Source organism: Pseudomonas sp. GW821-FHT02A08, from assembly GCF_059422045.1.
Window position 1 is genome coordinate 1 of record NZ_JBWKWD010000042.1, and the last position, 57671, is coordinate 57671.

47 protein-coding genes and 2 pseudogenes (1 of these 49 running past the window's edge) are annotated in these 57671 nt (G+C 58.8%); 16 read left to right on the forward strand and 33 right to left on the reverse strand.

Annotation, left to right across the window (positions count from 1 at the left end):
* Positions 1-691: 691 nt before the first annotated feature.
* The 23 genes from AC07W4_RS23545 to AC07W4_RS23655 all read right to left on the reverse strand — a co-directional run bounded on the left by AC07W4_RS23545 (position 692) and on the right by AC07W4_RS23655 (position 28716).
* On the reverse strand, positions 692-1255 hold the full coding sequence (locus tag AC07W4_RS23545; protein ID WP_204933920.1) for an NUDIX domain-containing protein: 564 nt from the start codon (positions 1253-1255) through the stop codon (positions 692-694).
* Between the two features lies 1 nt (position 1256).
* Positions 1257-2009, reverse strand: coding sequence for a GntR family transcriptional regulator (locus AC07W4_RS23550; RefSeq protein WP_015095667.1), 753 nt, complete (start codon positions 2007-2009; stop codon positions 1257-1259).
* A gap of 88 nt (positions 2010-2097) precedes the next feature.
* Positions 2098-2487 carry a carboxymuconolactone decarboxylase family protein gene (locus AC07W4_RS23555; RefSeq protein WP_495034180.1) on the reverse strand — a complete coding sequence of 130 codons (390 nt, stop codon included), beginning with the start codon at positions 2485-2487 and terminating at the stop codon, positions 2098-2100.
* Between the two features lie 19 nt (positions 2488-2506).
* Positions 2507-3958, reverse strand: coding sequence for an NAD-dependent succinate-semialdehyde dehydrogenase (locus tag AC07W4_RS23560; RefSeq protein ID WP_495034181.1), 1452 nt, complete (start codon positions 3956-3958; stop codon positions 2507-2509).
* Between the two features lie 149 nt (positions 3959-4107).
* Complete coding sequence (locus tag AC07W4_RS23565; protein WP_495034182.1) at positions 4108-4593, reverse strand: flavin reductase family protein; 486 nt, start codon at positions 4591-4593, stop codon at positions 4108-4110.
* A 12-nt stretch (positions 4594-4605) separates the two neighbouring features.
* A complete protein-coding gene (locus AC07W4_RS23570) occupies positions 4606-6087 on the reverse strand; it encodes an aldehyde dehydrogenase (protein ID WP_495034183.1) in 1482 nt (493 codons plus the stop codon).
* Positions 6084-6917 (reverse strand): alpha/beta fold hydrolase, encoded by an 834-nt coding sequence (locus AC07W4_RS23575; protein WP_495034184.1) that lies wholly within the window; start codon positions 6915-6917, stop codon positions 6084-6086. The genes AC07W4_RS23570 and AC07W4_RS23575 overlap by 4 nt, the downstream gene beginning before the upstream one ends.
* A 44-nt stretch (positions 6918-6961) precedes the next feature.
* Complete coding sequence (locus AC07W4_RS23580) at positions 6962-7552, reverse strand: amino acid synthesis family protein (protein WP_007978708.1); 591 nt, start codon at positions 7550-7552, stop codon at positions 6962-6964.
* A gap of 251 nt (positions 7553-7803) precedes the next feature.
* Positions 7804-8901 (reverse strand): type VI secretion system protein TssA, encoded by a 1098-nt coding sequence (gene tssA / locus AC07W4_RS23585; protein ID WP_495034185.1) that lies wholly within the window; start codon positions 8899-8901, stop codon positions 7804-7806.
* A gap of 94 nt (positions 8902-8995) precedes the next feature.
* Entirely contained in the window at positions 8996-9514 is a 519-nt protein-coding gene (locus AC07W4_RS23590) for an Hcp family type VI secretion system effector (protein ID WP_495034186.1), read from the reverse strand.
* Positions 9515-9677: 163 nt separating this feature from the next.
* Positions 9678-12152 (reverse strand): type VI secretion system membrane subunit TssM, encoded by a 2475-nt coding sequence (gene tssM / locus AC07W4_RS23595; RefSeq protein ID WP_495034187.1) that lies wholly within the window; start codon positions 12150-12152, stop codon positions 9678-9680.
* Positions 12149-13075, reverse strand: a complete 927-nt coding sequence (gene tagF, locus AC07W4_RS23600; RefSeq protein WP_495034188.1) for a type VI secretion system-associated protein TagF — start codon at positions 13073-13075, stop codon at positions 12149-12151. Before tagF ends, tssM begins: the two co-directional genes overlap by 4 nt.
* A gap of 31 nt (positions 13076-13106) precedes the next feature.
* Positions 13107-17000, reverse strand: coding sequence for a type VI secretion protein IcmF/TssM N-terminal domain-containing protein (locus AC07W4_RS23605; protein ID WP_495034189.1), 3894 nt, complete (start codon positions 16998-17000; stop codon positions 13107-13109).
* Positions 17001-17030: 30 nt separating this feature from the next.
* A complete protein-coding gene (gene icmH, locus AC07W4_RS23610; protein WP_495034190.1) occupies positions 17031-17759 on the reverse strand; it encodes a type IVB secretion system protein IcmH/DotU in 729 nt (242 codons plus the stop codon).
* On the reverse strand, positions 17756-19099 hold the full coding sequence (gene tssK / locus AC07W4_RS23615; protein WP_495034191.1) for a type VI secretion system baseplate subunit TssK: 1344 nt from the start codon (positions 19097-19099) through the stop codon (positions 17756-17758). Before tssK ends, icmH begins: the two co-directional genes overlap by 4 nt.
* On the reverse strand, positions 19096-19851 hold the full coding sequence (gene tssJ, locus AC07W4_RS23620) for a type VI secretion system lipoprotein TssJ (RefSeq protein WP_495034192.1): 756 nt from the start codon (positions 19849-19851) through the stop codon (positions 19096-19098). Before tssJ ends, tssK begins: the two co-directional genes overlap by 4 nt.
* Before the next feature lie 23 nt (positions 19852-19874).
* Entirely contained in the window at positions 19875-22478 is a 2604-nt protein-coding gene (tssH, locus tag AC07W4_RS23625; protein ID WP_495034193.1) for a type VI secretion system ATPase TssH, read from the reverse strand.
* Complete coding sequence (gene tssG, locus AC07W4_RS23630) at positions 22475-23545, reverse strand: type VI secretion system baseplate subunit TssG (RefSeq protein ID WP_495034194.1); 1071 nt, start codon at positions 23543-23545, stop codon at positions 22475-22477. The genes tssH and tssG overlap by 4 nt, the downstream gene beginning before the upstream one ends.
* Positions 23509-25341: a type VI secretion system baseplate subunit TssF gene (gene tssF / locus AC07W4_RS23635; RefSeq protein ID WP_495034195.1), complete on the reverse strand. Its 1833-nt coding sequence runs from the start codon at positions 25339-25341 to the stop codon at positions 23509-23511. The genes tssG and tssF overlap by 37 nt, the downstream gene beginning before the upstream one ends.
* On the reverse strand, positions 25341-25823 hold the full coding sequence (gene tssE / locus AC07W4_RS23640) for a type VI secretion system baseplate subunit TssE (protein WP_495034196.1): 483 nt from the start codon (positions 25821-25823) through the stop codon (positions 25341-25343). Before tssE ends, tssF begins: the two co-directional genes overlap by 1 nt.
* Positions 25824-25848: 25 nt before the next feature.
* Positions 25849-27351 carry a type VI secretion system contractile sheath large subunit gene (gene tssC / locus AC07W4_RS23645; RefSeq protein ID WP_007978737.1) on the reverse strand — a complete coding sequence of 501 codons (1503 nt, stop codon included), beginning with the start codon at positions 27349-27351 and terminating at the stop codon, positions 25849-25851.
* Between the two features lie 10 nt (positions 27352-27361).
* Positions 27362-27895 carry a type VI secretion system contractile sheath small subunit gene (gene tssB, locus AC07W4_RS23650; protein WP_007978739.1) on the reverse strand — a complete coding sequence of 178 codons (534 nt, stop codon included), beginning with the start codon at positions 27893-27895 and terminating at the stop codon, positions 27362-27364.
* A gap of 68 nt (positions 27896-27963) precedes the next feature.
* On the reverse strand, positions 27964-28716 hold the full coding sequence (locus AC07W4_RS23655) for a hypothetical protein (protein WP_007978741.1): 753 nt from the start codon (positions 28714-28716) through the stop codon (positions 27964-27966).
* Positions 28717-29410: 694 nt separating this feature from the next.
* On the opposite strand from AC07W4_RS23655, the pseudogene AC07W4_RS23660 reads away from it, so the two are divergent.
* Positions 29411-31575: pseudogene (locus tag AC07W4_RS23660) on the forward strand (M48 family metallopeptidase).
* A gap of 167 nt (positions 31576-31742) precedes the next feature.
* On the opposite strand, the gene AC07W4_RS23665 reads toward AC07W4_RS23660, so the two are convergent.
* The 6 genes from AC07W4_RS23665 to AC07W4_RS23690 form a co-directional block, all read right to left on the reverse strand.
* Entirely contained in the window at positions 31743-32198 is a 456-nt protein-coding gene (locus AC07W4_RS23665; protein ID WP_495034197.1) for a hypothetical protein, read from the reverse strand.
* Between the two features lie 157 nt (positions 32199-32355).
* Positions 32356-32913, reverse strand: a complete 558-nt coding sequence (locus AC07W4_RS23670) for a hypothetical protein (protein ID WP_495034198.1) — start codon at positions 32911-32913, stop codon at positions 32356-32358.
* 236 nt (positions 32914-33149) lie between these two features.
* Entirely contained in the window at positions 33150-33932 is a 783-nt protein-coding gene (locus tag AC07W4_RS23675; RefSeq protein WP_495034199.1) for a hypothetical protein, read from the reverse strand.
* A gap of 337 nt (positions 33933-34269) precedes the next feature.
* Entirely contained in the window at positions 34270-34431 is a 162-nt protein-coding gene (locus AC07W4_RS23680) for a hypothetical protein (protein ID WP_495034200.1), read from the reverse strand.
* Positions 34428-34985, reverse strand: a complete 558-nt coding sequence (locus AC07W4_RS23685; RefSeq protein WP_495034201.1) for a hypothetical protein — start codon at positions 34983-34985, stop codon at positions 34428-34430. The genes AC07W4_RS23680 and AC07W4_RS23685 overlap by 4 nt, the downstream gene beginning before the upstream one ends.
* Positions 34986-34992: 7 nt before the next feature.
* Entirely contained in the window at positions 34993-36003 is a 1011-nt protein-coding gene (locus AC07W4_RS23690; protein WP_495034202.1) for a hypothetical protein, read from the reverse strand.
* 187 nt (positions 36004-36190) lie between these two features.
* Here AC07W4_RS23690 and AC07W4_RS23695 point away from each other — a divergent pair, with 187 nt between their 5' ends.
* The 5 genes from AC07W4_RS23695 to AC07W4_RS23715 are packed head-to-tail and all read left to right on the forward strand — an operon-like array spanning position 36191 to position 43724.
* The gene (locus AC07W4_RS23695) at positions 36191-38044 is read left to right on the forward strand and encodes a type VI secretion system Vgr family protein (RefSeq protein WP_495034203.1); all 1854 of its coding nucleotides are present in this window, start codon (positions 36191-36193) and stop codon (positions 38042-38044) included.
* A 12-nt stretch (positions 38045-38056) separates the two neighbouring features.
* Entirely contained in the window at positions 38057-38638 is a 582-nt protein-coding gene (locus AC07W4_RS23700; protein ID WP_495034204.1) for a hypothetical protein, read from the forward strand.
* 36 nt (positions 38639-38674) lie between these two features.
* Positions 38675-39142, forward strand: coding sequence for a DcrB-related protein (locus tag AC07W4_RS23705; protein WP_495034205.1), 468 nt, complete (start codon positions 38675-38677; stop codon positions 39140-39142).
* Positions 39143-39147: 5 nt separating this feature from the next.
* Positions 39148-43377 carry an RHS repeat-associated core domain-containing protein gene (locus tag AC07W4_RS23710; RefSeq protein ID WP_495034206.1) on the forward strand — a complete coding sequence of 1410 codons (4230 nt, stop codon included), beginning with the start codon at positions 39148-39150 and terminating at the stop codon, positions 43375-43377.
* Positions 43377-43724, forward strand: a complete 348-nt coding sequence (locus AC07W4_RS23715) for a DUF7716 domain-containing protein (RefSeq protein WP_495034207.1) — start codon at positions 43377-43379, stop codon at positions 43722-43724. Before AC07W4_RS23710 ends, AC07W4_RS23715 begins: the two co-directional genes overlap by 1 nt.
* A 189-nt stretch (positions 43725-43913) precedes the next feature.
* On the opposite strand, the gene AC07W4_RS23720 is transcribed toward AC07W4_RS23715, so the two are convergent.
* Positions 43914-44195: a hypothetical protein gene (locus AC07W4_RS23720; RefSeq protein ID WP_495034208.1), complete on the reverse strand. Its 282-nt coding sequence runs from the start codon at positions 44193-44195 to the stop codon at positions 43914-43916.
* Between AC07W4_RS23720 and AC07W4_RS23725 the strand changes: the two genes are divergently transcribed.
* The 7 genes and pseudogenes from AC07W4_RS23725 (at position 44181) to AC07W4_RS23755 (ending at position 50358) form a co-directional block, all read left to right on the forward strand.
* Positions 44181-45812 carry an RHS repeat domain-containing protein gene (locus AC07W4_RS23725; protein WP_495034209.1) on the forward strand — a complete coding sequence of 544 codons (1632 nt, stop codon included), beginning with the start codon at positions 44181-44183 and terminating at the stop codon, positions 45810-45812. The genes AC07W4_RS23720 and AC07W4_RS23725 overlap by 15 nt on opposite strands.
* Positions 45806-46285 (forward strand): hypothetical protein, encoded by a 480-nt coding sequence (locus AC07W4_RS23730; protein ID WP_495034210.1) that lies wholly within the window; start codon positions 45806-45808, stop codon positions 46283-46285. The genes AC07W4_RS23725 and AC07W4_RS23730 overlap by 7 nt, the downstream gene beginning before the upstream one ends.
* Before the next feature lie 205 nt (positions 46286-46490).
* Positions 46491-47519: pseudogene (locus AC07W4_RS23735) on the forward strand (RHS repeat domain-containing protein); the annotation flags it as partial.
* Positions 47520-47600: 81 nt separating this feature from the next.
* The gene (locus AC07W4_RS23740; protein WP_495034219.1) at positions 47601-47900 is read left to right on the forward strand and encodes an HNH endonuclease; all 300 of its coding nucleotides are present in this window, start codon (positions 47601-47603) and stop codon (positions 47898-47900) included.
* A 14-nt stretch (positions 47901-47914) separates the two neighbouring features.
* Positions 47915-48220: a hypothetical protein gene (locus AC07W4_RS23745; RefSeq protein ID WP_495034211.1), complete on the forward strand. Its 306-nt coding sequence runs from the start codon at positions 47915-47917 to the stop codon at positions 48218-48220.
* A gap of 178 nt (positions 48221-48398) precedes the next feature.
* Entirely contained in the window at positions 48399-49379 is a 981-nt protein-coding gene (locus AC07W4_RS23750; protein WP_495034212.1) for a YiiG family protein, read from the forward strand.
* A 91-nt stretch (positions 49380-49470) separates the two neighbouring features.
* Positions 49471-50358 carry a hypothetical protein gene (locus AC07W4_RS23755; protein WP_495034213.1) on the forward strand — a complete coding sequence of 296 codons (888 nt, stop codon included), beginning with the start codon at positions 49471-49473 and terminating at the stop codon, positions 50356-50358.
* An 87-nt stretch (positions 50359-50445) separates the two neighbouring features.
* On the opposite strand, the gene AC07W4_RS23760 is transcribed toward AC07W4_RS23755, so the two are convergent.
* The 3 genes from AC07W4_RS23760 to AC07W4_RS23770 all read right to left on the reverse strand — a co-directional run bounded on the left by AC07W4_RS23760 (position 50446) and on the right by AC07W4_RS23770 (position 53186).
* Positions 50446-50925 (reverse strand): phage infection protein, encoded by a 480-nt coding sequence (locus AC07W4_RS23760; RefSeq protein ID WP_495034214.1) that lies wholly within the window; start codon positions 50923-50925, stop codon positions 50446-50448.
* Positions 50926-51174: 249 nt separating this feature from the next.
* The gene (locus AC07W4_RS23765; protein ID WP_495034215.1) at positions 51175-51807 is read right to left on the reverse strand and encodes a response regulator; all 633 of its coding nucleotides are present in this window, start codon (positions 51805-51807) and stop codon (positions 51175-51177) included.
* Positions 51808-51815: 8 nt separating this feature from the next.
* Positions 51816-53186: a cache domain-containing protein gene (locus tag AC07W4_RS23770; RefSeq protein ID WP_495034216.1), complete on the reverse strand. Its 1371-nt coding sequence runs from the start codon at positions 53184-53186 to the stop codon at positions 51816-51818.
* Positions 53187-53551: 365 nt separating this feature from the next.
* Here AC07W4_RS23770 and AC07W4_RS23775 point away from each other — a divergent pair, with 365 nt between their 5' ends.
* From AC07W4_RS23775 to katG, 3 genes are all read left to right on the forward strand, one after another.
* Entirely contained in the window at positions 53552-55609 is a 2058-nt protein-coding gene (locus tag AC07W4_RS23775; RefSeq protein ID WP_495034217.1) for a carbon starvation CstA family protein, read from the forward strand.
* Between the two features lie 2 nt (positions 55610-55611).
* Positions 55612-55809, forward strand: a complete 198-nt coding sequence (locus tag AC07W4_RS23780; protein WP_008051268.1) for a YbdD/YjiX family protein — start codon at positions 55612-55614, stop codon at positions 55807-55809.
* A 524-nt stretch (positions 55810-56333) separates the two neighbouring features.
* On the forward strand, positions 56334-57671 hold the 5' portion of the coding sequence (gene katG / locus AC07W4_RS23785; protein WP_495034218.1) for a catalase/peroxidase HPI. 867 nt of this gene lie beyond the right edge of the window; 1338 of the gene's 2205 nt are visible here — the first part of the coding sequence; the start codon lies at positions 56334-56336; its stop codon lies off the right edge, out of view.

A 57671-nucleotide genomic window follows, 5' to 3' on the forward strand; every position in this document is an offset into this window, starting at 1 on the left:
GCTCAGCCTGCCGAGGGGGCGGGTGGATCAAGATCAAGAGCGGCAGGCGAGCTAACGCTCGGCCTGATGAGTGGTGAAGAGCGAAGGTGTACGCCGATCTGCTTTTGCTGTTCTGTGGGCGCGGCGGTGCGGCGATCCGACTTGCTCGCGATGGCGACCTGACAGCCGATGTTGATGTTGAATCTTCCGGCCTCTTCGCGGGCAAGCCCGCTCCCACAGGTTATGTGTCGTACCCGGATCATGTGGCAAGCACAGAACCTTGTGGGAGCGGGCTTGCCCGCGAAGGCGGCCTGACAGCCAACCAAAGGCGTTACAGGCGAACAAAAACTGCGACCAGGCCGGCCGGTAGGCCGCCTCGGACGCTGTTGCGGTACACGCCCCCTCATGAGGCCGAGTGGAGGTTCTGCGCAGTGGGCAACCCGGCATGGATGCCGGGTTAGCCGCCGCCGGCCATGGATGGCCGATGGCGGCGGGCCCACGGAGCAGGACCGGAGCGAGGGCATGCCGAGCCCAGGCGAGGCACCGAATGTCAGGGGCAAGAGCGTTTGGTTACTTTGCGCTTTTCAAAGTGACCCGCCGTAAGGGCGGAACCGCCAGAGGCCGTTACCGCAAAAACGGATATGTACACCCTCAAAAAACCACGCCGCCTACAACGCCGCCATCGCGAGCAAGCTCGCTCCCACAGGGGGGATCAGCGAATAAAATGAATCTTCCCGCTATCGTCATTGCCCATGTAAATGCCATACACCCCAGCCTGACGCTCCTCGATATAACGCTCAAGAATCTGCCGGATCGCCGGGTAGTAGATACTGTCCCAGGGAATGTCCTCGGGCGCGAAGAACTTGTAGTCGAGGGTTTCCGGGCCATACTGCCCGGTAATCTCCAGCGCGATGGCGCGGAAGATGATGTATACCTCGCTGATCTGCGGCACGCTGAAGATCGAGTAGGGCGAGACGATTTCCGCCCGTACGCCGCTTTCTTCCCAGACCTCGCGCAAGGCCGCCTGCTCGGTGGTCTCGCCGCTTTCCATGAAGCCCGCCGGCAAGGTCCAGGTGCCAGGGCGCGGTGGAATCGCGCGCTGGCACAGCAGATACTTGCCGTCCTGCTCGATGATGCAGCCGGCAATGATCTTCGGGTTGACGTAATGGATGTAGCCGCAACCGCGGCACATCAGGCGCTCGTGCGTATCGCCCGGCGGCAGCTGTGACCTGAGGTCATTGCTGCCGCACTTGGGGCAAAAGCTCGGGCTGAACATGTCAGCGACCTATGCGCGGTTCTTTCAGCGCGATGGGCAGGGTGATCGCCGGGATGTCGCCGGTTTCTTCCTGCTTGCGCTTGAGGTAGTCCAAGGCCACGGCAGCGGCAGCGCGCACGTGGTCGACGCAAGCCTGGTGGGCGGCCAGCGGGTCACCGCCCTTGATCGCCTCGACCATGCGTTCCATTTCCTGGTTGCTGGCGCCGCGACGGTTTTCCTGGGACACCGAGGTCGCGCGCAGGTAGCTGATGCGTGCCTGCAACTGGCGCAGCTGAGTGGCCGCGACATGGTTGCCCGAGCCTTCGAGCAGCACGTCGTAGAAACCCTGAACCGAGTCGATGACCTGTTGCAACTCGCCGTCTTTCAGCGCCTTGCGGTTTTCTTCCAGGGCTTTTTCCAGGGCCTTGATGTCTTTGGCCTTGGCGCGCAGGGTGAACAGTTGAACGATCAGCCCTTCGAGTACGCAGCGCAGCTCGTAGATGTCCACGGCGTCGGCCAGGGTGATGATTGCGACACGCGGGCCCTTGGCGTCGGCGAATTCCACCAGGCCTTCGGATTCCAGGTGACGCAAGGCTTCACGCACGGAGGTACGGCTGACGCCCAGGCGATCGCACAGATCGCGTTCGACCAGACGGTCTCCCGGCAGGAGCTGGAAGTTCATGATGGCGCTTCGCAGTTTATCCAGCACGATTTCGCGCAGGGTAACGGGGTTGCGATTGACCTTGAAGCTGTCGTCGAGTGGCAGGCGTTTCATGGGGTCCGCTCTGATTGTGGCTGTCCATGCAAAAAGAGCACTTCGATTACGGGAATCTGGGTGCCCGGTCGGATCAAACAGCCAAGGGTTAACTGGAGGCCTCGGCATCGGCTTCGGCGAAGGCTTCACGGGCGAGCCGGAAACTGTCTACGGCAGCGGGGACACCGCAATAAATGCCGACCTGAAGCAATATTTCGCGTATTTGCTCACGACTCAGGCCGTTACGCAAGGCGCCGCGCACATGCAGCTTGAGTTCGTGGGGCCGGTTGAGAGCCGAGATCATCGCCAGGTTGATCATGCTGCGCTCCTTGAGCGACAACCCCTCACGGCCCCAGACATGACCCCAACAATATTCGGTGACCATCTCCTGCAAGGGGCGGGTGAAGTCGTCGGCGTTCTCGATGGAGCGATTGACGTAGGCTTCGCCCAGCACCTGGGTACGGATCTTCAGGCCTTTTTCGTATTTTGCGTTGCTCATTTGCGTAGCTCCCGTGGGCTCAAAGGCCGCCCATCAAGGTGTATTTGAGTTCCAGGTAATCCTCGATGCCGTACTTGGACCCTTCACGGCCCAGCCCCGAGGACTTGATGCCGCCAAACGGCGCGACTTCGGTGGAAATCAGCCCTTCGTTGATCCCGACCATGCCGTACTCCAGCGCTTCGCTCATGCGCCAGGCGCGGCCCAGGTCGCGGGTGTAGCAGTAGGCGGCCAGGCCGAATTCGGTGTCGTTGGCCATCTCGACGGCCTGGGCCTCGGTGTCGAAGCGGAACACGGCGGCCAACGGGCCAAAGGTTTCATCCCGGGCGACTTTCATCTGCGTGGTGACGCCGCTGAGCACGGTCGGCTGGAAGAAGCCGTTGCCCAGCGCATGACGTTCGCCGCCGCACAGCAGTTGTGCACCGTGTTCCAGCGCGTCTTGCACGTGGTCTTCGACCTTGGCCACGGCACGCTCGTTGATCAGCGGCCCTTGGGTGACGCCATCATCGAAACCGCTGCCGACCTTGAGTTGCGAAACCCGCTCGGCCAGGCGCGCCACAAAGGCGTCGTGGATGCCGTCCTGCACCAGGAAGCGGTTGACGCAGACGCAGGTCTGCCCGGCGTTGCGGAATTTGGCGACCAGCGCACCGTCGACTGCACGCTCCAGATCGGCGTCGTCGAAGACAATGAACGGCGCGTTGCCACCCAGTTCCAGCGAGACTTTTTTCAGGGTTGGCGCGCACTGGGCCATCAGCAGTTTGCCGATGGCGGTGGAGCCGGTGAACGACAGTTTGCGCACCTGAGGGCTGGCGGTCAGCTCGGCGCCGATGGCGATGGCGTCGCCGGTGATCACGTTGAAAATCCCGGCAGGAATGCCGGCCTGTTCCGCCAGCGCGGCCATGGCCAAGGCCGAGAACGGCGTTTCCGGGGCCGGTTTGACGATGCACGGGCAACCGGCGGCCAGTGCCGGGCCCGCCTTGCGGGTGATCATCGCCGCCGGGAAGTTCCACGGAGTGATGGCCGCGACGACGCCGATCGGCTCCTTGGTGACCACGATGCGCGCATCGCCCTTGTGGCTGGGAATGGTGTCGCCGTAGATGCGCTTGGCCTCTTCGGCGAACCACTCGATGAAGCTCGCGGCGTAGAGGATTTCACCCCTGGCCTCAGTCAGTGGCTTGCCTTGTTCGAGGGTGAGGATCTGAGCCAGGGCGTCGACGTTTTCCAGCATCAAGGCATGCCAGCGCTTGAGCGTATTGCTGCGCTCTTTGGCGGTCAGTGCACGCCAGGCGGGCCAGGCTTTGTTGGCGGTGTCGATGGCCAGGCGCGCGTGCTCGGCGCCGAGGTTCGGCACCTGGCCGATCAATTCGCCGGTGGCCGGGTTGAAGATGTCCTGACAGGCGCCATCCGGCGCGTCCAGCCACTGGCCATTGATGTAGGCCTGCTGGCGGAACAGTAACGAGGCTGCTGGGCTCATGCCGGCTCCTGAGAAAAGTGGTGAACCTGTGGGAGCGGGCTTGCTCGCGAAAGCGGTGGATCAGTCAAATTAATGTCGACTGACACTCCGCCTTCGCGAGCAAGTCGAATCGTCGCACCGCCGCTCCCACAGGGTTTTGTGTATGGGCATCAGGCCAGGGCCGGCAGTGGCCCCAGCTTGCCTTTGTGGTAGATCATCGGTGTCACCGGTTGCGCGGGCAGGATCAGGTTCTTCACCGCGCCGACAATGATCGCGTGATCACCGCCGTCGTATTCGCGCCACAGTTCGCACTCGATGATCGCCGTGGCCTTGGCCAGGATCGGGTTACCCAACTCGCTCAAGTGCCAGTCGATGCCTTTGGCCTTGTCCTTGCCTTTACCGGCGAAGGCATAGGCTTCGGCGGTCTGCTCGGCGGACAGCAGGTGAATCGCGAACTGCTTGCTGTCGCGCAGCACCGGGTAGGTGTCGGAACCGTAGTTGGGGCAGAACAGCACCAGTGCCGGGTCGATCGACAGCGCACTGAAGGCGCTGGCGGTGATACCGACAATGCCGCCGTCCGGGTCCAGGGTGGTGACCACCGTGACCCCGGACGGGAACGAACTCATCACGTCTTTGTAAATGCCGGGTTCGATCATTTTCCAGGACTCCTAGCGCATCACGAAGGGATCAGGCATCGGTGCCTGGGACAGGTTGATCCACACCGTTTTCAGCTCGGTGTAGGCCAGCACCGAATCGATGCCGCTTTCGCGTCCATAGCCGCTGTTCTTGAAACCGCCGATCGGCGCCATGGCCGAGACCGCGCGGTAGGTGTTGACCCAGATGATCCCCGAACGCACGTCCCGGGCCAGACGGTGGGCACGGCCCAAGTCGCGGGTCCAGATGCCGGCGGCGAGGCCGAACTGCGAGTCGTTGGCGATCGCCAGGGCTTCGGCTTCGTCCTTGAAACGGATGACCGAAGCCACCGGACCAAAGACTTCTTCCTGCATGATTTTCATCGAGTTGCGGTCGCACTCGAACAGCGTCGGCTCATAGAACCAGCCGTCGCCCAGATTCTCCGGACGTTTGCCACCCAGGCGCAGGCGCGCACCTTCGGCGATGGCATCGGCCACCAGACCTTCGACCACCGCCAGTTGCTGCGCGGTGGCCATCGGGCCCATTTCGCTGCTGTCGTCCTGGGGGTTGCCGATGCGGATGCGCCGGGCGCGTTCCACCAGACGGCCGACGAATTCGTCGTAGATCTCCTCCTGCACCAGCAAACGGGAACCGGAGACGCAGCTCTGTCCGGAGGCGGCGTAGATCCCGGCGATGGCGCCGTTGATCGCGCTGTCGAGGTCGGCGTCGGCGAAGATGATGTTCGGCGATTTGCCCCCCAGTTCCAGCGACAGCTTGGCGAAGTTCTCCGCGCTGCTGCGCACCACATGCCGCGCCGTGGCCGCGCCGCCGGTGAAGGCGATCTTGCGGATCAGCGGATGGCGGGTGAGGGCGGCGCCGGTACTTGGGCCATAACCGGTGACAACGTTGACCACCCCCGGCGGAATCCCGGCTTCCAGCGCCAGGCGCGCCAGTTCGAGAATCGTTGCCGAGGCGTGTTCCGACGGCTTGATCACGATGGTGTTGCCCGCCGCGAGGGCCGGGGCAAGCTTGATTGCGGTCAGGTACAGCGGGCTGTTCCACGGAATGATCGCGGCGACCACGCCCATGGCTTCGTGCACGGTGTAGGCAAACAGGTCCGGCTTGTCCAGCGGCAGGGTGCCGCCTTCGAGCTTGTCCGCCAGGCCTGCGGTGTAGTGGAAAAACTCCGGCAGATAGCCGACCTGGCCACGGGTTTCGCGGATCAGCTTGCCGTTGTCGCGGCTTTCCAGCTGCGCCAGTTGCTCTTTGTTTTCGGCGATCAGGTCACCCAGTCGACGCAGCAGTTTGCCGCGAGCGGTGGCGGTCAGGCCGCGCCATGCCGGGCTGTCGAAAGCGGTTTGCGCGGCTTGTACGGCGCGTTCGACATCGGCTTCGTCGGCATCGGGCAATTCGGCCCAAGGTTCGGCCAGCGCCGGGTTGAGGCTTTCGAAGGTCTTGCCGGACAGGGCATCGACCCATTCACCGCCGATGCACATCTGGAAGCGTGCGAGTGTCATGCAACGATCCCCTTGATCTGGTTTTGTTGGGAGTGCGCGGTCTGCAGAAACTCCAGCAACAGCTGGTTGACCAGGCGCGGAGACTCTACGGGCATCATATGCCGTTGCTCGGCGAGCACGGCAACGGTCGCGCCGGGAATGCGTTCGGCCAGTTGCCGGGCCATTTCCGGGGTCGAACCGGGGTCCAATTCGCCGGTGGCGATCAGCGTCGGCACCCGGATGCCGGCCAGGTCGTCGGCGCGGTACATGTCCTGGGTGGCGAACAGTTCGTAAGTGGTCAGGTAACCCTGAGGGTCATTGCCGGCCAGGGTCTGGCGAATCGCGGCGATCTGCGCCGGGTTGGCCGCCTGGTATTCACGGCTGAACCAGCGGGACAGCGCCGCTTCGGCATTGGCGTCCGGCCCGTGTTCGGCGGCCTGGCTGGTGCGGGCGATGACCCCGGCGCGCTGTTCGGCGCTGCGGTTGAACACGCTGTTGAGCACAACCAGGCCTTCCAGGCGTTGCGGGTAGTGCAGGGCAAAGGCCCGCGCCACCAACCCGCCCATGGAAAAACCGATCACCGTTGCCTTGGGCAATTGCAGGTGGTCGAGCAGCTCCAGCAACTGGTCGGCATAGCCGAGCAGCGGCGTGCCGCTTTCCGGGCGCGGGCTGGCGCCATGGCCGAGCATGTCGTAGGCGATGACGCGGTACTGCGTGGCCAGGCCAACGATCTGGCCGCCCCACATTTCTTTGTTCAGGCCCACGCCGTGGATCAAGACCACGGGCTGGCCTTGGCCGGTCGCCAGGTAACTGGTGCCAGCCGGGGTGAGTTCAGCGGTGAGCCGAATCATGGAGCGCTCCTGCAATGCCTTCTTGTTGTCGTTCTGCTGGCCGGTTACTGGGCTTTTTCGGCGGCCAGTTCTTCCAGGTCGATGTAGCGGTTGCCGATGCGCGGATGCAGGCGGCCGCCGTCGGCGCAACCCAGGACCACGACGATTTCGTCGGCACGCGGGGCGTCTTCGATCTGCATTTCCAGGGTGATGTAGTGCGAACGCAGGCCTTCGTCGTCCTTGTGCATCATCGGGATCTGGATCGAGGTGCCCGGGCCGCCGCGCTTGTTGGTGAAGCTCAGGTAGCTCTTGGCCTTGACCGCTTCGCGGTAGTGGTTGCCGAAGCGCAGGGTGTGGATCACCGCCGAAGCGTGCTCGATTTCGCCATCGGCACCGACCACCGCAGCCTTGCCGTAAGCCTCGATCTTCTCGGCACCGCCGATGATGCCCACCAGGCGCTCGACCATCAGCGCGCCGAGGTCGGAGCAGTTGGCGCGGATCTGCGGTTTCAGGTCTTCGACGAAACCGTTGCCCAGCCAGGGGTTCTTCATCACCACGGCCAGACCGACCATGGTCACGGGCTTATCGGTGGCTTTGCCGCCTTCAATAAAGGTTTCTTCGACATAGCTGACGATCTTGCGGATTTCGAAACTCATGAGCTGCTCCGTAGAGGTTTTGGGTGTCTGTGCGTCTGATGGTATACCATAATACCGGAAGCACAAGTCCCCGAACGGAGTTTCTGGCTGGATGGCGTGCAAAAGTGTGCGCCACCGGTCGCAGCGGACAAACGGCAGGCACGGGTTTACGCCGGGCACAGGCCCGGCAGGGGGGAGGAGAGAAGGGTAAGGAAGGGGATCAGCGGTGAAGCGGCGTCAAGCGGTGCGTCAGGTTTGCTACCGGCTGTCCATCAGGACTTCGCTTCCTTGGTCCCCAGCACGTCGCGGATGTTGTCCACCACATTGCTGTCCTTGATCACATCGTTGAGCCAGCCCTCGAGCGGCATGTTGCCCCATTTGATCGCCCGTTCGATCAGGTAGGGGACAGGGCTTTGGGGTTCGGTCTGCTTGAAGAATTGCGCGATACCCGCCAGCAGGGTGAACGCCTCGTCGCGGGTCTGTGGCGTGGTACGCAGTGGTGTGACTGGAATGTCTTGCCGGGTCTGGGTCATTGCAGCACCTGTGGGTTGTGCGCCAGCGCTTTCGGAGACGGCCGGGGTGGGTGCGGCAGGGGCCGGGTTCAGTTCGATGCCGCGATCCTTGAGCAGTTTCTCGGCCAGTTGGCCGGCGCGGGACAACACGTCGTGGAGCCCGGCAAAACTCGGCGCGTCATGGCCGAACAGCCTGTCGGCCGTGTTCTGCAACCGTTGGCATGCGTTGAGGCTGGCGGCTATTTCGCCGGCCTTCAGGCGCAGGTGATCGGAGTCGGTCAGCACCACCGAACGCTGGAATACCTCGGCGTTGATCTTGCCTTCGTCGAGGGCGGCACGCATGGCCTGGGGGTTCTGCAACCCAAGGTTTTCCACGTGCCGGGATTCGTCATAGCGCAGCAGGCCGTACTGTTGGCCCTGGGTGATGGGCAGTCCGCCCACCACATCCGCCAGCGACGTTTTCATCCACGCCAGTCGGGCAGCGCGTTCATCGACCCCATCCTCGAGGGACGGGAAGAGGTCGGTCCAGAAATTGTCCAGTATGCGTTCGGCCAGGGTCAGGCCGAAGGTGATACCGGTGAAATGGTGCTTGTGCGCCAGGGCTTCGCTGAGCCAGGCGACCAGCATCAGGTCCTTGCTCTGGCGAGCCAGGCCCTGTGCAGCCAGGGTGAGGGTCAGGTCCCAGTCGGATGACTTCAGGTCGGTTTGCCAGTCACCCTGGGTCAGGTAGTCGGGGTCTGCTCGCCGTGCTTCTTTCACCTGATCGAACAAGGTGGAAAAGCTCAGGTCTTCGCCGCTCCCCTCGTTGATGGGCGCGGTCAGTTCGGCCAGCGAAAGGTCGTTGAGAAATTCAGACATGGGAAACTCTGATCAGGCTAAAAGAACACCGTGCCCGCCGGGCAGGCACGGTGCTGAAAACGAGCCGCTTGCGCGGCCCGTCGTTACCACGGTTTTATGCGAAAACCTTGTTCGAAGTGCGATCCCAGCCACCGGTGACGTTACCGCCGCCCTGGCCATCTGCACGGCTCTGCTGGGTGTAGGTGGTCTTGATGCGAGCGAAGTTGAAGCTGATTTCTTCGATCGGCAGATCACCAACAGCTTTGTCTTCACCGTTCTGGCTGCCGCCGGCGACCGCTTTCACGGACGACACCACGACTTCTTCCAGGTTGATGGTCAGGTAGGTCACCTTGTCGCCACCGGCGCGGTTCACGTTCAACTGGATCTTGGAGATGTGAGTGCCTTTGCAGCAGGCTTCGAACAGCTTGGCAGAAGCCTTGTCCACGGCTTTGCGGATGCTGAAGTCGCTCAACGCAACACGCTCCGACGAAGCACCGCCCGAAGAGCTGGCCGTCGCGGAAGTCGCCTGGGTTGCGCCGTACTCGTAGCCCAGCACTTCGATCCAATCCTTGTGTTTGTCGTCCAGAACTTCACCTGGAATGCCGTCGATCTGGATGTATGCGTCAAATGCCATTTCTATTTTCTCCTTACCTTCATTTAAAGGGAGGCGACTTGCGAGCAAGTCACAGCCCTTCGCTTTAACCTCTTTGAAACGATCAAGAGAGGTGTCTTATGCCGGCCCGGGCCTCTCGTCGAGATGACCCGGATGCCGGTATTTCTTCACAAGGCGCGCCTGCTCAGTTGAGTGCCCGCACTTCGATTTCTACCCGCCGGTTAGGCTCCAGACATTGAATCAGCCGGGCCCTGGGTTGCTGCATGTCGCACTTGACCAGGGGCTTGGTGCTGCCTTCGCCGATCGCTTCCACCAGCTCGCCGGGTACGCCTTTGCCCACCAGGTAGGTCTTGATGGTTTGCGCCCGCTCTCTGGAAACCTGCAGGTTGCCTTGGGGATCGCCGAGTTGATCGGCATGCCCGGCGATGATGATTTTTCCGATGTTGGGGGTGCTGAGCAGCTTGCCTGCGATCGCACTCAGCTGGCTTTGCCCTTCAGTCTTCAGGCTCTGGAAGTCGGCACGGGCGAAGGCGAACAGGGTGTCCGACTCCAGCGTGATGGTTTCGATCGAGCGCAACGACTGGGTCAGCAGGCTGTTGATGTAGTTGCGCGAGCTGGAGATCAGGAACGCGTTGTCGAGGATCCGCGGCACGTCCGGCTCGTGGATCTGGTCGCTGTAGAAGTTGATCTGGCGGCTGGCGAACTCATAGTCCGAGGCGGCGACACTGGCGTTGCCCACCTGACGGGCAATCGCCGGGTACCAGTAATCCGGGATTTTCGCTTTCAGGAACCCGGGGTCGGCCTTTTCACGCTGGGCGCGCGACAGCATGACGTAGGTGTCCAGCGTCGCCTTGCCGAAACCGGCGATGGATTGCGCCCGGTTGTCATTGGGCAGCGCCTTGGGTTCGACGCTGTCCACGCCGGTCACGGGCATCAACTCTTTGGCGTTGCGCTGATAGACCTTGAGGGTGGTCAGCAAATACAACGAGCGGGTCAGGTTGTCGGCCGTGGGCTTGAGCATCACGCTTTCCAGGCGCTCGAAATAGCGGCTGCGCACCAGGGGCTCTACCTTGTGGCCTTGATAGAGCCCCAGGCGCAGGCGCAGCGGTACGCCCTGGTCGTGGTGTTGCGCGTAGTAGTGGGCAGTCCAGAAGCGCAGGCGATCCAGGGTTTGCCAGGCGGTGTACTGCCCGGTGGCCGAGTGATCGTCGGCGGCGGCTTGGGTCAGTTCTGTGGACAGGCTCTTCAGGGTGTTCTTGTTGTTGACGTACGACCAGCCCAACAGGCTGCACAGCAACACAGCGACCAGTCCGCCACCGCCGATCCAGGCTGCCCTGCGCCGACGCTCGCGGTGGTTGGTGGTGTACAGCGCCACCAGGTGCTGGTCGGGAATGATGACCTTGCGGAACAGACTGTTGATGAACAACGGGCGCGGCTGCGCATTGCCGTCGGCGATCTCCCGGTCACCTTCCAGCGAGAAACGCTCTGTCACCTGCCGTGCATGACCGCCCAGTTCCGGCTGGTCGGCATCGAGGGCGCTGGTGAAATAGAAGCCGCGCAGCAGTTCTGCACTTTGATAAGGGTTGGCGCGCAGCAGGGCATCGACGAACAGTTGAAGCCGGGGCTTGAGGGCCGCCAGTTCCAGCGGGAACCGGTACACCGCCGAATCCTGCCGGGTGATCTGGATGTCCTGCGTGACCAGTTGCTGGCTCGCCACCTGTTGCCAATAGCTGACCAGCTCGTCCATCGCGACGCCGAAGCGCTGTCCCCAGTCGGCCTGCTCATAGCCTTTGTGGGAAAAGGTCTTGCCCATCACTTCGCCGCGGGCGGTCTCGTCCAGTTGGCGATAGAAGGGCGCAAAGCCCGGCACCAGGTCGCACTTGGTGAACACCAGGTAGACCGGCAGGCGCACTTCCAGCAAGGCATGGGTTTCCTGAATGCGTTCGCGCAGGCGCTTGGCGATGCGCTCCTGATCTTCGAGCGAGGCTTGCAGGATGTCGTGGATGCTCACCGTGACGATCAGGCCATTGAGCGGCCGGCGCTGGCGATGCTGGCGCAGCAGTTGCAGGAACGCGCGCCATTTGCCGGCCTCTTCCTGGTTGTTCATGTAGCGCCCGGCGGTGTCCAGAAGCACGGCCTCGGAGCTGAAGAACCAGTCGCAATTGCGCGTGCCACCCAGGCCTGCGACCCGCACGCCTTCGCGCTCGGCGTAAGGGAAATTGAGCCCCGACTGGTAGAGCATGGTGCTCTTGCCTGCCGCGGGCTGGCCGACCACCAGGTACCAGGGCAGGGCATACAGCGCATCCTTGGGGTTGCTGCCCCGTGGCTTGTTGCTGTGCAAGCGCTCGATGCTCTGCAACAGGCGCTCGCGCAACAGGCTGACTTCCTCGCGATCCGCCGGGCTCGCGTTCAACACGGCCTGGTCGGCATCCTCGCGCAGCAGTCCTTCGAGGTTGTGATGGCGGGACACGCCGCGATAAAGCAGCAGCACATAGCCGGTGGACAGACCGAGGAACACACCGATGCCGGTCAACAGGCTGTTGAGCGAACTGGAGCCGAACGCACGCCCGATGCCCCACACCACGAAGATTGCGAGGAAAAAGCACACCCCCAGGATGTAGGGCTGATAGCGCAAGAAGTAATACTTGATCTTGTTCATACGGACTTCGAATCCAGGGCATCGACAAAACGGTCGATAACGTCACCCAGAGGGCGGTCGATTTCGGGAAAGGCGTGTTTGCGGTGGTGCTCGTCAAAGGCATCGAATGACGCCAGCACGTCATAGCTCTGCGAGCGGTCATGGATGCCAGTCAGCAGGCGGTAGGCATCGCTGGTATTGCTTGAGGCAAAACAGATCAGCCGGGGGCGCATGAAGTCGTCCGCCAGCAGGTTGATGTGCGGCACGGCGCGTTCGGGTGTCATTTGCGTCAGCCAGGTGACCCACAAATCGGCGGTCGGGTTTTTCAACCCCCGTTCCGCCGGCAAGGGCAGGGCGATGCCGATCGGCGTGGCCTGATCGAGGTGCCTTCTGAGGGCCTGGAGCCGGGTCAGCACGGCGTTGGTGACGAACTCCGGGTAGGTGCCCTGTAGCGCGCAGGCGATGTCGCGCAGGTTGAAGTTCACCAGGAACTTGTCATGCACGCGCCGGAACAACTCGAAGTCCTGTCCTTGCAGCGGGCGCAGGGCTTTGATGCGCTCGAACAGCACCGAAGTGCTTTCGCCCTGGACCGCCATGTGCAGCAGCGGCCTGATCTGCCCGCTGAACAGTTCGCCCAGGGTGAACGGATTGACCAGAGGTTCGGCTTCGCTGGCCTTGAGCGTCTGGAAAATGAAAAACGGATAGCGTCGGCCACTCGAATCCCTCGAGCTGATCAACCCACCCAGCAACCAGTTGCCGCTGCGCGCGCGATAGCTGAAAAAGCACACCGGCAAAGCGTCGAACAACGCCCGCCAGTCTTCGCGATGCTGCAGGGCGGCCAGCGCCCCTTGCAGCCAGCTATCGAACTCGCAGACCTCGTCGCCCGCACCTTGCAGGCTGACGAAGTCCGGGCTCGCGGGGACCTTGCCGAAGCAGCCGATCATTGGCCGGTTCCCGGGTTCAAGGTTCGACGGCTCACAGTGCTTGGCCTTCTTTGGCGTTGAGCGCGCTCAAGGCCTTGACGTTGGCCAGGTCGGTCAACTTGACGCCGCCGTAGTTGCGCACGGCGAGGCTGACCGGGCCACTGCCGGTGTTCCAGCTGAAGCGTTGCTGGACGCCGTCCAGATCGCTGACCCGTGCGCTGTCGTTCATGCGCAGCAGGCCCCAGCGGCCCGGGTAGTCGAACACCGTGATGCGCTCGCCGGTCAGGGTCACCACATCCAGGCGTGCGCCCGGCGTGGTGGTGGTGCCCGGCCAGGAGAAGCGGCTCCAGCTGGTCTTGCCGTTGCGGTAGTGCTGCACCTGGCCATCGAGGGTGAAGATGATGTCGGTCAGGTTGGCCGAGGGCTCGAGCATGATCTCGAAGCCGTTGTCGCGGTCCGACAGGCTGGCGATCACCTGGCCCAACGAGCTGGCCTTGTCGATGCTGTTGACCATGTTCGGGTTGACCAGCGGCGTTGCCTTGCTGTTGCTGCTCATCCCCAGGCCTTCGCCACCGGACAGGTTGCCGATTTCGTTGCGCTTGAAGTTCGGCAGCAGTCCGGACTCCGGGTCGACGAAACGCTGCAGGTCCTTGACCGAGGCTTCATTGCGGCTGCCTGGCGCTATCGGGTAGCGGTGCGCCATGACCTGTTCCCAGGGCTTGGCGATCTGCTGTGCCCAGGCCTTGGCAATCTGCTGGCCGGCCGGGTCGCGCAGGGTTTCCCAGGCAAACTGGATCGGCAGGCTGAACAGTCCCTGCAACGATTCGGACAGGCCGCCCTGGCTGGTGTCGACGGTGGTCTCGACATAGTTGCGCACGCTGGTCACTTCGCTTGGCAGCCCTTCGAGGGTTTCGCTGATCAGCTGCTTGCTGCTCTTGCCAACGTCCTGGGAGCGCTGGATGTTGTTCATCCGCACCTTGAGCTTGCGCAGGGCCGCGAGGTAGCGGTCCATGATCGTGCTGTCGGCGCCTTCGGCGTTTTGCACGGCGAACACCCGCGACACAGGCTCGAAGCGCTTCGCCAGGCTGCCGTCATCGACCGCCGGCAAAGGCGAAATCAGCGTGCTGGGCGACGTGTTTTTGCCATCGAAGATCCCGCTGACGCCGCTCCAGAATCCGTCATCGGGCTTGACGCCCGCTGGCAGTGTTTCGCGGGGGGCCGGGACATCCCATTGGGTGTTGTCGTTGACCGCTGCCAGGAGGATTTTCACCGGCGAGTTCTGCACGTCGCTGAGCAGGGCCAGCTGTTGGGTCGCGTTGGTCATGTCGGTGAAATGGCGAACACCGACGCTGTCGATCAGGGTGTACCAGGCCTGGGTGTAGTCGCGCTTGTAGCGCGTCATGAACTCGCGGATGAAGTTGGCTTTCTGCACGATGCTGTCGCCGCCTTCGCCGTCGAGCACCCAGTCCGATTCGTTTTGCAGGTTGCCCGACACCAGCTTGATCAGCTCAGGCTTGACGAACTGTTCCCAACCCTGGCGGGTGAAAATCGCCGGCACCGCCTCGGTGCCGTACAGCAACTGCCGGCCGGGCATCGGCACCAGGTCGCTCAAGCCCACGGCTGGAAACTGACGGCTGGATTCGAGTTGCAGGCGCAGGTATTCACGGTCCACCAGCGAGCTGGAAATCATGAAGGACTTCAGGCTGTTGCGGGTTTCGCTGATGAGTTGCTCGTTACGCGACAAGGACGGTGCCTGGCCATTCTTGAGCAATTGCACGTAGACCGGCGAGTTGTCCTGAATCACCGCCGTGCTGACAGGATTGTCGGCACTGGCGGTATTGGCCCAGGCCACCGGCAACGCAGCACCGACGAACTCCGGGTCTGGATGGGTGCCGGGTTGCGTCAGCATCAGGTAGAGCTTCAGTGCGTTATAGGACTCGATGATGGATGCGACTTGTCGCTCATCCAGCCGCCCGAGCATTTCTTCGGACAACGACAGCCCGCCGGTGGTCGCCGACAAATCCGCGGCATCGCTGGCCGTGGCCGGGTTGCGCAGTGCTGCCAGCGCTTCGCCGCGTGCCTTGCTGGCAGCGCCCTTGGCCGCGCCGCTCAGGCGACTGGCCGCATCACCGGTACTGCGCGGCAAGCCGTTCAGGCGGGTTGGCAGCTTCAGGCCTTGCGCACGGGCTTTGGCGGCGTCGGCCTTGGACGACGCCGATGCCGACGCAAAGCTATTCTGCGGGTCCATGGTTTTGGCGAACTCATTGAAGGCGCGCATCTGCAATTGCAGTTGCAAGGTGACAGGTTCCAGCGCCTGGGTACGCAGTTGTTGCAGATAGGCGGCTTGCGCGACGCGGTAGATGTCGTCACCGCGGTAAAGGCCTGCGCCAAGCTGCAACGGCACGCCTTTGGCACGGTTCTTCTCGATGGCCGAGAGCTGCTCGCGCAACAGTTCCAGGCCTTGGCCCGAGGCGAGCAACCCGGCACGGTCCGGGGACTGTTGCAGCTCGGTCAGTTGTTGGCGCAACGTGGCCAGCCACTGACGGTTGTTCTGGAACGATAGGGCTTGCCAGCCGATGAATGCGACGCCGGCCAGTACCGCCAGACCCAGCAGGGCAGGGCTGACGGAGGTGTTCTTGCCAAGGCGCGACTGATAAAGGGTCAGGTCGCGATCCGGGAAGATCACCCGGCGAAACGTATCGGTAATGAAATAGCTGCGGTCGCTGATTTTCTTTCCGGTGCCTGGCGACCCTTGCTCATGTTCCGGTTGCTCATGTTCCGGTTGCAAGGCGAACGACTCGGCCAGGTCGTCTTCATACACCTGGCCCAGCTGCTGGTCGGTCTGCAGGGCGCTGGTGAAATACAGCCCGCGCAGCAACAGGGGCGCACCGCTACGACCGGTCTCGGCGAAGTGCTGGAGAAACTGCTCCAGCACCCCGGAAAGTTCGGCGAAATAGTTCGGGAAGTTCAGCAGGGCGCTGTTGGCATCGGCACCCAGCGCAACCATCTGTGCGTCGACGTAGCGACGCACATGGCTGTGCAGGTTGGCCAGCTTGGCATCCAGCACCGGGCGCAGGCCCTGGTTGCGGATCTCGGACACACCGAAGGTCATGCCCAGCGGTTGCTGGCGCTCGTTCAGGTCCAGGCCTTCAAACGCCTGGCTGAAGCCCGGCAGTTGATCGGTCTTGCTCAGCATCAGGTAGATCGGTGGATTGGCCTCCAGGCAATCGTTGTATTCCTCGATGCGCGATACCAGTTGTGCGGCGAGTTTGTTGCGCTCGGCCGCACTGCATGCCAGCAGTTGAGGCAGGCTCACCACCAACACCAGGCCGTTGACCGCGGCCTTGCTGCGCTGCTTTTTCAGCAGCCGCAAGAAGGCGGCGAATTCACTGGCCGACGGGTCGTCCCGCAGGTAACGGCCGGCTGTATCGATCATCACGGCCTCGGGGCTGAAATACCAATCGCAATGCTGGGTGCCGCTTTCGGTGTCGTTGGCGCTGCTGGCAATGCTTGCGGAAAGGCCAGAGCGGGTCAGCAATGAGGTCTTGCCCGCCGCGGACATGCCGATGACCAGGTACCACGGCAAATCGTAAAGTGCCGACGAGCCGCCGCCACCGGCCGAGCGGTCGGTGCGCAGCATCGCAATCGCGTGCTTGAGACGTTCGCGCAACACTTGCTGATCGCGGAACTCACCGGCGGATTTGAGCGAGCGATCGACTTCGATCTGCACCAGGTTTTCAAGGTTGTGCTCGGCCCGGATACGCTTGTACTGACACAGCACAATGATCAGCAGGTAGAAGGCGCTGACGATCGCCATCGCCTCCGGCGCATAACCGCGCAGCCAGCTCACATGCGGCGCGACGAACCAGCAGACCGCCAGGCTCGCCAGCCACAGGGCGGGAACGAGGAACCAAAAGCTTTTCAACAAACGCAATAATGTCTTCATGTCTTCCTGACTCGGTTACCTGACCTGTGCTCAGGCACTGAACAGCTGGCTGATTTGTTCGGACAACGCGGCTACGTCCTTGGCCAGCAACCAGTCCAGCGTCAGGTAGACACCTGCGCAGACCAGCGCAATCAGCGCCAGGTAGAGCCAGAGGGGAACTTCATGGCGCAGCATTTGCGAGACCTGGTCGGGCAACGCCCAGTCAGGCGAGAGGGCCTTGGGTGTCTTGCGATAACGCGCGATGTCCTGGCCCAGGGTGTTGGCCAGGTAACGCAGCTGATCCTTTTGCCCGAGGCTGAACTTGCCTTCGAAACCCAGGGCCAGGCACAGGTGGTAGACCTCGAGCACATCGAGGTTCTGTTTGACGTCGCCACGCAGTGCATCGATTTTTTCGAAGAAGCCTTCGCCGGCCAGGTGCACGCCGAAGTGGCGGAACTGCATTGGCTGCAATTCAAAGTGACTGCGCAAAGGGTTGGCTTCAACACCCGGTTCGAGGGGGCGCAACACGCTTTCATCGAGGAACGCACACAGGGCGTACTGGGTGTCCTTCACCTGTTCAACGCTGTAGTTGGCGCTGCGGGCATCGCTTTCCAGTGCCTTGAAGAAGGTGTCGACACTGGCCTCGAAGGCGCTGACCGACGTCACTTGCCGGCCTTTGCGCACGATCAGCGCCATGCTGATGAAGTCTTGCACCAGGTCTTTGAGCGTCGGTTTTTCACGGGCGGCCGCAACGGCGCCTTGCAGTACGGCTTCGGTCATTTGAGTACCGCCATCAGTTCAAGCTTGAGGTTGGTGAAGGCGCTGGGCGCGTAGAAAGAGATGGCCTGGGCGCTCATCATTCGTTCATACACCCGGCCATGGGGCTCGATGGAGAAGTAGTGATTGTCCAGTCGCACCGGAATCGCATTGGGCAGGCGGGTCGAATGATTGAGGGTGACGCCGGGCATGGCGCTGTTGACCACCACTTCGATGTCTTCCGGCGAGCCGACCTTGAACGCCCGTGGCACCAGCTCCAGCAGGCTTGCGCCCGGCATGTCGGCGTGCACGGAGATGTAGAAGTCCGCCTCGGCCAGCCGTGGGTCGTGCAACTGCCCTTGCCAGTAAGAGGGTTTGGTCTGGGTCAGGTTGATCACCACACACTGGTTCGGTACGACGTTGTCGAGCAGCACGCGAATCATTTCATCGAGCTTGACCAGCGAGGCCGCCGGGTCGTGGTGGTCGTATACCGGGATGTCGTTGAGCTGCGTATCCAGCGAGAACGTCAGCAAGCCGCCGGCGAGTTCGGCCAGGAACAGATACAAGCGCTCGGGGTGCAGGCGCGGATGCGCGAGCAGGTGCGCCAGGCTCGGGTGGGCACGGTTCACCGTGTTCAACAGCCAGAACAGGGTCACGTCGCTGGAGCCAAATTCGGCAATCTGGTCCGCGCGCTCGCGACGACGACCCGACAACGCCTTGCTCTTGGATTGCAGGGCGCCGAGCAAACGCTTGCCCAGTCCGACCAGGGTGTCGTGGGTGCCCAGGTGCAGCGTCGGGTGCACGAAATGCCCGTCGAGGTTGAATCCGCCGATGTTGTTGCGCGACAGCCGGGCAATCGGGCACCAGGTGTAGCCATCGAGGTTGTCGCCGTCGATCAGCAGCACCACGTTCAGGCGCAGGCTGGTGATTTCGTTTTCCAGGTCGCCTTCGTTGAGGTCCGGCAAGGTGTCGAACTGCTTGCGAAAGCGCCGCCCGGTCTTCTGTTCCTGGCCGTCTTCGACGTAATTGAGGCCGAATGGCTCGGGCAGTTTCAGCGCAGCGTAGACCTTCAGGTCGTTGCCCTTGAGCAGGTCCTTCAGGTCACGGGCCGCCGGCAGCGGGTCGTGCTGCGGTGCGTCGAACAGGCTGCCGTCGGGAAACACCAGCTTCAGGCGCTTGAGCTGCAGGGAGCCGGTGGCAAGGGCTTCCTCGTCCACTTCCAGCAACTGCACGCCCCAGTGAAAAGGCGTGTTGCGCAGGGTCGCCTGCGCCAGCTGATGCTGGTGGAACTCATCCTGATACTGGAAGTGTTGTGGCAAAAGGAACATGCCTTCGGACCACATCACCCGGCTTTGCTTACTCATTGAGCGCTTTCCAATAATGAATTCAATTTCGACTCCACGGCTTTTTGCGCGGAGGCACTCGCCTGGTCCTGGGCTTTCTGCACCACGGCGTCCTGTACGCGCTCGGTCAGCGTGGGTGCGGCCGGCTGGTCGGGCAGGGCGGCGGCTTTTGCGAGCTGCTCCTGGGTCTTGGGTTTGTCCAGCACGTCGACGCCACTGACGGCGGAGACCGTGTTGTTGTCCACCAGCACACGCAAGCCGTCGGAGGAGAACCAGATGCCGTCCTTGCGCAGGGAATTGGCGTCGAACGCGACCTTCCAGCGGCTGTTCTCGTCGCTGCGGAAGAAAGCCGCGACGCCGACATAGCCCGCCGCCTTGTTCAGCGGCCACTTGTCGACTTGCCCCATGCCCGGCAACAAGGTGATTTCGCGGTTTTCGATCAGGGTATTGCCGAGGGCCTTTTGCGGGTCGTCCCACAGCGAGTCGGCATCCACCGACGCAAAGCGTTCCAGCGAAGTCAGCTGGTACACCCGCAACACCACCGAAAGCGGCTTTCCGGACGCGTCGGGATTGAGCTGGTTGCCGCCGTCGGACGTCAGGATGACCTTCTCGTTATCCTCGAACAGCATGTCGCCGGCCCAGGTATTGTCGACCCGCTTGCCGACCCGGTCGGTGACGCCGCAGGCGCTGAGTACCGTCATCATCGCCACCGCCGTCAGGCATCTGGCCAACGTTGTCCTCGCGGGACGCTTCCCTGAATATCTCTTGTCCATGACCACTACCTGTTAATGCCCGATCAGTTCAGGCGATAGGCGAAATCGCCGTCGCTGCCCAACTCGATGTTCAAACTCTGAATCGGTTTGTCCTGCGCCATGCGCTCCAGGACCCGTTGGGCCAGTTCCGGCATCAGGGTCTGGGACAAAATGTTGTCGATGTTGCGGGCGCCGCTGTCGACCTCGGTGCAGCGCGAGGCAATCGCCTTGACCAGTGCTTCGTCATAGCTCAACTGCGCTTGATGATTGCGCTCGAAGCGCTGGCGGATGCGCGCAAGCTTGAGCGCGACGATGCGCTCGAGAATCGCGTCCTTGACCGGGTAGTAGGGGACGATGGTCAGGCGGCCGAGGAAGGCGGGCTTGAACACCTGGTTCAACTCGTCACGCAGCCCTTCGACGATGTCCTGCGGCGTCGGTTGCGGCTGAGCATTGAGGCACCACTGCATGATGCGGTCGGTGCCGGTGTTGGACGTGAGGATGATCACGGTATTGCGGAAGTTGATCTCGCGACCTTCGCCGTCATCCAGCACGCCCTTGTCGAACACCTGGAAAAACAGTTCGAGCACGTCCGGGTGGGCTTTCTCCACTTCATCGAGCAGCACCACGCTGTACGGCTTGCGCCGCACCGCCTCGGTCAGCACGCCGCCCTCGCCATAGCCGACGTAGCCCGGTGGCGAACCCTTGAGGCTGGAGACGGTGTGGGCTTCCTGGTACTCGGACATGTTGATGGTGATGACGTTGCGCTCGCCGCCGTACAGGGTATCGGCCAGCGCCAGTGCGGTCTCGGTCTTGCCGACGCCGCTCGGGCCGAGCAGCAGGAACACGCCGATCGGTTTGTTCGGGTCTTCCATGCGAGCGCGGGAAATCTTGATGCGCTTGCCGATTTCGTGCAGTGCGTGGTCCTGGCCGAGTACCCGCTCGCCCAGCAACGCCGGCAGGCGCTGCACGGTTTCGATTTCGTCGCGCAGCATCTTGCCCAATGGAATGCCGGTCCAGCCGGAAATCACTTCGCCGATGGTCCCGCCATCCACCAGGGCATGCACCAGCGGTTGCTCACCCTGGACACTGGCCAGTTCGGCGCGCACCGCGGCAATCTCCTGGGCATCCGGCGCCTGTTGTTCCGGGTGGCTGAGGGCGCCGAGTTTTTCCACCAGTTGCAGCTCGCGTTGCCACTGTTGTTCGAGGGCGTCGCGGGAATGCTGTTCACTTTGCAGTTCGGTATTGAGGGCGGTCAGGCGTCGGGCGTGGTCGCTGCCTTTTGCGGCTTCCTGCTGCAGTACCGCGATTTCCGCCTGCAGGTTGTCGATCTGGCGTTTGCAGTCTTCCAGCGGCCCCGGCTGCGCCGATTGACCGAGGGCCACCCGGGCGCAAGCGGTGTCCAGCACGCTGACGGCCTTGTCCGGCAACTGGCGGCCGGTGATGTAGCGATTGGACAGGCGCACGGCCTGCACCAGCGCTTCGTCCATCACCGTGACCTTGTGATGCTCCTGCATCCTGGCCAGCAGGCCGCGCAGCATGTGGATCGCCTTGTCTTCGTCCGGCTCTTCGACCTTCACCACCTGGAAGCGCCGCGCCAGTGCGGCATCTTTCTCGAAGTACTTCTTGTACTCGGCCCAGGTGGTCGCCGCGATGGTGCGCAGTTCGCCCCGGGCCAGGGCTGGCTTGAGCAGATTGGCGGCATCGTTCTGCCCGGCCTGGCCACCCGAGCCGATCAGGGTATGCGCTTCGTCGATGAACAGAATGATCGGGTGCAGGCTGCGCTTGGTTTCTTCGATCACCGACTTGAGGCGGTTTTCGAATTCGCCCTTCACGCCGGCACCGGCCTGCAACAAGCCCAGGTCCAGGGTGTGAATGGCGACGCCCTTGAGCACCGACGGCACGTCACCCTGGATGATGCGCAGGGCCAGGCCTTCGACCACGGCGGTTTTGCCGACGCCGGCCTCACCGGTGAGGATCGGGTTGTTCTGGCGGCGGCGGGTGAGGATGTCGACCATCTGCCGCACCTCGAACTCCCGGCCCAGCACCGGGTCGATCCGGCCTTCGCGAGCGCTTTGCGTGAGGTTGATGGTGTATTGATCGAGGGCCGGGGTCTTGCCGTTGCCTTTTACCGTGCCGACGCTGGCGACGTTGGACGTGCCCAGCGGTTTGGCCTGTTTCGACTCGGCGCTGCTTTCCACCAGCGCGCCGAGGTTGACGCGCAAGTCGTCAGCATTGATTTTCTCAAGCTCCACGGCGCTGGCGACCACCACGCGGCGCAGTTCGTCGTCATCGAGCAAGGCTTGCAACAGATGACCGGTGCGGATCTGCGCCTGGCCGAACTCGATGGACGCCAGGACCCACGCCTGTTCGATCATGCGGGTCAGGTGCGGCGACAGCGCCGGCGTGCGCGTATTGCCTTTCTTGAACGTCCCCAGTGCCGTCACCAGTTGCGCCTGCAAGCGTTCGGGCACCACGTCGTAATGACGCAGGATGGCCGGCAGGTCGTTGTCGTGGCTATCGAGCAACTGCAACAACAGGTGCTCGATTTCGACATCGTAGTGGTGTTCCGACAGGCACAAGGCCGCGGCGCTTTCAGTGGCGGTGCGGCTGGTGTCGTTGAGCTTGGCAAACAGGGACTTCAGGTTCACAGGGAGACCCCATCAAAAGGAATGTGGAAGAGGGCACAACGGGATGGCTCGACGTCGGAGTCCGGGCGCTTGAGCCAGCCGAGCCAGCCCAGTGAAACGTTGCCTTGGCGCCCCAGGCGGGCAACGGGCACGGCCTGGGGTTTGAGCCTGGGCGCGAACTGGAAGTCGAGTTCGGCTCCTAAATAGAAACGCACCAGTTCCACCAGTTTCCGGTAGTTCTCGGTGCCTGGCTGGAAGCGTTGATAGTCGGCCAGCTCCAGTGGACCCATCTCGATGCGTATGCACGACTGATAGTCCCAGACCCGGTTGCCGGCGACGGCACTTTGCCCGAGCACGGCGTTCTTGCGCCCCAGTTGCGTGCATTGGCCGGCGTCGAGTTTCAGCCAGCGACCGGCAAACGGCTTGACCTTGAACGGCAGCGAAAAATAGAAGGCCAGCATCGCTTCCAGGTTCAGTGCGTTGCGCGGTTTCTGGGCGAACAGGCCGGAGAAATAGCTGAACAGTTCACGGCGCAGGGGCGAGCCTTGCCGGTCGAATTTCTGCTTCTGCGCCTCGGGGCCGAAACCCACCAGGTTGAGCAGGTAGCGATCGAAATCCGAAGTTCCGTTGCGCTCGTACTCGATGTAGAACTTGTACTTTTGCCAGGCCTCGTAGAACAGCGTGGTCATGCGGTGCGAAAAAATGTCGAGGAAGGCATGGGCCGCGTCATCGCGGTACTGGACGTGCCGCTCGATCAACAGCTCGGTGTACGGGCGCGGCAACACACCCGATGGCCCGACCAGGCCCATGAAGGTGACTTGCATCTCGGACAGCGGCAGGCCGGCCACGGACACCTTGCCTTCACGCTCGAACTGCAGATCGCTGACTTCACTGGCCGGGAAGTTGAGCGACAGCTGGGAGCGAAAACGCAGAGGGTCTTCGTGCGGTCGGGTTTCCAGGTCCATGCGCCCGGTTCTGCTGTAATGCAGGCGAAGCAGGCGCACCAATTGGAAAAACTCGAATCGGTGCGGCTCAGCCCTTGCCTGGTCAATCAGACCAGGGGTTGATCGCCGGTTCGCGGTGGCCATTGGACGACTCTCTTTTCGCGCTGCAAGGTGCGAAGGGTTAATTGGGTAAAACTGTTCATGGTGCAGTACTGACCAAAGAAGTGATCGAGCACCATGCCGAACAGAAACACACCGCTGCCGGTGTATTGGCTTTCATCGAAATTGAGGGTGATGCCGACGCCGCGCACGAAGTTCGGCCGCGGGTGGCCGATGCGCGCCACCACCGGCTCGCTGCTCACCGAGACGATGCCGTTGATCTGTTTGCGCAGTGCCGACAGGTTGCGGTAGTTGTAGAGCGACAACAGCTCCAGCAGCACTTCGCGACCACGGGACACCAGCGACATATGGTTCAGCGACAGGTGCGAAATCAGCCGCCAGATCACGCCGTTGCCCAGCGGCACGCGAGCGGTGGCGGTGGGCTTGCGCAGGCAACGGATGTCCTTGATCACCGAGTTGCCCGGGATAGTGAAGTCGCCGCGCTCGCCACCGAAAGGCAACATCAGCGGCAGGTCGCGGTTGCTGCAGGTCAGGCGGATGCTCAACGTATCGTTGTTGGCCTCCATCAGCCCCAGTTCTCGATCCACCACCCGGATAAACACGTTCGAGCCATCGCGCTGGCCGGTCTGTATGGCTCGACGCCGGGCAATCCAGAAGCTCTGGCCCGGGCCCTGATCGCCACGGGGCTCGAAAAACGGATGGCAAGTGCCCACCTGGTCGATGCTGCCCACCTTGCGCACGCGTCGCACGCGGTCGATGGACACCACTTCGGCCGAGCCTTGCAGGCGCACATCCGGCGTCACTGCGTACTCGTGCTGGGCGTGGGTCAACTTGATCGGCTCGGCTTGCTGGCGGAACAGGTTGATGATCGGCGTGCAATTGAGCTTGAAGTTGTTGCGCCCGATGTTCTGCGTCAGGCGCGCCAGGCGGTCGCTCAGGTCGTAGTCGGAGAAGTAGAAATTGACCTCGACTTTCTCGACGTCCTTGCCCGCCAGAATCCGTGCAAAGCCCGACAGGTCGAAGAACATGAACTTGTCGGGGAAGGTGAAGTACTCGTGCAGCAGGCGGTAACCGAGGAACGAGCGCTCCGAGTAATCCACCAGGCCTTCGTCCAGGCCATAGCCGACGGTTTTCAGCGCGTTGGCCGGCAAGGCGACTTCGCGGGTGCGGCCCTGATCTTCGAAAGTCAGCGTGGCCTTGGCCAGGTTGTTGAACAGCAGTTCGTACAGTTGCAGCATCAACGTGCTTTCGCCGTCGAGGAAGAACCGCAGGCGGTCCAGTTCCAGCTTGCCGAACATCACGTCGCCGGTCGCCACCAGGCCGATGCGCAAGCGCGCGACCAGGTCAGCACTGTGACCGTTGAACGCCGAACGTTCCATCTCGATGAACGACGCCTGTTGCACCGCCACCGGCCACAGCTCGACCGGGTAGCAGGTGCGGAACTTACACACCACGCCATCGATCGGGTTGGCACTGATTTCGGTATGCCGGGGCACACGGAAGGCTTCGGTGACTTTTTCCTGCTTGCCCAGGTTGAATTCGACGATCGACATCGACGGGGTAGGGCGCAGGTAGTGCGGGTACAGCACTTCGAGAAACGACTCGACGATTTCCGGCAGTTCGTCATCGAGTTTTTTGTGTACGCGTGCAGAGAGAAACGAGAAGGCTTCGATCAAGCGCTCGGTATGCGGGTCTTCGCAGTTATCGCCCTCGATGAGCAACCGCGAAGCGATTTTCGGATACTGGCTCGCGAACTCCTGGCCCAAAAAGCGCAGGTGCGACAGTTCCTTTTCGTAATAGGGCAGCAGATCGTCGAGCATCAGTTGAGGTTCTGCACTTTGTATTCCTGGGTGTTGACCTGCAGCACCGCGTCGAAGGACACCTGACGGGTGACGTCCTGCAGGCGCAGGACCGCGTCCACGCGAAAGGTCAGCATGCGTTGGCCGGTCTGTTGGGCAAGCAGTTGGACTTTGACGCTGCGAAAGCGCCGGTCGCCGACCGAGATCGCCTTCTCCAGTTGCCGCTGGATCAACAGGCGATCCTTGGGGTCAAGCACGCTGCGACTGGTGAAATCCGGCATGCCGTAGTCGAGGATGGTGCCGCCCAGATTGACGAAACCTTCCAGATCGTTGGCGACCAGGGACTGGCGGGTGTTGACCAGGATCTCCAGGTCGCGAACGATGCTGGCCTTGTAGTCGGCCAGCGAACACAAGCGCTGCGGTGACGCTTCGATGGACTGATGCGGACGATCGTCCAGCAACCGGTCCAGCAGTGATGGCAACAGCTTGTGTTGACTACTCATATTGCCTCCCTGGCAATGTGCTCGATCAGCCGCGGGTCGATTGCGGCAATTCAGCGACCAGGCGCAACGAAGCGGTGAGCTCGTCCAGTTGGTAGTGCGGGCGCAGGTAGGTCACGGCCTTGTACACCCCCGGCTTGCCCGGCACTTCGAACACCTCGGCGCGGGCTTCGCGCAACGGGAACTTGGCCTTGGCTTCCTGGCTCGCGGTGTCGTCCAGCAACACGTAGCTCGACAGCCACTTGTTGAGGAACAGTTCGACGTCCTTGCGCGAGGCGAAGCTGCCGATCTTGTCGCGCATGATTGCCTTCATGTAGTGGGCGATGCGCGAGGTGGCAAAGATGTACTGCAACTGCGCGGAAAGCCGGGCGTTGGCGTTGGCGATGTCGGTGTTGTACTGCTTCTGCTTCTGCGCCGACTGGGTGCCGAAGAACGCGGCGTAGTCCGTGCCTTTGCAGTGCACCAGTGGAATGAAACCGAGGTCCGACAGCTCTTTTTCACGGCGGTCGGTGATGGCGATCTCGGTCGGGCACTTGAGGGCGATTTCACCGTCATCGGTCTTGAATGTGTGGGTCGGCAAACCTTCCACCAGGCCGCCACCCTCGACGCCACGAATCGCCACGCACCAGCCGTAACGGGAAAACGCATCGGTGACCCGGGTGCCCAGCGCGTAGGCGGCGTTCATCCACAGGTACTTGTTGTGGTCGCGTCCGTCGACGCTTTCGACAAAGTTGAATTCCTCGACCGGCGTGGTATCCGGGCCGTAAGGCAGGCGACCGAGTACGTGGGGCAGGGTCAGGCCGACATAACGCGAGTCTTCCGAGGCACGGAACGACTTCCACTTGGCGTATTCGACGGTGTCGAAAATCTTCGCCAGATCCCGTGGGCCGGACATGTCGGTGAACGAATCCCAGCCAAACAGCTCAGGCGAAGCCGCCGAGATGAACGGCGCATGGGCGGCCGCGGCGACATGGGAGATCTCTTCGAGCAGGTACATGTCTTCCGGGCTGCGGTTGAACTCGTAGTCACCCAGCAGCATGCCGAACGGTGCACCGCCGAAGGTGCCGTATTCTTCTTCGTAGATCTTCTTGAACAGCGCGCTCTGGTCGAATTCGGAAGCGGCCTTGAGGTCGCGCACCAGGTCTTTCTTCGACGCGTTGAGCAAGTGGATCTTCAGCGTGGTGCTGGTCTCGGTCTGGTCCACCTGATACTTCAGGCCGCGCCAGGAAGCTTCCAGCTGCTGGAACTCACTGGCGTGCATGATTTCGTTCATCTGCTCGGAGAGCATCGCGTCGATCTCGGCGATGCGCGCATCGAGTACGGCGATCAGGTCCTTGCTCGGCGTCATTTCGCCTTCCAGGATCTGGTTGACCAGTTCGCCGATCAGGTCGCGGGTACGGGTGCGCTCAGTCTCGGAACGGGCCACGCGGCTTTCGGAAATGATGCTGTCGAGCAACGAGGATTGCGCGGTGAAGCTGTCCACTTCAACCAGCGTGCTGTCCTGTTGAGTCACGGTTTGCTTGTCGTTCATCGTCAGGCTCCTACGCTTTGCCGTCGGTGGCCGGAACGGCGGCTTCACGGCCGAATTCCTTGCCCAGGGTTTTCAACTTCTCGGTGTTCTGCAACACGTCCATCAGCAGCTCTTCGAGCTTGTCGTTGCCGCCCATCTTGTTGCGCAGGTCAGCCAGCTTGTTGCGCACTTCCAGCAGCTTGCGCAGCGGTTCGACCTGCTTGACCACGTTCTGCGGTTCGAAGTCTTCGAGGGCGTTGAAGTTGAGCTCGACGCCTAGCTGCGTACCGTTTTTCGCCAGGGTGTTGTCGACGCGGTAGGTCAAGCGCGGCTTGATGCCCTTGAGCACGCCGTTGAAGTTGTCGCGGTCGATGAAAATGAACTTGCGGTCCTTGAGCTTCGGCAGCGGCTCCAGCGGGTTGCCGGAGAAATCGCCCAGCACACCGACGACAAAGGGCAGCTCTTTCTTTTCCTGAGCGTCACCGATATCCACGTCGTAGGTGATATGGACCCGAGGCGCGCGGACGCGGTCGAGTTTGTGCTGGGTACTTTCCTTCTTCGCCATCGTGATCTCCTGTGCGAACAATTCGCTGCAAGTCGTTTGCGTGTCGGTTCAATGGGTGGCCGAGCGCGTTACATTCCTTCGATCGTCAGCAGCAGGCGCTGACGGATTTCATCGTTCATTTCCATGATGTTGGCGTGCCCCACCAGCTCTTCGAAGCTGGTGTTGCCGGCGATCTGGGTGCTGCTGCGGATCACGGCCTCGTCGGGCAACTGCGAGCGAACCGGCGAGCTGATGACGCAGAAGGGCAGGTCGCCGAACTCCTTCAAGCGTTCGAAACTGACGGGGAAACGCAGGCCTTCGAGCAGGCGGCTGATGCCGGGCGACTTGCTCAGGCAGTAGAACAGCACCAGGTAGTGCACCACGAAGCGGTACAGCTCGGCGCTGCTGCGATTGGGGTCTTTGATGACGGTGCGAAAACGGGCCAGGTCGAACGAACTGAAGCCCACCACCCAGCGCACGGGGCTGGTGATGCGAATGGATTGGCCGCTTTGGGACAGCACCTTGTCGTACTCCAGCGCAAACAGTTGCGGGGTGGTACTGAGCAGGTTGAGGGGCACTTCTAGTTCATTGACCAGCTGGAACGGAGCGGCCGAACCGATGCGGTCGAAGAGCTCCTTGAGTTCCTTGAAATGGTGCTGGGTCTCGCGCCCGCTGCTGCGTTGCGCGCCTTGCAGGTATTCACCGAAAAACGCTTGCGGACGAATCAGCAAAGCCAGGGTCGCCAGATAATCCGAAGCCTGCGCCTTGAGCGCATCGGAAATGGCCCGGGTCTGGCTTCGCAGCTGGATCAATGCTTCAACATCGAAAAACGTTTGAGTCATCGGTACTTCGTCCTTGAACACTCCACGATCGCTACCCGGATTAACCTGGGCGTGAAGAGCTACTAATTTCTCGATTGAACACCTGTTCACGAGTTGTGATCGCTGATGTTTGACATCAAAAAAACTTGTGGCCAGAATTTTTTAAGTCTGGCTTGCTGGCACAAAGATATTGAGTGGCCATCAGCGATGTGTAGGGCAGCAACGATATCGAGAAGTTCACATCGGGAGCGGATTTTTTCGTATTTTTGATACATATCGCAATGCTGTCTACATGCCACTACTTGTAGGAAATGTCCTACAAAACGCCGTGAAACCCAGCAGTATCAAGGGTTTGAGAAGTGTGTTGGATCCAATTTATTGTGCAATTCAAATTGTAAATAGGTGAACCGGTTCACTCAATACGAGGGGGTGGCATCGCTGAAAAAACAAGTTTTGTGGGAAGTTTTTAGGTTGTTTGTAGGAAGTATCGATGAGGCGGTGGGCGCTGTTCGGAAGGAATGGGTGAATGAGCGAGTGTTTGGGGGGGGGGAGAGTTACAGGTCGCTGGCATTTCTGTATAACGCGCCAGGTACAACTTCGCCCTGGCAACTTCATGGCGGATTGTGCAATCGCGAAAGGACCTCCACGCCTTTTTTAAACGGACTTTTTGCTCGCCATGGCTATATGGGCGATGCAACGATTGAGGCCAAGTCTTATGAAGCATTTGAAACTCATTGCCGTACTTGTTCTGTTGCCGCTTTGCCTTGGTTTGATTGGCATCTGGGAGTTGCAACGCAGCAGTGACACCGGCCGGCAGTTCGCCAGGGTCCGGGCTGACCTGATCGATATTCGTCCGCAGCTCGAAGCGCTTTCCAGGAAACGAGGCACCAGCGCTATCTCAGTCGATTTCGACGGTGAACGGGTGGACGTAGTGTTGGCCTTGTCTCGTCTGGAGGAGGTCGAAGATGCGTTTGACACTCTGATCCCGGTAAATGCGGTGAGAATCTTTTTGGCCAAAGGTGTCGTCGTCCTTGGCTTCATGGCGTCGCTGATCGGCGTATCGGGTTTGCTCTGGCTTGGTTGGGCCGGATTACGCGCGAGCCGGTCTCGTGAACAGCTGCTGTACAACTTTACGGAAATCAGTCGGACCCTGCCTTACCTGCTGGTGGGTCATATCGTCTTCATGGGGCGGCAGTCGCGGGCATCCTGACTTTCGAAAGCCTGGTGTTCTGGCATGCGGGACAAATGCTCGCCGGTGAAATCAAGTTGATAGCCATTGCAATGATGGTGATATTCGGCTTCCTGTACTCGATCTGGCAGATGGGCAAGCAGTTACCCGTTATGCTGCACATGTTCGAGTCGACGCCGATGCCCGTCCTCGGTCAGGAGGTCTCGGCAGAACAGGCTCCGCAGCTGTGGACGTATGTTCGTGACCTGGCCGATCGACTCGGCGCACTACCTCCCGAGCACATCGTTCTGGGCATGGCCGAAGGTTTTTACGTCACCTCAAGCGACGTCGATCTGCTTCCGTCGGAGACCGCGCTAAAGGGCAGAACCCTGCACGTGCCGATGGTGTACCTGGGACTGCTCGATACACAAGAAACCAGCGCGGTGATCGGGCACGAACTGGCGCACTTCGCCGGCGCCGATACCGAATACAGCTTGCGCTTCGTGCCGATCTACGATGGCATTGGCCGCAGCCTTGGGGTGATAGCCGAAACCTTGCTCCATAGCGATGTGCTGCAACGCACGATACTGTGGCCGGCCTTCATGCTCGGTGAGTATTTCATGGAGCGTTTCGATCATGCGGTGAGCCACTGGAGCCGCGTGCGGGAGTTGGCGGCGGACGCGGCGGGCGCAGAGTTGGCGGGGAATGTCGCCGCGGCCTCGGCGTTGGTGCGCATCTGCGCCATCGACCCGTTGTTGCAGCAGAGTGTATCTACCCATGTGGCCCGCTCGACCAACTCGAGTGCCGGGCAAGTCCTGTCCCGTGACTTGCCGACCAGTGTGGTGCAGGAGCTGGCCGCGCAGTCACTGACCCTGCCCGAGGAGGAAATGGCAACCAGCCTGCCACATCCGTCGGACACTCATCCATCCAATGGCGAGCGAGTTACTTCCTTGCAAGTCGCGCTCGAAGAAGCGGTGAGTCGTGGGACTCGCCCGATCATCGCGGCACAAGCCTGTGCCGCGATGGATCGTTATTTCGCCGATCCCCAGGCGTTGCGTGCCCGTATGACCGAGGATTTTCTCGATCATTACGTGTAGCAGGACGCTACGGCCATGGAAGAGTTGCGTGCCCAGGCCGACAGTGTCGCGGACGAAGTCCGACTGCATGAAGGCGCACGATTGCGCGGGTGGATTACCCTGATTTGCTTCACGCTCGTTTTGCTGTCGGGCTTGGGTCTACTGATTTTGCCGTTGCTGTCGCCGCCGGCTTTGGGGGAGAGCAAATCGATGATGCAGGGTGCTGGCGGCGGGCTGGTCGTCTTGATGGCGTGCCTGCTGCCGTTCTCGCTGCGCATGCTCAAGCGGGCGAACAAGACCGCGTTGCTGCTGACCCCCGAGCACTTCGTTTTCGCTAATCTCAAGGCGCCATTGCCGATCCGGCACATCGCCGATTTTGCTCTGCAAGTGGGGCAGGGGGTGCACTTGAGTCTGCTGCTGGAAGACGACGCCCCCTTGCCTGAGTTGGTCTCGCGTTCGTTCTTTTCGCCGGATGCGAAACCCAACAGGAAAAAACGCCGGGTCCAGTTGCACTTGCTTCAAATTTGCCGCGACGACAAAAAACTCAAGGGTAAGGAACTGGCGGAATTGATTGGCGCCTACCTCAATGCAGGCACTGCTCGGCACTTGCTGCAACAGCGATTCGAGCAGACTTGAAGGAGGGCTGTGCTGGCAGGCGAAAAGGCTGTCAGCACCGGCAGGCGGGTCTGATAGCAGCCTTTGCAGTTCGTTATTTTTGTCCGGCAGGGGGGGGCGTTCTGATGCAGAACAATGTCGTTGATTGAGACCATGCCATCGTACAGCGACGTCAATAAGACAATTGGTCAGTGCTTCCTTCCCTCTCCCGCAGATGCCTTACCGTACAAGGCAACGTATTCGTCAAACATTTGAACCTGTTCTCTAATCAAGGGAAAGTCCTGATAATAATGAACATGTTTTCTATAAAAGAGGAATTGCTCCGATTGTCGTCCGCAGCCAAGTGGCGTAACAATGGAAGCACATTGCATGAGCCAATAGATTTCGAAAGAGGACTCAGTACCTTGACAATAACCAAGGTCCGCTCCTTGCTCATATAAGTATCGAGCCAGTTGGCTGGCTTCATCGTGGTTTATCTGTGACGCTGATGCCGCCCGGATCGGGGCGTTCTCGGTGACGAACAACCGATAGCGCTGCAGCAGGTGGGTATCCACAAGCCTCAGATCCGGGCAGGCGGGCGGTTTTAGCGATACAAAAACCTCTGGCTCACTATTGATCGGCAGCCAGGCCAGGTTCTCTTCCACTCGCGAGAGTGTCTTGTTCAATTCGAACAAGGGGGCTGTATCAACCACCTGCTCGGTGGGGACTGGTGGAGGGGGGCAATTTTTTGTCCGAAAAATATCTTCAAACGATTCAGGAGCTTTGTCATGGGGGGCGCTAAAGGATTTTTACTTTGATGACTTATCGCCCATCGACTTGTATGCAGACTTCCTGTTTTCCAATCATTTTGCAAGGCCAGTGATCATTGATGTAGCGAGTAGGCTTGAAGCAGGCATTTTGGTCGTTTACCCAAAACAACTGCCAAGCCGACCCAGAGATAAGAAGTTTAGGGCATGGGGTGTAGTCTCTGTAGAGCAGCGTAAGCGAGGTCAGGATCATAATGGCTGGCACTACATAAATTATTGTTTTGAAGCAGAGGTATAACATTAGTGTTTGGAAACGAAATAAGAGTGAGTTTTCTGGCGGGTCAAATTTTTTTCCCGTCCAAGCGGCAATAGAGGCTCCTATTATCCCGATCAATACAACGGGTGGCGCCATCAGTAGGCCGAACGCTAAATAAGGAGTCTCTACAACGGGAGCGTTTCGGTAAATACGCCCGTAGATTGGCAGCACATGTTCCCAAAGCCAATATAGCGAAAATATGCCAATCAATATCATGAAAAAGACAAAGGCCAAAGCACCGAGCCTGAAGGTCAGCGGTGACATGGCGTGTGCAGGTTCGCATGATTTGTTATTCATAAGTGACCTAAAACTTAAAAGGCTTAAATTTTGAAAGATCTGGTAGTTCCGGGACTTTAGGCCAGCTAGGTAGTGGAAGATCGTTGGGCTGTATTTTTCGGAGGATCCAGGATTTTGTTTCGTCGTAAGCCTGATCAATAAGTTCGTTTATGATGCTGGTGGCTACTTTTTCGGTATAAATTTGCAAGTCTTTAGCGCTGATTTTTGTCGCCTGTTCGCGTAGTCTTTCTATGTTGTCAAGGGCGTAACGTATTCCGGATTTCACACTGTTTTTGATACCATAATTGGCGTCCAGAACGTTTAACCCAATACCTATGCCGAATACAACAACTGCTCCAACTGCAACCGGAAATGCGGCGGCGGTAAAAAAAAGCTCCTGCCGCCATTGCGGCCGCATACCCAACCGCAGTCGCAATCCCTGCTTTAATCAACTCAACACCAACACCCGCAAACAAGTCAGTAAGAACAGTCTCGTCATTGAAAGCCCATTCCAGAACTTCAATGCCAACCGCAACATAGCAAGAAAGTTTAAATCCTTTTATCGAGGATCCGCGAATGCCATATCTGCCTATGCCAATTTCAATTAATTGAGCATTTCGAATCCCATAGCGAGTTCCTTTCAAACGGTTACGTAACCCCGGATATCCGGTCAGAACGACATATTGCTTTCCGTTTTTAATCAAAACCCGAATCTTGGTCCCAAACCCGCCAATGTCACTGAGCAAGCGGCTGACGTTGTACGCATCATAGGCACCCAAGGCTACCGGAACTCCCCAGGTAGTATTGACGAACGGATGCACGGTCGCGTTGTAGATGGATTGAGTGCTCCCCAAAAGACCATCCAGCATGCCCGGTTGCGTTCGGTAACAAATTCGCGGTGACTGTGTGCAAAAACTTGAGGAGGCATCGCGTTCTGCCATCATCGCGTTTGCGTCGTCCATGCTCAGGACGACCATTTCGCGTTGATTACTGTCCATGTCTCGGTCCAGCTGCTTGAGTTGTGTCTCACTCAAACTCATGACGAACTCCCTGTATGCATGTTTGCTCGCCGTACGTGGCAAGCTCCCGTGGCGAAGGGTGCACTGACAGGAAAATTACTGCCTGCCATTGTTTTATACATCGAGGTCGCTTGCGCCCATTCATTACTGTCCGGCAAAGGGTCATCGGACAGCAGGTGGACTATCGAATTTAGTCCTGAATCGAAATTTTGGCAGTTCTCACTATGGAAGATCTGTTTGAGCATAGTAAGTAGTTCTGTCAGCTGTGAGTTTGTCATGCGCTCTTGAGCCCCAGCTCATTAAGGTGAGAAATGATGTGTACGCTGACAACTGTTGACATCCGTAGTTTTGAAAAAAATCATCTGTAGGGTGCTGGTAATTCATGGCAAATTCTTTGCTCGGACTTTGCAAGCCAATCATCAGCAACTTCGTCAGCGCGGGAACCGAAGGCGGCGATATTCGGATGTTGTTTGATCAGGTTCTCTAACTCACGCAGCTGGATCTTTCTTATGTCATTCATCTTCCATCCACCTGTATGCACACCTCCTGCTCGCCTATCATTTTACAAGGCCAATGATCATTGATGTAACGAGTGGGCTTGAAGCATGCGTTTTCGTCGTTTACCCAGAATAGCTGCCAAGCTGATCCTGAGATAAGTAGCTTTGGGCAAGGAGTGTATCCTCTGTTCAGCAGCATAAGCGTGGTCAGAATCATAATGGCTGGCACAATATAAATTATTGTCTTGACAGAAAGGTGTATCATTAATGATATAAAGCGATGTAGAAAAGATTTGCTGGGTGGATCAAATTTTTTTCCAGTCCACGCGGCAATTGAAACTCCTATGATAGCGCCTAATAGGCCCGGAGGAGCCATAAGTAGGGTGAAAGCTAAATAGGGAGTCTCTACGACAGGAGCGTTTCTGTAGATGCGTCCGTAAAGGGGGAGTACGTGTTCCCAAAGCCAATACAATGAAAATGCACCCATCAGGATCATAAATAAAACAAGCACCGAAGCTCGGAGTCTAAAGGCCAGCGTAGATATGGCGTGCTCAGGGTGGTTGGGATTAGTATGCATTCTGGGCCTAAAATTTAGGAAGTTTGATATTAGAAAAATTTGGTAATTTTGGAGCATTTGGCCAATTAGGCAACGGGATTTCACCGGGCTGGATTTTTCGGAGAATCCAAGATTTTGTTTCGTCGTATGCCTGATCAATGAGTTTTTCGATTATATTGGTAGTAACTTTTTCTGTATAAAGTTTCAAGTCTTTTACGCTAACATTAGTCGCTTGTTCATGCAGATAACGTATGTTGTCCACGGCATAGCGCATTCCGGCCTTAACGCTGTTTTTTATTCCGTAGCTATTGTCCAGTGCATTCAGCCCAACGCCTATTCCGAATACAATAATGGCGCCTACTACAACCGGCAATGCGGCAAATGTAAGAGAGGCTCCAAGAGCCGCTGCAGCTGCATACCCAACCGCAGTCGCAATCCCTGCTTTAATCAACTCAACACCAACACCCGCAAACAAGTCAGTAAGAACAGCTTCGTCATTGAAAGCCCATTCCAGAACTTCAATGGCAACCGCAACATAGCAAGAAAGTTTAAATCCTTTTATCGAGGATCCGCGAATGCCATATTTGCCTATGCCAATTTCAATTAATTGAGCATTTCGAATCCCATAGCGAGTTCCTTTCAAACGGTTACGTAACCCCGGATATCCGGTCAGAACGACATATTGCTTTCCGTTTTTAATCAAAACCCGAATCTTGGTCCCAAACCCGCCAATGTCACTGAGCAAGCGGCTGACGTTGTACGCATCATAGGCACCCAAGGCTACCGGAACTCCCCAGGTAGTATTGACGAACGGATGCACGGTCGCGTTGTAGATGGATTGAGTGCTCCCCAAAAGACCATCCAGCATGCCCGGTTGCGTTCGGTAACAAATTCGCGGTGACTGTGTGCAAAAACTTGAGGAGGCATTGCGTTCTGCCATCATCGCGTTTGCGTCGTCCATGCTCAGGACGACCATTTCGCGTTGATTACTGTCCATGTCTCGGTCCAGCTGCTTGAGTTGTGTCTCACTCAAACTCATGACGAACTCCCTGTATGCATGTTTGCTCGCCGTACGTGGCAAGCTCCCGTGGCGAAGGGTGCACTGACAGGAAAATAAAATCAAACAGGCGAATTGCCATCATTCTGAAGTGTTTCGTTGCCTTGACAAAGAACTTTCAAGAGGTTTCCATCGCCGACTTCAGGCCAATTTTTGCAGGATGCAACGCATGATATCGGAACTCATCGGGCAGATTACCGCCCAGAATAATCGGCTCATCACCTTCGATTCCCCGTTGCCACCCGAGCAGGAACTGATCCTTGAGAGCTTTGGCGGTGAAGAGGGGCTCTCGCTGCTGTTTGAATATGAATTGCGGCTTTTGTCCACCGACGCCACGATTGAGCTTAAAAAGTTGATCGGTAAGAAAGTGTCCATGGAAATAACTTTAGCTGATGGTGGCACTAAAATTATCAATGGCCATTGTTCGCACTTCAATCATGTTGGTGCCAACGCCGGTGTCGCCAACTACGAGGCCATGGTTGTACCTTGGTTGTGGATATTGAGTAAACGTCGTGATTCGCGGATTTTTCAAGATAAAACCATCGAAGAGATCATCAAAGAGGTTTTTTCCTATTACCTCAGCTTGGCCAGCTATGAGTTTAGATTGAGCCGACCTTTAAAGCCTGTCAGTTATTGCACGCAGTATCAGGAATCGGACCTCAATTTTGTACTCAGGCTCTTGCAGCAGGAAGGCTTGTTTTTCAATTTTGAGCACAGTAAAGATGATCATCGCATGGTCATTTTTGATGAAAGCCTTAACTTTGAGCCGTTGCCCGATCAGCCGACTATCCGTTTCCACACGGCCTCTGTCACTGAAGAGACTGACTCCATTACCGAGTGGTCGTCACAGCGTACTCTCCATTCGACACGACTGTCATTGAAGTCATTTGATTACAAACAGCCTAATTTCCCAAATCAGGTGCAACTCCAGACTATCGCCAAGCAAGGCGATGTGGGGCAGTACGAGGTGTTTGAGTACGAAGGGCTCTACGGCTTTTCAGATCCAGAGCATGGTCAGCAAATAGCACGCAATCGTTTAGAGGCAATGGAAGTACAGGGCAAGACCTTTCAGGGCAAAAGTAACTGTCGTGCCATGCAGCCTGGCTACTATTTCGAATTGACCCAACATTACGATCACGACAAAGGAACTGTAGAGGATAGGCAGTTCCTGATTTTGAGCGTGAAACACTTTGGGCGTAATAATTACACTGGCAACGGAGAAGCGTTCTACCAGAACCAATTCATTTGCATCCGCCGCAAGATCCCATTCAAAGCACCGATGAGTACCCCGCGGGCTTTGATCAGTGGCCCGCAAACCGCCATCGTCGTCGGCCCACCTGGCGAAGAGATTTACACCGACGAACTCGGCCGGATAAAAGTGCAATTCCACTGGGACCGCTATGGCGAGTTCAACGACAAGAGTTCCTGCTGGGTTCGTGTCGCGCAGTCCGGAGCCAGTGGCGGTTTCGGGAGTGTCTTGATCCCTCGAGTTGGCGACGAGGTAGTCGTGGCTTTCCTTGACGGTGATCCCGACCGGCCGCTGATTATGGGCAGCCTCTACAACAGCCAGAACACCCCGCCGTGGTCGCTGCCGGCAAACAAGACCCAGAGCGGATTCCTGACGCGGTCGATGAAGGGGAAGGGCAGCAACGCGAACTTTTTCCGCTTCGACGACAAGTCCGGCGCCGAGCAGATCATCATGCATGCCGAGCGCAACATGGACACCGAGATCGAGGTCGACGAGACCCACAGTGTCGGCAGCAACCGCACGATTACCGTCGGTGGCACGCACACCGAAACGATCAAGAAAGACACGGTGATGAATGTCCAGGAAGGCTCGCTGACGATTCAGGTCGACAACCAGTTCATTCAGGTCAGTGCCAATCAGCACATCATTCTTCAGGTGGGGGACAGCAGCATCACCCTCACGCCGGACGGCATCGAGATCAAAGGCAAGGCGATCACCACGACGAGCACCGGCACGACCCAGATCACCGGTTCCGAGGTCAGGGTCAATGACTGAGGTAACGGCGCCATGACCAGGGTCAGTCTCTACGATCGCATTTCCGAAAAGCGTATTGCGCGGGAGGAGGCCGAACGCCTTGCCCAGCAGAACGCGCTCCTCGTCCAGCCCGAGCCCGAGCCGGAACCCGAGTCGGTGGTGGCGCTGCAAGACACGCCCAGCAGTTTCACCTTCGGTGGTTTCAACCTGGCATTTCCGACGGGGTTCAACTTCCGCGAAGTCCAGACCACCCTTGAGCACGAAGGCGAGCCGGTCAGCCTGACGATCAGGCGTCGTGATGTGCAACAGGGGCAGACCCTGGAGCAGCTTTTCGAGGTCTCGGTGCAGGCGTTTCGCCAGGAACATCCGGACGTGCGCATTATCCGCCAGCGCGATGTCCGCGTGGCCGGCAGTGCGGCGAAGGCCGTGGATCTGCATTTCAAGACCGGTCATGCCGATCGTCACGCGCGCCTTGTCGGTGCCCTGGTGCCTGTCGCCGGGCGTGACGATGGGCAATGGCTGAGCATTGCTTGCGAGATTGATCCGGCCCGGCCCGTGCTCAGTCTGTGGCTGGTTGATTTTGACGGCATGCTCGACGGCCTTGCCGTGCGCTGAACGCCTAATTTTTTTGATTCAAGGAAGTTACCCAGAATGGATTATGAGTTGCAGGAAGGCAGCATCGCGTTGCCACAAGGTTTTCAGGACCGCACGGTAAACATGTTTGTGTTGGGGGCGAGTATTCCAGCACCGTTGAGTATCACCATTTCCCGGGACACATTGCTGCCCGGCGAGGTGCTCAAAGCCTACGTCGAGCGTCAGATCAAGATGCTCGCGTCCAAGCTGCGAGGCTATACGCTGCTGGGCAAGAAGGCCGTTGCATTGTCGACCGAGGCGCCGATCGAGGGCGTGCAGATCGATGCGTATTACATGACCGATGGCCGACCCTTCTATCAGCGCCAGGCGGCGTTTCTGATCGAGCCTGGACGCGCGATCATTTTTTCCACCACAGCCCAGGCTGACTTCAGCATCGAGCAGAATCAGAACTGGATAGACCTGCTGGCGAGCTTTCAGCCTCGCCAGCCCGGCGGCCCCAAGACCGACTCCAGCGCACAGGAGTAACGGCCATGTTCGAAGCCGCAAGGTTTGGCGATGAACTGTCGCACACCAGCGCCCTGGGCGGGTTTCTCATTGGCGCGGCGCTCGGTATTGCGCTGATTGCCACGGTGGCGATCGCGACGTTCACCTGTGGGTTTGGCGTGGCTTTGTTGGCGGGTTTGGCCGCAGGCGTCGGAGGTAGCCTGCTCACCGCGGCCGGGGAGAAGATAGGCAGTATGTTTTCTTCACCCGCGGGGACGATCGTCACCGCGTCGCCCAACGTGTTCATCAACAGTCGCAAGGCTGCCTACGTCGAAAAGAGCACGGGGGCCTGCGACAAGCATCCCGGTCCGGTAAAGGTCGCCGAAGGTTCAACCAACGTCTTCATCAACGGCACGGCCGCCGCCCGCAAGGGCGACAAGATGACCTGCGGCGCGACACTCTCGAGCGGCTCGGACAATGTCTTCATCGGTGGCGGAACCTTTCGCTACCTTCCGGTGGACGACGAGATTCCCGGTTGGCTGCGGACCACGGTCGACATCCTCATGGCGGTCGCCGGTGCAGCGGGCGGTATCGCTCAATTGATCAAGGCCGGGACCCAGGCCGGCATGAAAGCCATCATGCCCTGCGCACTGAAATTCACCGCCGGGTTCGTCGCCGGTGAGGTTGCCTCGCGTTACGTCGTGGGGCCGGCTATCGAGCGTGCAGTGGGTGGCCTGATCGGCAACCCCGTCGACGCCACCACCGGCCGCAAGGTCATTACCGAAGAAACCGACTTCAGCCTGCCGGGCCTGATGCCGATTCAATGGTCCCGCTTCTATGCCAGCGACCTGAGCGTCGACAGCGTACTCGGCAAGGGCTGGGTCTTGCCCTGGGAGCAAAGCCTGCGTCGCAGTGGCGCCTTCGTGTACCTCACCGACAATCAGGGGCGCAGCGTTCCGTTCGTGGACGTGCAGCCGGGGGAGCGCATCTACAATCCCCATGAACAGGTGTATCTGGTCTGCACCGAGGGCGGCCATTACCTGCTGCAAACCCTCGACAACAGCTTTTTCTACTTCGGCGAGGTCGCGGACGACAATGTCCCGGTACCGCTGCAACGCATCGAAAACACCCTGGGCCACTTCCTGCACTTCACCCGCACCGCCGAGGGCACACTCACCGACATCAGCGCCACCGGGGGCGTGCGGGTGCACCTGCATTACGACAACCCGCTGGGCCGCCTGACCGACGTCAGGCGTGTGGTCGACAACGAGGCCGTTGAAACCCTGGTGCAGTACCGTTACGACGACAACGGCCAGCTCGCTGAAGTGATCAACCGCAACGGCGATTCGCTGCGTCGTTTCAGCTACATCGACGGCGTGATGACCAGCCACAGCAACGCCCTGGGCCTGACCTGCAACTACCGTTGGGAACACCTCGAAGGCCAGCAACGGGTAGTGGAACACTGGACCAGCGATGGCGAACGTTTCCAGTTCCGCTACGACATCAAGGGCCGCACCACCCGGGTCACCGACGTGCTCGGGCGCGAAGCCGAGCTTCACTACAACGCCGATCATCGCGTCACCGCCAGCCGCGATTTCGGGGGCGAGCACTACGTCATCGACATCGATGACACGGGCAACATGACCGGCCTGACGCTGCCTGACGGCAACAGGATCACGCTCAAGTACGACGAGTACGCACGCCTGCTCGAGGAGACCGACCCACTCGGGCGCACGATCAAGTACCGCTATCACCACCTGACCCCGCTGATCACGCAGGTGGACTACCCCGACGGCAGCACCTGGCAAGCCCGCTACGACGACAAGGGCAACCTCATCGCCGAAGTCGACGCCCTCGGTCACACCACCGAATACCTCAACGGCGACGATGGCCTGCCACACACCATCATCGACGCGACCCACAAGTCCAAATACCTGTGGTGGAACACCCTGGCCCAGGTCGAGCGCTTCCAGGATTGCTCGGGTAAAAACACCACGTACCGTTTCGACGAGCGCCAGCACCTGGTCGCCGTCACCGACGCGCTGGGCCAGACCACCACGCTGGAACGCAAGCCCGACGGCGAAGTGCTGCGTATCCATCACCCGGACGGCAGCGCCGAATCGTTCACCTACAACGCCCTCGGCCAGGTACTGACGCACACCGATGGCAAAGGCCAGACCACACGCCTGCTGCGTACCGCCCGGGGCCTGCCGAGCAGCCGCCAGGACGCCAAGGGCCAGCGCATCCGCTACGAGTACGACCCGGCGATTCGCCTGACTGCACTGATCAACGAAAACAACGCGGCGTACCAGTTCGCCTACGATGCGTCCGACCGGTTGGTCGAAGAAAAACGCATCGACAACCTGACCCGGCGCTTCAGCTACAACCTCGGCGGACATCTGACCCAGATCGACGAAAGCGGCTACGGCGAACGCGGCGACCGGCCACAGCGCCGCACCGAATTCGAGCGCGATAGCATTGGCCGGCTGCTGGCCAAACTCAATGCCGATGCCCGTCAGGATTACGCCTACGATGACGCTGATCGCCTGCTGTCGATCCAGCGCCTGCCGAGCGCGCAGGGCAAGCAACTCGGCGTCAGCGAAGAAACGCTCGAATTCTCCTACGACCTGCTCGGCCGCCTGATCCAGGAGACCACAGCGCAAGGCGCCTTGTCCTACGAATACGACCCACTGAGCAACCTCACCACGCTGACGTTGCCCACCGGCCAACACCTCAATCACCTGTACTACGGCAGCGGCCACCTGCACCAACTCAACCTCGACGGCCAGCTCATCAGCGACATCGAGCGCGACGACCTGCACCGCGAAGTCCTGCGCACCCAGGGCACGCTCACCAGCTGCTTCGGCTACGACGAGATGGGCCGCAAGAGCTGGCAGTTCGCCTCGCGCCTGCCAGCGGAAAAACTCTCGCGCCTCCACAACCCTGGCATCCAGCCCGACCTGCTGGTCGAGCACGCCTACAACCCGATCCACCGCCGTCACCAGTACGACCCGGCCGGCGAACTGACCCGCACCCTCGACAAACTGCGCGGCGAGATCAAGTACCAATACGAAGCCAACGGCCAGTTGCACAGCCGCGACACCGGTCAACTGATCGACAGCGAAGAATTCCGCTACGACGCGGCGGCGAACCGGCTGAACTTCAACACCAGCCAGTTTGACCACGTCAAGGACAACCGCCTCAAGCGCTGGCGGGATCAGGAGTATGCCTACGATGCGTGGGGCAACCTGATTGAGAAACGCAGCGGGATGAACCGGCTGCAGACGTTCACGTATGACTGCGAAAACCGCCTCGTCAAAGCTGAGACGATGGTCAATGGCAAATTGGAGAGTACCGGGTCGTATCGGTATGACAGCTTGGGGCGGCGGGTTGCCAAGGTGTCAGAGGTCGATGGCGTCACCGAGCAGAAGCATTTCCTGTGGCAAGGCCTGCGGATGCTGCGGGAGGAAAGTCCGGGGCGGAGCAGTCTGTACCTGTATGAGCCGGGGAGTTATGCACCCTTGGCGCGGGTGGACCAGGAGGAGGGTGGGGAGCAGCAGCTTTACTACTTCCATACCGACCAGATTGGTACGCCGCTGGAGATGACTGACGCGGACGGGAGCATTGTCTGGCAGGCGACGTACAAGGCTTGGGGGTCGGTTGAGAAGCTGACGGTCAATGAAGTCGAGCAGAACCTGCGGTTTCAGGGGCAGTATTTCGATGGTGAGACGGGGCTGCACTACAACACGTTTCGGTATTACGATCCGGAGGTGGGGCGGTTTGTTACGCAGGATCCGATTGGAGTAGAGGGTGGTTTCAATCTTTATCAGTACGCACCGAGCGCTACCAACTGGGTAGATCCGATCGGATGGATGGGGACCCGTTTGGACAACGTTTACCATTCTTTTGATAGCTTTCAGGTGCCGCCAGAGCTTCGATACTCCAGTGACGGTGTACAGTTTAATCGTGCAAATCAAAGCTTCATAAATAACATGAATACTGATGCCTCGTTTCGGCGGGATATGCTGGGTAGATATCCGGAATTGGATACATGGTTGAAAAAGCCAAATATGGCTGGTAGCCCAGCAGGCTTGACTTGGCACCACCACGAAGATGTAGGGGTTTTAAAACTAGTGGATAGGGGGGATCATGCCTCAAAACATGGGATTTATCACCCAACGGGTAAGGGAGGGCGCGACATTTGGGGAGGAGGTAAAGAGGGACGTAAAGGTAAACTTAATGGTAAGACTGGACAGCCACTAAAAGGAACATGTTGATGAGTGTATTAAAGGTTAAAGAGCCTGTAACGGTTGCTGCTGTGATTGAGGCCGTGCAAGCGGGTGATGTTATAATTGATGATTTGTGTGTGTACGTTGAAGATGATGTTGGAGCTATAACTCCAGAGCTTGTTTGTTATTTGGATGCGTATCCTGAAGTGGCTGGAGATGTTGAGGTTTACAGTGATTTTGTAACGTCGAATGAATTGGAGTTAATTTATTATGGTCAGCAGTTTAATGATGTGTTGAGGAATGTTCTCGAGCAGGAGGCATCTGCAAATATAGTTAAAATGGTGGCTGCGCTTAATTACTATCTTGAAAATGACGACTTTATGGAAGTTAATTAGTGGTGTGCTCAAGGGTGTAAGTGCGTTGGAGGGGGGGTGAAGTCGTTGTTGGTTTTAATGCTCGACTTGCAGTTGATCGAATAAAGGGAGGGGTTTCAATTAGGTAGTATGGCTTTTCTGAAGTTTTGGAGTTGTACTTTGATGTCTTTTTGAGACTTTGGTAGGTGGTGTTTGTATAGCTCCTTAAAATTATGTGTTTGGAATGGTTTGGGAGCTTCCTAAACCATTTTTTATTGAGTTGGTAACCTGACCCGGCGCTTCAGCTACAACCTCGGCGGGCACCTGACCCAGGTCGACGAAACCGGCTACGGCGAACGCGGCGAGCGGCCACAGCGCCGCACCGAATTCGAGCGCGATAGCATTGGCCGGCTGCTGGCCAAACTCAATGCCGATACCCGTCAGGATTACGCGTACGACGACGCTGATCGCCTGCTGTCGATCCAGCGCCTGCCGACCGTGCAGGGCAAGCAACTCGGCGTCAGCGAAGAAACCCTCGAATTCTCCTACGACCTGCTCGGCCGGCTGATCCAGGAGACCACAGCGCAAGGCGCCTTGTCCTACGAATACGACCCCCTGAGCAACCTCACCACGCTGACGTTGCCCACCGGCCAACACCTCAATCACCTGTACTACGGCAGCGGCCACCTGCACCAACTCAACCTCGACGGCCAGCTCATCAGCGACATCGAGCGCGACGACCTGCACCGCGAAGTCCTGCGCACCCAGGGCACCCTCACCAGCTGCTTCGGCTACGACGCGATGGGCCGCAAGAGCTGGCAGTTCGCCTCGCGCCTGCCGGCGGAAAAACTCTCGCGCATCCACAACCCCGGCATCCAGCCCGACCTGCTGGTGGAGCACGCCTACAACCCGATCCACCGCCGTCACCAGTACGACCCGGCCGGCGAACTGACCCGCACCCTCGACAAACTGCGCGGCGAGATCAAGTACCAATACGAAGCCAACGGCCAGTTGCACAGCCGCGACACCGGTCAACTGAGCGACAGCGAAGAATTCCGCTACGACGCGGCGGCGAACCGGCTGAACTTCAACACCAGCCAGTTTGACCACGTCAAGGACAACCGCCTCAAGCGCTGGCGGGATCAGGAGTATGCCTACGATGCGTGGGGCAACCTGATTGAAAAACGCAGCGGGATGAGCACGCTGCAGACGTTTCGTTATGACTGTGAGAATCGGCTGGTCCGGGCCGAGACGTTGGTCAATGGCAAATTGGAGAGTACCGGTTCGTATCGGTACGACAGTTTGGGGCGGCGGATTGCCAAAGTTTCAGAGGTCAAGGGTCGGACCGAGCAGAAGCACTTTTTGTGGCAAGGCTTGCGGATGCTGCGTGAGGAACGTCCGGGGCGGAGCAGTCTGTACCTGTATGAACCGGGGAGTTATGCGCCGTTGGCGCGGGTGGACCAGGCGGAGGGTGGGGAGCAGCAGCTTTACTACTTCCATACCGACCAGATTGGTACGCCGCTGGAGATGACTGACGCGGACGGGAGCATTGTCTGGCAGGCGACGTACAAGGCTTGGGGTTCGGTTGAGAAGCTTGAGGTCAACGAAGTCGAGCAGAACCTGCGGTTTCAGGGGCAGTATTTCGACGACGAGACGGGGCTGCACTACAACACGTTTCGGTATTACGATCCGGAGGTGGGGCGGTTTGTTACGCAGGATCCGATTGGGTTGGATGGAGGTAATAACCTCTATCGCTACGTACCTAGTCCTACTGGGTGGGTTGACCCTTGGGGGTGGGAGTGCTGGAGTTCGGCAAGAAAGAATTATTGGAAAGCGGAGGCTAAAGCACCGAGCCAAGTATATTCACCCGCCAATTTGGCTAATATGGCCGAAGGTAAAGCTCCTAGAATGACTGTGGAAGTCATGAATCGCAAAACGTTTGAAATTACGAGAAAAGATGTCGCAATGGAGCTTCATCATAATGATATTCCACAACGGGTCGGCGGTGCCGGTGTTCATGAGACTTCAAACTTGCTCTCATTAACTCCGTGGGAGCATGAGGCTGTAGATGCATTTAGGCATGTTGGTTCAGATCTGATTAGAGTAGTGAAAGGGGTTGACGTATGGTAGGTGAAAACTTCGATGTGGCGAAAAAAATAATCAGCTCCCAAGGTTATAGAGATTCGGTCGATGAGTTAAAGAAGGCGTTAGGTATTACTGTTATGGCGAACTATGAAGATGTGTTCGCGCGTTTGGACGCTGCAGCGATTACTAGGTCCGGGCTGGACGGGAGTGAAATTGAGTCCTTAATTTCTCAGTGTTCCAGCGAACTGAGAGCCTACTCAGTTAAAAAGCATAGGGCTTTAAACGGCTTACCTGACGAGCAGGAGTATCCGGTTGGTGAAGAACCGAGTGAAGAGGACAAAGATTCAAATGTCGTTAGCAAAGGTTATGCGCCAGGCTTTTTGTTAGCTAACGCAATTGAGTTTTTACTCGCTCGTAAAGGAGTTGAATTGCTGCAGAAGTATCTGAAAGAGTCCAGGATCCCTAAAGCTAATACTTATTCTAAACAAGTAATGAAATTCTGTGAGAGTGTCGGGTGAGTCGTACGCTGATAAAATTTTCTGCTGAAATGTCGTTATTTTAGATAAATAATCACGAAATTTTGGGGCGGGTGCCGGCGCAATTTATTGGAGCGAACATACTGAAATAGGAATGAGTGAGCGGCTAGTATGGATTGGCGTGACTTAGAGAGTCGCGTACTTTCAACCTCGACGGCCAACTCATAGCGCGGCGACCTGCCCCCCCAAGGGCACCCTCACCAGCTGCTTCGGTCACGACGCCCAGGGCCGCAAGGGCTGGCAGTTCGCCTCGCGCCTGCCGGCGGAAAAGCTCTCGCGCATCCACAACCCCGGCATCCAGCCCGACCTGCTGGTGGAGCACGCCTACAACCCGATCCACCGCCGTCACCAGTACGACCCGGCCGGCGAACTGACCCGCACCCTCGACAAACTGCGCGGCGAGATCAAGTACCAATACGAAGCCAACGGCCAGTTGCACAGCCGCGACACCGGTCAACTGATCGACAGCGAAGAATTCCGCTACGACGCCGCGGCGAACCGGCTGAACTTCAACACCAGCCAGTTTGACCACGTCAAGGACAACCGCCTCAAGCGCTGGCGGGATCAGGAATATGCCTACGATGCGTGGGGCAACCTGATTGAAAAACGCAGCGGGATGGGCACGCTGCAGACGTTTTGTTATGACTGTGAGAATCGGCTGGTCCGGGCTGAGACGTTGGTCAACGGCAAGCTCGTAAGTACCGGTTCGTATCGGTACGACAGCCTGGGGCGGCGGGTTGCCAAGGTTTCAGAGGTCAAGGGTCGGACCGAGCAGAAGCACTTTTTGTGGCAAGGCCTGCGCATGTTGCGGGAGGAACGTCCGGGGCGGAGCAGTCTGTACCTGTATGAGCCGGGGAGTTATGCGCCGTTGGCTCGGGTGGACCAGGCGGAGGGTGAAGAGCAGCAGCTTTACTACTTCCATACCGACCAGATTGGTACGCCGCTGGAGATGACGAACCGTGATGGGGAGATTGTCTGGCAGGCGACGTACAAGGCTTGGGGTTCGGTTGAGAAGCTGACGGTCAATGAAGTCGAGCAGAACCTACGGTTTCAGGGGCAGTATTTCGATGACGAGACGGGGCTGCACTACAACACGTTTCGGTACTACGATCCGGAGGTGGGGCGGTTTGTTACGCAGGATCCGATTGGGTTAATGGGGGGGGATAATCTATATCAATATGCGATTAATGCAGTACGTTGGATAGATCCGCTTGGCTGGTACAATGGAGAAGGCGTACGTGACTTAGGTAAATACCATGCTAGTCACGAACATACCCTGATGAAATCAGAGTTCAAAATGACAGATGTTGAGCACTTCAGTCGTGCCAATCAATCAGTATATGAGCGCGTTAAAGTTGACTATGAATTTAAAAAGACGTTGCAGTCGAAGTATCCTGGCGTTGTGGAGCATGTTCAGCCTCGGGTAGATGGTTCGTTCCGTGGCAGTTCTCCTCCGGGTATGACCTGGCATCATGGAGACAAGCCCGGATCGCTTCAGTTGGTTGATAGGCTAGATCATCAAACATATCACAAAATATACCATCCAGATGGCAAGGGTGGACGAAATAAATGGGGCGGTGGTACTGCCTGTCGATAATAAAGAGAGTTTTTATGAAAAAATATAATGGTTTTTCTGATCTTATTCTGAGTCTAGGACATCTACCTGCTGTTGGTTGGATCTTCGTCGACTCTACAGTTGATAGAGCATCGAAGGATGCTGTGAATTCTGCAGTTTTTTATGTGGCAGAAAATGATCTGGAGGAAATTGCGTGCGAAAAGTCTAAGCGTACGTTTGTCGAATGTCCTACTTTGCTGGATATTAAGGCTGTCGCGGATCGAAGCAAAATAAAGCCTGATTTAAATAAATATTTGGAGGCGACACTTTACTATCTTGAGAATGATGACTTTCAAGGCTAGTTGGTCGTTAAGTTTGTGATCTGTTGGTTTTACAGATCTTTGCGCGCTTTGCTATGGCGGTTTTTAACTACTAAGAGTGGTTGAAAGGGGCATGGGGCTGAAGGGTGTGCATAAGTTGTACTGAAAGGCGGTTTTGGGCGGGTGTAGATAGGTTTCTGTATCGCTAGGGAGAAGTAGCATGTATTCAAGGAATATGCTGACAGGGATGTTGATGTTGGTAGGGGTTTTTCTGAGCGGATGTGACAAGTCCGACAACACCCAAGACGTTGCAACCCACAATCAGGAGCATTTGGAGGAGCGGAACTCAAGCCAGGCAGAGATAGAAAAATACAATATTTATGTCGAGGCCGCGAACAGGGGTGGGGATTTTGCCAGCACGTTGGAGAAGCGTAAGGTCGAGTATTCGAAAACGCTCGCGTCAGGCAAGAAACTGACGAGTTATTACATGTTCAGTGGTTATGACATCAGCGTTTTGCAAGATAACCTTAACAGAGCATTGGAACTCTCGTACCCAATGCCAGAGTTGGATGAGCCTGCGAAAGGCATGCTTGTGGCGCTCGCAAAACTGCAGCCTATTCACGCAGAACTCGCCAACTATGCCAATTCCAAGGGATACCTGGCCGATGACGGGAAAAAAGCCAGGGAAATGGAGCCATTGCTGAATGCAGCCTTGGAGGGTGTTGCCGTTGAGCAGGCGAAATTCTATGACGGTATTAGCAAGCGCGACGAAGTCAATATTCAAACAGCCTTTGATAGCGCCGAGAAAGACAGCCTGGGTTATTACCGTGCAGGCATCGTGCTTTACGCCAAGCAGTCAGTACGATTGTCTGGTGATTTTTTCCGGTCATCTGGTGCGGAAGAAACTGCCAAACCTTTTGAAGACAGTCTGAATAAGACCGCCCAGATGATCGAGGGTTGGGACAAGAAGGGCCGAGCCCAGACGCCTGCTCTCAAGTGCAGTGTCCTGCTCAGTAATTTGAACGGTTTTGTCGGTAAAGGGCGTGAAGCGATCAGCACGGCGAGAAACGGTGGCTACAAGCCTGATGAACAACGACAAATGATGTGGAAAATGAATAGTCCCATCGAGCGAGATGCTAAAACTTTCGGGCAGTCATTTGACTCTGTGATCAATGGGCTGAACCGTACAACCTGTATCTGAAGGACCGCAGTGGAATCGACAGTGTATTCGCAGACACCCCTCTGGAATACGGTGTTTTTTTACAATCAACTACTAGGGAAGTACCCACCTCATGCAGCAATCACCCACACCTGCTTCAACGGTGACAGGTCAACTGATCTCCACCTTCCACCACGGCAAGGGCTTTCTGGTCTTCATGCTGTTGTTCGCAATCGTCTTGTTGGGCCTGGCGGGATTTGTGTTGTACCTGGGGACCATGCTGCCGACGGGCAGTTCCGGGGCGAACACCAGTCGTGGTTCCAGCCCGCAGTTGCTGATCTATTCCGTCAGTGGCTTGCTGGTCGTCATTTCGGCAGTCCTGTTCGGACTTTATGCGTGGCATAAAAAGTTGCGCGGGACCCATTATGAGGTTTACGAGCACGGGATTGTTGCTGTCAGTGGAAAGCAGCAACAATTTACGGCGTTTGCTGAAGTAGAAGACCTGTATCTGTTCGGCTCGGGGCAAACGGCATTCACTGGCCTGATCACCAACCTGGCGTACCGTCGTAATGAAAGCGAGCCATTTCATCGCGTCATCGATTCGCTGAAAGGCTTTCAGGACTTTCAGCAACTGGTGCGCGAGTTGCACGTCCGCGAGCGTCTGCCGGTTGTGATGAACAAACTTGAGTCTGGCGGAGCAGTGACTTTCAAGTATGTGCCGACCGGGCAGGTCTGGCGCAAGCGAATCGCAGGGGACTTCCTGAATGTCGTCACTCAAACAATTATTGTGACACGCGAGTTTCTGGAAGTTGACGGACGTAAAGTCCCGGTGTCGACCCTTGCTTCAGTCGATTTGAATGCCTGGAGCGAGAAGGTCACTCTGAAAGACGAGGCGGGGAATCAGGTTCTATCAACGGTGTGCACCGGCATCATGAGCCATGACCTGTTCCTCACGACGCTGGATGTGTTGCTGGATGCTCAACGGGCAAGCAGCGGTGAGACTGTCGAGAGCCTGACCTGAGAATCCCAGGGCACCGTCAGGCTGAGCAATACAAAAAAACCGGCTGATCAGGCCGGTTTTTTTGAGGGCGGTGGTAGAGCAACGTATTCAGGCGGTGCGATTCTGGATCAGACGATCCGAGCCACCTTCAGCGACGCGGTTCTGCAGCAGTTTGTCGGAACCACCTTCAGCGACGCGGTTCTGCAGCAGTTTGTCGGAGCCACCTTCAGCGACGCGGTTCTGCAGCAGTTTGTCGGAACCGCCTTCAGCGACGCGGTTCTGCAGCAGTTTGTCAGAGCCACCTTCAGCGACGCGGTTCTGCAGCAGTTTGTCGGAACCGCCTTCAGCGACGCGGTTCTGCAGCAGTTTGTCAGAGCCACCTTCGGCAACGCGATTCTGCACCAACTTGTCGGAACCATCGGCTGCAACACGGTTTTCGATCAGGCGATCGGAACCACCCTCGGCCACACGGCTTTCAATCAGACGATCCGAGCCGCCTTCAGCGACCACAGGTTGAGCAGAGTTTGCGGCGAAAGCGTTAACTGCGAAAACCGAGAAAGCGATGCTGAGGAGGGTCTGGCGTTTCATGATCGTGTGCTCCGGGGTGCTTATGGGTTGGTATGGAGCAGATGTTACGCCGTGGATTTTTTAAGAGAACTTCATTGAGTTGATGGTGACTATTGATGCAGTCAATGGATGATTCGGTGCCCCCCTTTGTGGGAGCGGGCTTGCTCGCGAAGGCGGTGTGTCATTCGATGTTGATGGTGACTGGTACAACGCCTTCGCGGGCAAGCCCGCTCCCACAGGTTTTTGTAGTGGCCACAGGGGGGCGGGGGGTTAGCGGGAAATGAGGCCGTGATCGATGGCGTATTTGACCAGCGCCGCCGGTTTGTCGATGTTGAGCTTGCGGCGGATGCTCAAGCGGTGTGTTTCCACCGTGCGCACGCTGATGTCCAGTTCCCGGGCCATTTCCTTGTTGTTCAAGCCTTGCGCCATCTTCGACAGCACCTGGCTTTCCCTCGGGGTCAGTTCGTTGTCGGTGTTCTTGTCGGCGATCAGCCGTTGGGCGATTTTCGCGCTGTAGAAGGTTCCGCCGCTGCTGATTGCTTCGATGGCGGCGATGATTTCCCGTGACGGGGCGTTCTTCAGCACATAGCCGCTGGCGCCGGAGCGCACCGATTCACTGACGTATTCGTAATTGTCGTACATGCTCAGCACCAGCACCTTGAGCGACGGGTACTGGCTGCGCAGTACACGGGTCAGTTCCAGGCCGTTCATGTCCGGCAGGCTGATGTCGACCAGCAGCAGGTCGGGCTGGCAGCGTCCGACCATCTCGATGGCGTCGGCGCCGTTTTCCGCTTCGCCGACCATTTCCAGGGGCGACATCACGGCCAGCAGCGCCTTGATGCCGTCGCGGACCAGGGAGTGATCGTCGACCAGGGCGACGCGGATCGGGGAGGGCAGGTTCATGCAAGGTTTCACTCTTGTAGTTTTGCACCAGGTTTCATCGGCAGCCGTACGTCCAGCTCGCTTCTGCCCGGCATCGAGATCAGATCGAAGCGCCCGCCAAAATGTTCGACGCGTTCGCGGATGTTACGCAAGCCAATGCCGGCCTGACGACGTTCGACCTGGGCGACGTTGAAACCGATGCCGTCATCGACCAGCGTCAGCCGCACGGACTCGTCGCAGCCGCGCAGTGTAATGGACACGTTCTTCGCCTGCGCGTGGCGTTCGATATTGGTCAGGCCTTCCTGGACGATGCGGAACAGTGACACAGCCGCGCCGTCGACCAGTTGGCAGTCGAATTCGTTTTCGTCATAGGTCACGGTCAGCCCGCTGCGTTGCTCGAACTCTGCGGCCAGTTGGCCGATGGCCGCCGGCAGGCCGAGGGTGTCGAGCAAGGATGAGCGCAGGTCATGGGAGAGGCTGCGGACTTCACCGATGGCATCGCCCAGGCGTTCGGTGGCGTCCTTCAAGGTGTTCAGGCCCTTGTCCTGGGCTTGTCCGCTTTCCAGCAGATGGCTGGCCAGTTCGAACTGGAACTTGATCGAGACCAACACCTGGCTGACGCCGTCGTGCAACTCGCGGGACACCCGCGATCGTTCCTCTTCCTGCAGGCTGACGATGCGCTGGGTCAGGCGCTGCAGTTTCTTGTCCGCCAGGCGATGCTCGCTGACGTTGAGGGTCATGCCGGTGGCGAACACGAACAGCACCGCGACCAGAGCGACCACGGCAATCGCCATCATGGTCTTGCGGATGCCCATGGCCACTTCGGCACGGGCCTGCTGGGTGGCGCGTTCGACGTCTTCGAGGTAGATGCCGGTGCCGAGCATCCAGCCCCAGCGATCGAGCATCACCACGTAGGCGAGCTTGTCGGTCACCTGGCCGGAGGAGGGTTTGTTCCAGGCGTAGCGTTGAAAGCCTTCACCCGACTGCGCGCTTTTGAGCAGCGCCTGGATCACCGGCAGGCCGTGGGGGTCTTTCATGTCCCACAGGTATTGGCCCACCAGTTCCGACTGGCGCGCATGCATCAGGCTGCGGCCTTCGTGGTCGTAGACGAAGAAGTAGCCGTTGATGCCGAAGCTGAGCTTGCGCAGTTCTTCGAGTACTTGTTGCTGGGCGTGGGCATCGCCGTGGCCGTCGTCGTACAGCGGGGCGATCAGGCTCTGGGCCATTTCCACGTAGTTTTTCAACTCCGCGCGCTTGCTCGCCAGAATGCTGTCTTCGATCAGTTGCGCCTGCTGGTCGCCGAGTTGGCGGTTGAGGGATATCACCAGCGCGCAGATGACCGCAATGGCCAGCACCAGCGGCAGAATCCCGAGGGCGACGATCTTGTGTTTGAGCTGCATGTTGACTCCTGCCCGCGCGAAGGCTCGGGATCATATGCCAAAGAGGCGTTCGGCCAGTAGCGTTGCTGGACGGAATGACTGACGGCCCGAATATCGGTCAGATGAAATGCAAAACCAATGTGGGAGCGGGCTTGCTCGCGAAGGCGGCGTGTCAGTCGCTACTAATGTTGAATGACACACCGCCTTCGCGAGCAAGCCCGCTCCCACAGGAGATCGGCGTCTACGTAGAACTACGTAGACGCCACGTACGTAGTAACGCGGATTTATTTGTGGACGGCATGCGCGGATATTGGGCCAGCTCCGCACCGCGGACACAATTATAAAAATTACCGCCGCAGTCACTGGCTGTCGGCAGGAGACACGCTATGCCCCGTCTGGCTAAACACCTCGCCTGGTTTGCCGTGGCTGTCCTGGGAGCGATTGCGCTGAGTGTCGTGGCCCTGCGCCGCGGCGAAGCGATCAACGCCCTGTGGATCGTAGTCGCAGCCGTCGCCATCTACCTTGTTGCCTACCGCTATTACAGCCTGTTCATCGCCAATAAAGTGATGCAGCTCGACCCCAATCGGGCCACTCCGGCTGTGCTCAATAACGATGGTCTGGACTATGTTCCGACCAACAAACACGTACTCTTCGGTCACCACTTCGCCGCCATTGCCGGCGCGGGGCCTTTGGTCGGTCCGGTATTGGCGGCGCAGATGGGCTACCTGCCCGGCACGCTGTGGCTGATTGCCGGTGTGGTGCTGGCCGGTGCCGTTCAGGACTTCATGGTCCTGTTCATGTCCACCCGCCGCAACGGCCGTTCCCTGGGCGACATGGTCCGCGAGGAAATGGGCCGCATCCCCGGTACCATCGCGCTGTTCGGCTGCTTCCTGATCATGATCATCATCCTCGCGGTGCTGGCGCTGATCGTGGTCAAAGCCCTGGCCGAGAGCCCGTGGGGGATTTTCACGGTGATGGCGACCATCCCGATCGCGATGTTCATGGGCATCTACATGCGCTACATCCGCCCGGGCCGCATCGGTGAGATCTCGGTGATCGGCGTGCTGTTGCTGCTGGGCTCGATCTGGCTCGGCGGACAGATCGCCGCGGATCCAGTGTGGGCCAAGGCCTTTACCTTTACCGGTATCCAGATCACCTGGATGCTGATCGGCTACGGTTTTGTCGCGGCGGTGTTGCCGGTGTGGCTGATCCTGGCGCCGCGTGACTACCTGTCGACCTTCCTGAAAATCGGCACCATCGTCGCCCTGGCCATCGGCATCCTGGTGACCATGCCCGAGCTGAAAATGCCGGCCCTGACCCAATTCATCGACGGCACGGGCCCGGTATGGAAGGGCGGTCTGTTCCCGTTCCTGTTCATCACCATTGCCTGTGGCGCGGTGTCGGGTTTCCATGCGCTGATCGCTTCCGGCACCACGCCGAAGTTGCTCGCCAGCGAGGGGCATGCCCGTTACATCGGTTACGGCGGAATGCTGATGGAATCCTTCGTGGCGATCATGGCCATGGTTGCCGCTTCGGTGATCGATCCGGGTGTGTACTTCGCCATGAACAGCCCGGCCGCTGTAGTCGGTGCCGATGCGGTGGCCGTCGCGCAAACCGTCAGCAGTTGGGGCTTTGCCATTACCCCGGAAGCCCTGCAAGCGGTGGCCCACGACATCGGTGAAACCACCATCCTGGCCCGTGCCGGCGGCGCGCCAACCCTGGCGGTCGGTATCGCGCAGATCCTGCACCACGTGTTGCCGGGCGAGAACACCATGGCGTTCTGGTACCACTTCGCGATCCTGTTCGAAGCGCTGTTCATCCTGACCGCGGTCGACGCCGGTACCCGCGCCGGGCGCTTCATGTTGCAGGACTTGCTCGGCTCCTTCGTCCCGGCGCTCAAACGCACCGAATCCTGGACCGCCAACCTGGTGGCCACCGCCGGTTGCGTGGCCATGTGGGGTTATCTGCTGTACCAGGGCGTGATCGATCCGTTGGGGGGCATCAACACCCTGTGGCCGTTGTTCGGTATCTCCAACCAGATGCTGGCCGGTATCGCCCTGATGCTCGGCACCGTGGTGCTGATCAAGATGAAGCGCCAGCGTTATGTCTGGGTCACCTTGCTGCCGGCAGTATGGCTGCTGATCTGCACCACCACCGCCGGCTTCATCAAGCTGTTCGACGCCAACCCGGCGATCGGTTTCCTGGCCCTGGCGAAGAAGTACAGCGATGCGCTGGCCAATGGTCAGGTGCTGGCCCCGGCCAAGAGCATCGACCAGATGCAGCACGTGATCTTCAACGCCTACACCAATGCAACGCTGACCGCTTTGTTCCTGTTCGTGGTGTTCAGCATCCTGTTCTTCGCGCTCAAGGTCGGCATTGCTGCCTGGGGTACCAAGGAACGCACGGACAAGGAAGCGCCATATCAAGCGCTGCCGGATGCCTGATCATGTTCAATGACCTGAGTCGCCTCGGTAAATACCTCGGTCAGGCCGCGCGCCTGATGGTCGGCATGCCCGACTACGACAACTACGTCGAACATATGCAGAGCAAGCACCCGGACAAACCGGTGATGGACTACGAGGCGTTCTTCCGCGAGCGCCAGGAAGCCCGTTACGGCAGTAAAGCCGGACCGAAGTGCTGTTGAGTGTCATAAAAAACCGGCTGAACAGCTAAACCCTTTGTAGCAGCTGCCGAGCCCGCGAGGCTGCGTTCGGCTGCGAAGCAGTCGTAAATCCAGCTGACACGGTATGCCTGACGTACCGCGATTACTGATTTTACGACTGCTTCGCAGCCGAACGCAGCCTCGCGGGCTCGGCAGCTGCTACGGATCGCATTAATTAGCCTGAAAGGCCGGTTTTTTGTTGAGTGCAGGAACGGCCTGGACATTTCGGGCCCCGTGGCAATCCGAATCGTCGCCACCACTTTTGTTCCGGGTCATGGAAGCATTGCCAACCTCCTGACTGATTTGAGCTGTTTATCAGCTATCTCCCCCAGATGGAGCGACAGTTTCTCCGTCCGGTACTTTAATGGATGGTCTGGAGCGACTGATCACTGGGCCGTCATAGCCTCAAGGCTATGGATCCCATACCGAAAAGCTATTTCTTCAATCGGTGATCCGGATCCACGCTTAAGGATGGTTAGCTGAAAACAAAATAAAGAGGAGATGCCATGTCAACTGAATCGAAATGCCCGTTCAATCACGCCGCTGGCGGTGGCACGACGAACCGCGACTGGTGGCCGAACCAACTGAACCTGAAGATCCTGAGTCAACACTCGCCCAAGTCTGACCCGTTGGGGGGCGACTTCAACTACGCCGAAGCCTACAAGAGCCTGGACTACCAGGCGCTGAAAAAAGACCTGACCGCATTGATGACCGATTCCCAGGATTGGTGGCCAGCGGACTTCGGTCACTATGGGCCTTTCTTTATCCGCATGTCCTGGCACGCCGCAGGCACCTATCGCACCGGTGACGGCCGGGGTGGCGCCGGCTCCGGCCAGCAACGCTTTGCACCGCTCAACAGCTGGCCCGACAACGTCAGCCTCGACAAGGCCCGTCGGCTGCTGTGGCCGATCAAGCAAAAGTACGGCAACAAAATCTCCTGGGCCGACCTGATCGTCCTCACCGGCAACGTTGCACTGGAATCCATGGGCTTCAAGACCTTTGGCTTTTCCGGTGGCCGCCCGGATGTCTGGGAACCGGACGAAGACGTCTACTGGGGCTCTGAAAGCACGTGGCTGGGTGGCGACGTGCGTTATGGCAAAGATGCCGGGCAAACTCCCGCAGAACGCAATCTGGAAACCCCGCTTGCCGCCGTGCAGATGGGCCTGATTTACGTAAACCCCGAAGGCCCTGAAGGCAACTCCGATCCGGTCGCCGCCGGGAAGGACATCCGTGAAACCTTTGCGCGCATGGCCATGAACGACGAGGAAACCGTCGCGCTGATCGCGGGCGGTCACGCCTTCGGTAAAACCCACGGTGCCGGTCCTGTCGATCATGTCGGACCCGAGCCCGAAGCCGCCGGCCTCGAACTGCAGGGCCTGGGCTGGAAGAGCACGTTCGGTACCGGTAGCGGTGCCGACGCCATCTCCAGCGGCCTGGAAGTGACCTGGACGACTACACCAACCCGGTGGAGCAACAATTACCTGGAAAACCTGTTCGGTTACGAATGGGAACTGACCAAGAGCCCGGCGGGGGCAAACCAGTGGAAGCCGAAAAACGGCGCTGGCGCCGGCACCATTCCGGATGCCTTTGATCCGTCCAGACGGCGTGATCCGACCATGCTGACCACGGACCTGTCGCTACGCTTCGACCCAATATACGAGCCGATTTCCCGGCGCTTCCTGGCCAATCCAGACCAGTTGGCCGACGCCTTCGCCCGCGCCTGGTACAAACTCATTCACCGTGACATGGGCCCGCTCTCACGCTACCTCGGCCCGGAAATGCCGAACGAAGAGCTGCTGTGGCAAGACCCGATCCCTGCTGTCGACCATCCACTGGTCAATGAC

Coding starts and splice junctions, on each gene's coding strand:
- AC07W4_RS23545 (WP_204933920.1), bottom strand. CDS start 1,255: ATGTTCAGCCCGAGCTTTTGCCCCAAGTGCGGCAGCAATGACCTCAGG.
- AC07W4_RS23550 (WP_015095667.1), bottom strand. CDS start 2,009: ATGAAACGCCTGCCACTCGACGACAGCTTCAAGGTCAATCGCAACCCC.
- AC07W4_RS23555 (WP_495034180.1), bottom strand. CDS start 2,487: ATGAGCAACGCAAAATACGAAAAAGGCCTGAAGATCCGTACCCAGGTG.
- AC07W4_RS23560 (WP_495034181.1), bottom strand. CDS start 3,958: ATGAGCCCAGCAGCCTCGTTACTGTTCCGCCAGCAGGCCTACATCAAT.
- AC07W4_RS23565 (WP_495034182.1), bottom strand. CDS start 4,593: ATGATCGAACCCGGCATTTACAAAGACGTGATGAGTTCGTTCCCGTCC.
- AC07W4_RS23570 (WP_495034183.1), bottom strand. CDS start 6,087: ATGACACTCGCACGCTTCCAGATGTGCATCGGCGGTGAATGGGTCGAT.
- AC07W4_RS23575 (WP_495034184.1), bottom strand. CDS start 6,917: ATGATTCGGCTCACCGCTGAACTCACCCCGGCTGGCACCAGTTACCTG.
- AC07W4_RS23580 (WP_007978708.1), bottom strand. CDS start 7,552: ATGAGTTTCGAAATCCGCAAGATCGTCAGCTATGTCGAAGAAACCTTT.
- tssA (WP_495034185.1), bottom strand. CDS start 8,901: ATGTCTGAATTTCTCAACGACCTTTCGCTGGCCGAACTGACCGCGCCC.
- AC07W4_RS23590 (WP_495034186.1), bottom strand. CDS start 9,514: ATGGCATTTGACGCATACATCCAGATCGACGGCATTCCAGGTGAAGTT.
- tssM (WP_495034187.1), bottom strand. CDS start 12,152: ATGAACAAGATCAAGTATTACTTCTTGCGCTATCAGCCCTACATCCTG.
- tagF (WP_495034188.1), bottom strand. CDS start 13,075: ATGATCGGCTGCTTCGGCAAGGTCCCCGCGAGCCCGGACTTCGTCAGC.
- AC07W4_RS23605 (WP_495034189.1), bottom strand. CDS start 17,000: ATGAAGACATTATTGCGTTTGTTGAAAAGCTTTTGGTTCCTCGTTCCC.
- icmH (WP_495034190.1), bottom strand. CDS start 17,759: ATGACCGAAGCCGTACTGCAAGGCGCCGTTGCGGCCGCCCGTGAAAAA.
- tssK (WP_495034191.1), bottom strand. CDS start 19,099: ATGAGTAAGCAAAGCCGGGTGATGTGGTCCGAAGGCATGTTCCTTTTG.
- tssJ (WP_495034192.1), bottom strand. CDS start 19,851: ATGGACAAGAGATATTCAGGGAAGCGTCCCGCGAGGACAACGTTGGCC.
- tssG (WP_495034194.1), bottom strand. CDS start 23,545: ATGGCCACCGCGAACCGGCGATCAACCCCTGGTCTGATTGACCAGGCA.
- tssF (WP_495034195.1), bottom strand. CDS start 25,341: ATGCTCGACGATCTGCTGCCCTATTACGAAAAGGAACTGTCGCACCTG.
- tssE (WP_495034196.1), bottom strand. CDS start 25,823: ATGAGTAGTCAACACAAGCTGTTGCCATCACTGCTGGACCGGTTGCTG.
- tssC (WP_007978737.1), bottom strand. CDS start 27,351: ATGAACGACAAGCAAACCGTGACTCAACAGGACAGCACGCTGGTTGAA.
- tssB (WP_007978739.1), bottom strand. CDS start 27,895: ATGGCGAAGAAGGAAAGTACCCAGCACAAACTCGACCGCGTCCGCGCG.
- AC07W4_RS23655 (WP_007978741.1), bottom strand. CDS start 28,716: ATGACTCAAACGTTTTTCGATGTTGAAGCATTGATCCAGCTGCGAAGC.
- AC07W4_RS23670 (WP_495034198.1), bottom strand. CDS start 32,913: ATGAATAACAAATCATGCGAACCTGCACACGCCATGTCACCGCTGACC.
- AC07W4_RS23675 (WP_495034199.1), bottom strand. CDS start 33,932: ATGAGTTTGAGTGAGACACAACTCAAGCAGCTGGACCGAGACATGGAC.
- AC07W4_RS23680 (WP_495034200.1), bottom strand. CDS start 34,431: ATGAATGACATAAGAAAGATCCAGCTGCGTGAGTTAGAGAACCTGATC.
- AC07W4_RS23685 (WP_495034201.1), bottom strand. CDS start 34,985: ATGCATACTAATCCCAACCACCCTGAGCACGCCATATCTACGCTGGCC.
- AC07W4_RS23690 (WP_495034202.1), bottom strand. CDS start 36,003: ATGAGTTTGAGTGAGACACAACTCAAGCAGCTGGACCGAGACATGGAC.
- AC07W4_RS23695 (WP_495034203.1), top strand. CDS start 36,191: ATGATATCGGAACTCATCGGGCAGATTACCGCCCAGAATAATCGGCTC.
- AC07W4_RS23700 (WP_495034204.1), top strand. CDS start 38,057: ATGACCAGGGTCAGTCTCTACGATCGCATTTCCGAAAAGCGTATTGCG.
- AC07W4_RS23705 (WP_495034205.1), top strand. CDS start 38,675: ATGGATTATGAGTTGCAGGAAGGCAGCATCGCGTTGCCACAAGGTTTT.
- AC07W4_RS23710 (WP_495034206.1), top strand. CDS start 39,148: ATGTTCGAAGCCGCAAGGTTTGGCGATGAACTGTCGCACACCAGCGCC.
- AC07W4_RS23715 (WP_495034207.1), top strand. CDS start 43,377: ATGAGTGTATTAAAGGTTAAAGAGCCTGTAACGGTTGCTGCTGTGATT.
- AC07W4_RS23730 (WP_495034210.1), top strand. CDS start 45,806: ATGGTAGGTGAAAACTTCGATGTGGCGAAAAAAATAATCAGCTCCCAA.
- AC07W4_RS23740 (WP_495034219.1), top strand. CDS start 47,601: ATGACAGATGTTGAGCACTTCAGTCGTGCCAATCAATCAGTATATGAG.
- AC07W4_RS23745 (WP_495034211.1), top strand. CDS start 47,915: ATGAAAAAATATAATGGTTTTTCTGATCTTATTCTGAGTCTAGGACAT.
- AC07W4_RS23750 (WP_495034212.1), top strand. CDS start 48,399: ATGTATTCAAGGAATATGCTGACAGGGATGTTGATGTTGGTAGGGGTT.
- AC07W4_RS23755 (WP_495034213.1), top strand. CDS start 49,471: ATGCAGCAATCACCCACACCTGCTTCAACGGTGACAGGTCAACTGATC.
- AC07W4_RS23760 (WP_495034214.1), bottom strand. CDS start 50,925: ATGAAACGCCAGACCCTCCTCAGCATCGCTTTCTCGGTTTTCGCAGTT.
- AC07W4_RS23765 (WP_495034215.1), bottom strand. CDS start 51,807: ATGAACCTGCCCTCCCCGATCCGCGTCGCCCTGGTCGACGATCACTCC.
- AC07W4_RS23770 (WP_495034216.1), bottom strand. CDS start 53,186: ATGCAGCTCAAACACAAGATCGTCGCCCTCGGGATTCTGCCGCTGGTG.
- AC07W4_RS23775 (WP_495034217.1), top strand. CDS start 53,552: ATGCCCCGTCTGGCTAAACACCTCGCCTGGTTTGCCGTGGCTGTCCTG.
- AC07W4_RS23780 (WP_008051268.1), top strand. CDS start 55,612: ATGTTCAATGACCTGAGTCGCCTCGGTAAATACCTCGGTCAGGCCGCG.